This is a genomic window from Escherichia sp. E2661 (genome assembly GCF_004745185.1).
In the GTDB taxonomy this organism is placed as follows: domain Bacteria; phylum Pseudomonadota; class Gammaproteobacteria; order Enterobacterales; family Enterobacteriaceae; genus Escherichia.
Genome location: NZ_PDIG01000038.1, coordinates 57,672 through 115,342 on the forward strand (window position 1 = coordinate 57,672; position 57,671 = coordinate 115,342).

Genomic DNA, 57,671 nt, shown 5'->3' on the forward strand with positions numbered 1-57,671 from the left:
CCGGCAGCAGAAAAATACACCGTCAAAATGAGTGGCTGCCACTCATGCCCAATTCGTTGTATGACCCAGATGAACATTCCTCGGGTTAAAGAGTTTGGTGTACCCAGTACAGGTGGTAACACCTGTGTCGCTAACTTTGTCCATACCACCATCTTCCCGAACGGGCCGAAAGATTTTGAAGATAAAGATGATGGCCGGGTAATTGGTAATCTGGTCGGTCTGAATCTGTTCGATGACTACGGGCTGTGGTGTAACTACGGGCAGTTGCATCGCGACTTTACCTATTGTTACAGCAAAGGTGTGTTTAAGCGCGTTCTGCCTGCTGAAGAGTATGCGGAAATTCGTTGGGATCAACTGGAAGCTGGCGACGTTAATTTCATTAAAGATTTTTACTACCGTCTGGCGCACCGCGTGGGTGAGTTGAGTCATCTGGCTGATGGCTCGTATGCCATTGCTGAACGCTGGAATTTGGGTGAAGAGTACTGGGGCTACGCAAAAAATAAACTCTGGTCGCCGTTTGGTTATCCGGTTCACCATGCCAATGAAGCGTCGGCGCAGGTCGGTTCTATTGTTAACTGCATGTTCAACCGTGACTGTATGACGCATACGCACATCAACTTTATCGGCTCCGGTTTGCCGTTGAAACTGCAGCGGGAAGTGGCAAAAGAGCTTTTTGGCTCTGAAGATGCTTACGATGAAACCAAAAACTACACGCCGATCAATGACGCAAAAATTAAATATGCCAAATGGTCGCTGTTGCGGGTTTGTTTGCATAACGCCGTCACCCTGTGCAACTGGGTCTGGCCAATGACCGTTTCGCCACTGAAAAGCCGCAATTATCGTGGCGACCTTGCGCTAGAAGCCAAATTCTTTAAAGCAATAACTGGCGAAGATATGACGCAGGAAAAATTAGATTTAGCTGCTGAGCGTATCTTTACGTTACATCGTGCCTACACGGTAAAACTGATGCAAACCAAAGATATGCGTAATGAGCATGACCTGATCTGCTCCTGGGTATTTGATAAAGATCCGCAGATTCCGGTCTTCAGTGAAGGTACTGACAAAATGGACCGCGATGATATGCACCAGTCACTCACGCTTTTCTACAAGGAAATGGGCTGGGACCCACAGCTTGGTTGTCCAACGCGAGAAACGCTTCATCGACTCGGGCTGGAAGATATTGCCGCCGATCTGGCGACACATAACCTGCTACCAGCATAAGGAACCGGCGTAATGAGCCAGCAGGAGGAAATGACACAACTGGAAGCGCCTGATATTGACGTGACTAAGCGTCACTGGTTGCACAGTATGCGTCAGCCCGATGACACTGCGAACGATGCGGTTACAGGGCCTGAACCGGCTGAAATTCTGGCGGAGTTTATCCGCCAGCATTCGACGGCGGGTCAACTGGTTGCACGCGCCGTGTTCCTGTCGCCGCCATATACGGTTGCTGAAGAGGATCTTTCTGCATTGCTGGAAAGCATACGGCAGAGTTCAGACTTCGCAGATATCGCCTGTATGACGGGCAGTAAAGATGATTATTACTACTCAACGCAAACCATGAGCGAAAACTATGCCGCTATGTCTTTGCAGGTTGTTGAGCAGGACATCTGTCGGGCCATTGCACACGCCGTTCGCTTCGAATGCCAGACGTATCCCCGGCCTTATAAGTTCGCCATGCTGACGCAAGCGCCATATTACTACCAGGAAGCGCAGATTGAAGCCGCGCTCGCCGCGATGGATATCGCTCCTGAGTATGCCGATATACGCCAGGTGACGTCATCGACGGCTGTGTTGTACCTGTTTAGCGAGCGTTTTATGAGCTATGGCAAAGCTTATGGCTTATGTGAATGGTTCGAAGTTGAGCAGTTTCAGAATCCCTGAAGTTTCAGGGAGATATCATGGATAGGGTGGACAGTCGCAGCCACAGCATTAGAGGATAATAAGATGTCCTTCACTCGACGCAAATTTGTTCTGGGGATGGGAACGGTAATCTTTTTGACCGGTTCAGCACCTTCTTTGTTAGCGAACACCAGACAAAGAAAGGAAGTTCGATATGCCATGATTCACGATGAATCACGGTGCAATGGCTGTAATATTTGCGCCAGAGCATGCCGTAAAACTAACCATGTACCGGCACAGGGAAGTCGTTTGTCTATCGCGCATATCCCGGTCACCGATAACAATAACGAAACGCTGTATCACTTTTTTCGCCAGTCATGCCAGCACTGTGAAGATGCTCCTTGCATCGACGTTTGCCCCACAGGGGCATCGTGGCGTGATGAACAGGGGATCGTGCGGGTAGAAAAATCACAATGCATTGGCTGTAGCTACTGCATCGGCGCATGCCCGTATCAGGTTCGTTACCTTAATCCACTGACCAAAGTGGCGGATAAATGTGATTTCTGTGCCGAGTCTCGGCTGGCAAAAGGTTTTCCGCCCATCTGCGTTAGCGCCTGTCCGGAACATGCGTTGATCTTTGGTCGCGAAGATAGCCCAGAAATTCAGGCGTGGTTACAGGAAAATAAATACTATCAATATCAGCTGCCTGGTGCCGGGAAACCGCATCTGTATCGCCGGTTCGGTCAACATTTGATTAAAAAGGAAAATGTATGAACCCGTCGCAAAATGCTGAACAATTTCATAACCAGTTGGCAAACTATGTACCGCAGTTTTCTCCCGAATTTTGGCCTGTGTGGTTGGTCATTGCCGGGCTGCTGCTGGTCGGGATGTGGTTAGTGTTGGGGCTTCACGCCTTACTTCGCGCTCGTGGTAAAAAGAAATCCTCCACTGGTCATGGCGAGAAGGTTTATCTCTACAGCAGGGCGGTGAGATTATGGCACTGGTCGAATGCGTTACTCTTTGTCTTGTTGCTGGCAAGTGGGCTAATCAATCACTTTGCGCTGGTGGGCGTTGCTGCAGTCAAAAGTCTGGTTGCCGTACATGAAGTTTGTGGATTCCTGCTACTGGCATGCTGGCTTGGCTTTATTCTCATTAATGCCGTTGGGGGTAATGGTCATCACTACATTATCCGTCGTCAGGGCTGGCTGGGGCGAGCGGCTAAACAAACGCGGTTTTATCTGCTTGGAATTATGCAAGGGGAAGATCATCCATTTTCTGCAACAACACAGTCTAAATTCAATCCATTGCAGCAGGCAGCTTATGTTGCTGTGATGTATGGATTGCTGCCGCTGTTATTGTTGACGGGGCTGCTATGCCTTTACCCGCAAACCGTGGGGGACGTGTTCCCTGGCGTAAGATACTGGTTATTGCAGGCGCATTTTGCTCTGGCAGCTATAAGCCTCTTTTTTATCTTCGGCCATCTCTATCTTTGCACCACGGGGCGTACTCCGCACGAAACCTTTAAATGTATGGTCGATGGCTATCACCGGCATTAACGAATGATCATTACACGAGCTGACCTGCGAGAGTGGCGTGTAGGAGCGGTTATGTACCGCTGGTTTCTGCGCCGTTTTCCGCAAGGTGGAATTTATGCCGATATTCATCACGCCCTGATGAGCGAGGGATTTACTGACTGGGCGGAAAGTCTGGTTGAGTACGCCTGGAAAAAATGGCTGGCAGACGAAAATTTCGCCCGTCAGGAAGTTTCCTCAATGCAAAAACTGGCCAGGGACCCCGTAGAGATACCCTTTTGCAGTCAGTTCGCCCGGGCCGACGATCACGCACGCGTCGCTGTTGTGAGGATAACGCCAGAATCGCTACTGTGGGGTATGCTGCGCAAATTGCCAGCATGGGTTATAGCGTGCGGATTGGCAGTGTCGGCTTTAACAGCCATATCGGTAGCTCAGGTGAACGTGCTCGTGTTGCTGTAACCGGTAATTCCTCGCGGATAAGCAGCGCCGGAGACAGCAGTCGTATTGCGAATACCGGAATGCGAGTACGCGTTTGTACATTGGGTGAACGGTGTCATGTCGCCAGTAATGGCGATCTGGTGCAAATCGCCAGCTTTGGCGCAAACGCCAGGATTGCCAACAGCGGCGATAACGTTCATATCATCGCCAGCGGTGAAAATTCAACGGTAGTGAGTGCGGGCGTGGTGGATTCAATTATTCTCGGGCCAGGAGGCAGCGCTGCGCTGGCGTATCATGACGGCGAAAGAGTGCGCTTTGCCGTAGCCGTTGAAGGTGAAAATAATATTCGCGCCGGAGTTCGCTATCGTTTGAATGAGCAGCATCAATTTGTGGAATGCTGACTCTTTTACCTTAATCAAACGACAAACGTCGGCGTGCGCGGGATGCTGGCTTCACGACGGCCTGCGCCATAGCCTCACCAATTTCAGCACAAGCCGTAAGCCCCTGAACGAAAGGCCGATCGTGCATTAGCCAGGGCAACGCGCCGAACGCCACGCGACCACGAACGTCTTCCGGTTGCTGTAGCGTATAATCTTCACCGACATCAGGGATTTCATCGCCTGTTTTCTGTAGTTGTGCACGTAGTCCAGGGAAAGGAATGTCTTTCACTTTGAGCGGGCGTTGCCCACGAGCATCAATAAAAAACGTCAAACGAGTAGCTGTTGTCCGCTGTTTTCAGCATTGTGTGCGTTTTGTCGATTTCCATATCGTATTCCTCACCGAGAGCGAGAATATGGATAATTCCCGCCTCGCGCAAAGCCAGTAATCGCTTTATAGATTCAGAAGGAATAGCTGCATAATTGTCGATAAATACTCTGGCAAGGCCTTTACTGAACCGTTTATGGTCGTGCTCATTCAGATGCGGAACAATCTCCTGTACGGCTTCATGCAGGCGAAGAATGACATAACGCCAGGGAACGGTATGTTTTTCACGTTTATTTCGCTCGACTTCTGCCAGGTTTTTTTCTGCCCAGGCAAATGGATCATGCTGTTTACGGTCGGCAAACCAGGCTTGCGCGAAGGTATCGACATTCAGGCTCTCTATCGCAATATGTCGGCTCCAGTCAGGATCAGCCGAAGTAATCTCTCGCACTATAAGTTTAAATACCCGTTCCAGAAGGCCCTGTGCACCTTTTTCAATTTCCGCGTTCAGGGCCTGTTCAGTGACAATGCATAGAGGTTCGTAGGGAATTGGGCAATAGAAATCGGCTTCTGGCACAATACCTGTGCGTGACATCAATGTAATACTGAGTTTTTCACTGTCGCTATCGCGCTGAAACAGAATGCGTTGATTATCTTTTTCAATAAAGGAACCATGCTGGATAGCAACCGCCATTGCGGCATCCAGTCCGCTCAAGGATGTTCCCATAATGCCCACGCGACAGGCTTCAATTTTCGCTTCCATTAACCCTGACCACGGGCTGGGGAAATATGTTCGGCTTGCCTGTTCTTCGTCAGGCCAGACGTGACCGGTGGCTATTACGGCTAAATCAAACGTCTCAACTGGCAAATCCCGATCTGTGAAGATAAGCACGCCAGAGCCTGTGACTTGCAGATCAGTCACCTGACAAGATTCATAAACGTTGATTTCAAATTGCTGCAGCCGTGCTTGCTCTACCAACCGTAAAAAGCGATCACGGAAATATTCTCCTAACAAAACCCTCGGCAAAAACTGGCGATCGTGCAAGCTTTCCTTTTTAACGCCATAACGTTGCAGATGGCTGGCCTCTTGCTCTTGCAACCATTCCAGATAAGTACAATAAATCGGCGGTATTTCAATGCTGGCAATATTTGCCAGCATCATTTTAGAGTTTTCTTCATCATTGTACGGCATACCGACACCCGCTTCGTCGGCTTGCTCGAAGAGATAAATGGAGAGTGGCGTTTGTTGCTGCAAAAGCGAGAGGAAAGTGTAGATCCCTGTTGGTCCGGCACCCACAATGGCAATTTTTTTTCATTGTTACTTACCTGTATGCATTTTTTTGAATTTGGTGTTATCAGATAAGTGTGGTGGAAATATTTAGAAAAGGAGAAATTTCAGACGGGGACGAAAAGGGCGCGTATCGCCCTTCATTAATCTCTGTCAGGCGAGTTTTGCCTGATTGATTTGACTCAGTGGCTCATTGACATCGAAAACTTTGGCAATAACTTCTGCGACACCAAGATTTTTCAGGCGGGCAGTATGTTTGTCCAGATAAGCCAGGGCGCTTTTTTCATCGGTAAAAAGGTAGATCCCACCGGCTTCATGGTTCTTTTCACTTTCTGTCCACACCTTCCACAGAAAACCGGGTTCCTGATTAATTGACTCGGCAAGCGGTTTAAGTTGCTCAGCCATTTCGTCGCCAAACGGGCCATTAAAAGCAAAATGAAGTTGTAATAAAGTTGCCATAGCTATTCTCCTTCTGATAACGCATAAGAGGATAGTGTAAATCTTTTAACGTATTGGATACAGAGAAGAAACAGGAGAAACAAAAGGGAAGAGAAGACCAGATTAAGAAAATCTGGTGCGTCCGAGTGGACTCGAACCACCGACCCCCACCATGTCAAGGTGGTGCTCTAACCAACTGAGCTACGGACGCAGGATGGTGCGTTCAATTGGACTCGAACCAACGACCCCCACCATGTCAAGGTGGTGCTCTAACCAACTGAGCTATGAACGCAACGTTGTAGGTGACAACGGGGACGAATATTAGCGGCAGAGCGTGCAGGTGGCAAGAGGCAAATCGTAATTTTCTGCGGTATTTCTATCGTTTGCAGAGCTTTTAAGCAAATTGGCGATATTTTGTTGATTTGCAAGGGCGATTTTTGGCCAGAGATCATATTTAGATCTAATACAGCCGATTATCCCTCGACTCACAATGTAAAACAGAGACTTTGCCACCATATCAATTCTATCGTGGATAAATCCTTCGTAGCCTTTACACTTAGGTAGCGATAAAGGCACACAGATGCAGCATAGGAATAAGTCATGGGATCTGATGCAAAAAACTTGATAAGCGACGGGAAAGTGCAAATTGTTCATGCTGGAGACGTTATCGGTGCGACTCAACTTACTGATGGCGAGTTGATTGTTGAGGCAGGCGGAAGAGCAGAAAATACCGTGGTCACAGATACTGGCTGGCTGAAAGTTGAAACTGGTGGAATCGCCAAATGTACACAGTACAGCAACAATGGCACGTTATCAGTCGGTGACGGCGCAATAGCCACTGACATTGTTCAGTCAGACGGTGGAGCGATTAGCCTCTCAACGCTCGCGACTGTTAATGGCCGCCATCCCGAAGGTGAATTTAGCGTTGATCAGGGCTATGCCTGCGGTTTATTGCTGGAGAATGGCGGTAATCTGCGGGTACTGGAGGGCCATCGCGCGGAAAAAATCATTCTGGATCAGGATGGTGGTTTGTTGGTCAACGGAACAGCATCAGCAGTTGTTGTAGATGAAGGTGGTGAACTGTTGGTTTACCCTGGTGGAGAAGCCATCAATGGTGAGATAAACCACGGCGGCGTTTTTATGCTGGCAGGTAAAGCCAGTGATACGCTGATTGCGGGTGGCACCATGAATAATCTCGGCGGTGAAGACATTCATACCATCGTTGAGAATGGCGCCGTTTATCGCCTGGGGACAGACGGTCTGCAACTCTACAGTTCTGGTAAGACTAAAAACCTGACAGTTAAAACCGGTGGGCGGGCTGAAGTGCATGCCGGTACGCTGGAAAACGCAGTGGTACAAAGTGGGACAGTGATTGTGATGTCTCCCACCAGTGCGGATGAAAAATTCGTCGTAGAAGAAGACTGTGCTCCGGTTGAACTTACGGGGAGCGTTGCCTTACAGGACGGCGCTTCTATGATTGTTGGCTATGGCGCTGATCTGAAACAATCAACGATTACAGTCCAGCAGGAAGGCGTGTTGATCCTCGATGGCAGCACGGTTAAAGGTGACAATGTCACTTTCTATGTTGGCAACCTGAATCTCGATGGCGGAAAAGTGTGGCTGATAACCTCAACAGCAACGTCTGTGCAGTTGAAGGTGAAACGTCTGCGAGGAGAAGGAACGATTTGCCTGCAAACCAGTGCGAAAGAAATTTCTCCAGAATTCATCAGTGTGAAAGGGGAAGTCAGCGGTGATATTCACGTTGAGATAACGGATGCCAGTCGGCAGCCTATTTGCAGCACACTTAAATTGCAGCCGGACGAAGATGGCATTGGCGCAACGCTCCAGTCAGCCTAAAATTAAGGCGCAATCTTTGCGGATTGCGCCTCATTTTTTATCGAGCTGCACGTTGCAAAATGATAGCCGATGGTAGACGTTGCAAGAAACGCATACGTAGCATCATCATAATGGCAGCAGAAGTCAGACCGATGATAAAGCCTATCCAGAAACCTGCCGGCCCCATCGGTTCAACTACCAGATTGGTCAATGCCAGGATATAACCACTTGGTAAACCCAACACCCAATACGCGATAAAGGTAATATAAAAAATAGATCGCGTATCTTTATAACCACGCAAAATCCCGCTACCGATTACCTGTATCGAGTCAGAAATCTGATACACCGCCGCCAGCAACATCAGGTGTGCAGCCAGTGTCACAACTTCTGGATTATCGTTATACAGAAGAGCGATCTGCTCCCGCAGTGAGATTGTAAAAAATTGCCGTCATCGTTGCCATACAGACGCCAACCATAAGCCCGGTTCGTGCGGCAGTTTGCGCATCCAGCGTGGAACCCTGACCCAGACGATAACCCACACGGATAGTCACAGCCGCTGCCAGTGACATCGGAAGAACGAACATTAGCGAACTAAAGTTCAGGGCAATCTGGTGGCCTGCCACATCGACAATACCGAGCGGAGATACCAACAGCGCAACCACCGCAAACAGTGTTACTTCAAAGAACAGTGCCAGCGCGATAGGTAACCCCAGTTGCACAAGTCTTTTCATTACTGCCGGGTCTGGTTTCGCGGTGCCTTTTTCGTTGCGGATATCGCGCATAGAACGGGCATGTTTAATATAAGAAACCATAGCAAAGAACATTACCCAGTACACCGCCGCAGTCGCCACACCACAGCCGACGCCACCGAGTTCAGGCATACCGAAGTGACCATAAATAAAGATATAGTTAACCGGAATGTTCACCAGCAGGCCAATAAAGCCCATTACCATGCCCGGCTTGGTTTTTGCCAAACCTTCACACTGGTTACGAGCGACCTGGAAGAACAGATAGCCAGGAGCCCCCCACAATAGTGCACGCAGATAACCCACTGCTTTATCGGCGAGGGCCGGATCGATATTTTGCATGGAGCGGATGATATAACCCGCATTCCACAGCACCAGCATAATAAGCACGGAGACGAAACCGGCCAGCCAGAAACCTTGTCGCACCTGATGCGCAATACGTTCACGGCGACCGGAACCATTCAATTGCGCGATGACTGGCGTCATTGCCAGCAGCAGTCCGTGACCGAAAAGAATCGCCGGGAGCCAGATAGAAGTACCAATGGCGACTGCCGCCATGTCGGTGGCGCTATAGCCGCCCGCCATGACGGTATCGACAAAACCCATCGCTGTTTGGGCGATTTGCGCGAGAATCACCGGGATTGCTAATGCTAATAACAGACGCGCTTCACTAATGTATTTCTGCACGTGAACACCTTTTATATTGTTGTTATATGAGAGACTAAAAAACCGCCTGAATGGGCAGCAAAAAGAAGAAGCAGGGGAAATTCAGTCTATTGTAGCGAGGATTTATTAATTCTCCAGTGAAAAAATAACCACTCAACCCCCTTTACTGGTAAGGACGTTTCCCACCTGCTATTGTGCTGAACAGAATGTCCTAACTGATTTCAGGAGTTGTAAGTATGTTTACGGGGATAGTGCAGGGCACCGCGAAGTTGGTGTCGATTGACGAGAAAGCAAATTTTCGAACCCATGTAGTGGAATTACCTGATTACATGTTGGATGGTCTGGAGACAGGCGCTTCTGTCGCGCATAACGGTTGCTGCCTGACTGTAACGGAAATTAACGGCAACCGTATCAGTTTTGACCTGATGAAAGAAACGTTACGAATAACAAACCTTGGCGATTTAAACGTTGGGGATTGGGTAAACGTAGAACGAGCTGCTAAATTCAGCGATGAAATCGGCGGACATTTAATGTCAGGTCATATTATGACCACCGCAGAAGTATCGAAAATAATAACATCAGAAAATAACCACCAGATCTGGTTCAAAGTACAGGATGAGCAGTTAATGAAATATATCCTGTATAAAGGGTTTATTGGTATTGATGGTATCAGCCTGACGGTTGGTGAAGTGACAGCGACCCGCTTTTGTGTGCATTTAATTCCGGAAACGCTGGAACGTACCACTCTCGGGAAGAAAAAACTCGGTGCACGCGTCAATGTCGAAATCGATCCGCAAACTCAGGCAGTGGTAGATACTGTTGAACGTGTGTTGGCTGCACGGGAAAAGAAATAAAGCTGCGTTTGAAATGACATCGCCCCCAAAATGGGGGCGATGAAATAACACTTAACGCGCCACGCGAAGGCCGCTTTCGACCCCACGTGAGAACACCACTTGCCAGAGCTGGATATCACGGGCGCGGAAGGCACCAGCGCAAGCATTCAGATAATACGTAAACATCCGTTTAAAGCGTTCACTGTAGTTATCGGCAATTTCCGGCCAGGCGGCGAGGAATCGCTCATACCAGGCCATCAACGTCGTGTCATAGTCAGCGCCAAAGTTATGCCAGTCTTCCATCACAAAGTGTGGTTCGCTGGATTGCGCAATCTGGCGTACAGAAGGCAGGCAACCATTCGGGAAAATATATTTGTTAATCCACGGGTCAACATTTAGATCGGTTTTTTTCGAGCCGATAGTATGTAGCAGGAAAATGCCTTCTGGCTTCAGATTACGATCCACCACCTCAAAATAGGTATCGTAATTTTTCGGTCCGACGTGCTCGAACATACCAACCGAAACAATACGGTCAAACTGGTCGTTCAGGTCACGGTAATCCTGTAGCAAAATGGTGACATCCAGACCTGCGCAGCGTTCCTGGGCCATTTTCTGTTGTTCGGCAGAAATCGTGACACCAACCACACTTACGTCATAATTAGACGCCATGTAATGCGCCAGTCCGCCCCAACCGCAGCCGATATCCAGAACCCGCATTCCCGGTTTTAACTGCAATTTTTCACAAATCATTTTGAGCTTCGCTTGTTGGGCAGATTCCAGATTATAGGCATCTTTCCAGTAAGCGCAGGAATACTGCATGAAGGGATCCAGCATACGGCTGAACAGGTCATTACCAAGGTCGTAATGCTCTTTACCTACTATCCAGGCACGCTTTTTACTTTGCAGATTGAAGAGCCGTGCTCCAGCAATGCGTAGTGTGTCTTTGAAATGATGGGGGAGTTGGTTTTCAAGCCCAGCGCGTAAGACTTTGCTAAAAAACATATCCAGTCGGTCACATTCCCACCAGCCATCCATATAACTTTCGCCTAACCCCAATGATCCTTCCTGTAGAACGCGTTTAAAAAAATCGGGGTTTTTAACTCGAATATCTGCCGGGGCAGAGCCATTAATGGCGATGCCTGCACGGCTAAGTAATTCATTGGCGATACGGTACCAGTTGTCATCCGGTACGCTGACTTCTTCTATACACGATGAACTCATAGTTTCTCCATCACTGGTCGGTGATCAGAACCTTAAAACAGCGTAGACGCTTTTTGGGCTTTGTGAGAAATCTCGCAGGAAAACCGCGAGTCTATAATCCGACGTAGAACAGAGGAAAGGAGGAACCCTTGCCGAAATGACCATCCATAGTGACCCGGGAACGCTCCTGTCCCCGTAAAAACATAATATTTATCGTAATATTAACAACTGGAACTCAGTATAGGCTGCTAATCTCAATCATACAACAAAATTTTGTTAGCAGCCTAAGTATAACGATATCGCTATAGATCAATGTGATTCACTATGTGCGACTTCCGTCTCGCCATGATTCTGGCAGTGAGATTCAGGTTGATGTTGCATCTTATAGCCGATGGCAACCAGCACCACGGTCGATAACATCACGCTGGTGGTGGTGAACAGCGGCGTACTGACGCTGATGAGCCAGGAAACCCCCAGACTTGCGAGGAAGCACAGACCCAATTGCAGGGTATTCTGCAATGCAGCAGCGCGGCCAGTCGCATGCGGGAAGGGGCGTAGCGCCTGGGCGACCACAATCGGGTAGATTGCCCCGTTGGCAATGGCCATCACACAGAATGGGATCAGAATTTCGGCCAGCGACACATGGCTAATGAAGCCCGCAGCCCAGGTTGCTACCACGCTGACGGCAAACAGCGCCAGCAGCCACGGTAACAACTGCTTACCCTGCCATTTCTGCAATGCAGCGCGACAGCCGTAACCACCAATAAGAAACGCGATGGTTTGCGGAACATAACTTAATCCAATTACTGCCGGACTGTAGCCCATTTCGCTGAGGATAAACGGTGAACCGGTTAGCCAGGCAAAGAAACTGGCTGAACAGGCCGCATAAATCAGCACATTCCCGCGATAGGTTTTTGAACGCAGCAGATCGGTAAAGGTCAGTCCATCCTGACTATTATTGCGTGCTTTCGTGGTGGGTTTAAGCCAGAAAATGGGCAGAATCAGCACTACGGCAATGGCAAACAGAGTGGCGAAAATCGCCTGCCAGGAAAAATGGACCAGCAGCCAGCTACCTAACAGCGGAGCAAGCGCCGGAGAAAGCCCCACTAAAGGCATAATGGTCGCGAAAATACGGTTAACTTTTTGTGAAGGATAGTAATCCGTCACCAATGCCTGCCAGATAACGGCTGCGGCACAGACACCAACAGCTTGCACAAAACGCAATACCAGCAGCGTGGCTGCGTTTTCCACCCATAACATCCCCAGACTACCCAGCGCAAAAATTGTCAGGCCGATCAATAACACAGGTTTACGACCATAACGATCGGAGAGCGGCCCCCACAGGAGCTGGGCAGCGGCAAAACCGGCAAGGAACAGACTAAGGCTGGCACTGACAGCAGACGCAGGCGTTTGCAGGTCGGCCTGAATGGCGGCGAAAGCGGGCAGATACATATCGGTTGCCAGAAAACCGAGTACGCTCAAACCCGCCAGCCAGACTAAAAATCTTTTCCCAGGTTGCATGTATATTCTCTAAATTCCTCAATTAAACACCGTCGCAAAGTGTAGGGAGTGAAATTCCTGTTGTGAAACGGTAATATTTGATGACTGGTTTCAAAAATTTTGCAGGCAAACTATGTGGTCTGAGTATTCTCTCGAAGTGGTTGATGCAGTGGCGCGAAATGGCAGCTTCAGCGCTGCAGCCCAGGAGTTGCATCGCGTTCCTTCTGCGGTCAGCTATACCGTGCGTCAGCTGGAAGAGTGGCTGGCGGTGCCGCTTTTTGAACGGCGTCATCGTGACGTGGAACTGACCGCTGCCGGGGCGTGGTTTCTCAAAGAAGGGCGATCTGTTGTCAAAAAAATGCAGATCACTCGCCAACAATGTCAGCAGATAGCGAACGGCTGGCGCGGTCAATTAGCTATCGCGGTAGATAATATTGTCAGGCCAGAACGCACGCGGCAGATGATCGTTGATTTCTATCGCCATTTTGATGACGTCGAACTTCTGGTTTTTCAGGAAGTGTTCAACGGCGTCTGGGATGCGCTTTCCGATGGGCGCGTGGAACTGGCGATTGGCGCGACACGAGCGATTCCGGGTGGGGGGCCGTTACGCCTTCCGTGATATGGGGATGTTGAGCTGGAGTTGTGTTGTTGCCCGCCACCATCCGCTTGCGTCGATGAATGGGCCGCTCAGCGATGACACGTTGCGCAACTGGCCGTCGCTGGTGCGCGAAGACACGTCGCGGACGTTACCCAAACGAATTACCTGGCTGCTGGATAACCAAAAAAGGCTTGTCGTACCTGACTGGGAATCATCGGCAACCTGTATCTCGGCCGGTTTATGTATTGGCATGGTGCCTACGCATTTCGCCAAACCGTGGCTTAATGAGGGAAAATGGGTGGCGTTAGAACTGGAAAATCCATTCCCTGATTCGGCATGTTGCCTGACATGGCAGCAGAATGATATGTCGCCAGCGTTAACCTGGTTGCTGGAGTATCTCGGCGATAGTGAGACGCTGAATAAGGAGTGGCTGCGGGAGCCGGAAGAGACTCCCGCAACGGATGATTAACGACGATAGTCGCGGAATGGACCGTCAGCCACGGAGCGGCGTTCAATAAGCCGCGGATGAACTTCGATAGACTGCGGTTCTTCGCGTTTGTTGACGATACGGTCCAACAGCATGTTGAACGCCGTTTCGCCCAGCGAATCTTTTGGCTGATGGATGGTAGTCAGCGCCGGGGTAAAGTAGCGGGCGTTGCGCACATTATCATAACCGATCAGCGAAACATCCTGCGGTACGCGCAGACCCATTTCATCGGCAGCGCAAAGTGCGCCCATTGCCATGATATCGCCACCACAGAAGACCGCAGTAGGGCGGTGTGGCTGCGACAGGATTTGTTGCATGGCGCGATAACCCGATTCAGGTTCAAAGTCACCCTGCACAATCCAGTTTTCCGGCACCTTGATCATCGCTTCTTCCATCGCCTTCATAAACCCTGCCAGACGACCCGCGCCGGTATTACGTTCCAGAGGGCCTGGGATGACACCAATTTCGCGATGACCGCGTTCGATCAGATAGCGTCCGGCCATGTAGCCGCCTTCAAACGCGTTATCGATGACTGCATCGGTAAAGTCGGCTTTTGCTTCGCCCCAGTCCATTACCACCATCGGGATATGGCGATACTCTTCCAGCATCGCCAGCAACGGTTCCGGATACTCAGAACACATGACCAGCAGGCCATCGACGCGTTTTTGCGCCATCATCGACAGATAGGCTCTCTGTTTCTCCAGATTGTTCCACGCGTTGCCGAGGATCAGCGTGTAACCTTTCTGGAAGCAATTTTTTTCAACCGCTTCGATGATCTCCGCGAAATAGGCTGCTTCGCTGCTGGTCGCCAGCAAGCCGATAGACTTGGTATGGTTAACCTTCAGGCTACGCGCTACCGCGCTAGGGGAGTAGTGTAATTCTTTAATCGCTGCCCACACGGCGTTGCGCGTTTCTTCAGCGACGAAACGAGTTTTGTTTATAACGTGTGACACAGTTGTAGTGGAAACGTTTGCTCGCTTCGCTACATCTTTTATTGTTGCCATTCCATTTCACTCCAGACCCTAACTTCAGCTCCTGCAAAATCGCAAGGTAAACGTTTGCCTTTACACACCTTACGCGCAACAAAAGTGTTGCGGTACGCCGGAAAAACGACACAGAGCGTCAGGAAGGGGTCAATGGCCAGTACGCAAATAGTGTAAGCGTGGAATTTTGGCCGATCTTGATGAAAAGGGGAAGTGGTAAAAACACTTATCATTATAAATGGCGGGAGATTTTTTCTTCACAGTGTGTAAAAATGCGTAATATCACTTTTTTGTAGGGTAATAAAAAAGGAGAAAACTTGATGAGTACCGACCTTAAATTTTCACTGGTAACAACCATTATTGTCCTCGGTTTGATCGTGGCCGTAGGTTTGACTGCCGCGCTGCACTGATTTCCCTTCGAGGGAGCGCATCCTCCCTCGCACTCTCTTCCCTTTTGTTAGCAAAATGGCAAAAGTGTTTTCTCTTTTTGTTATTATCAATTTTTTGTGATTGCTGTCATGCTTTCGCCACTTTGATGAATATCGTGTAATGACGCGAAGAAGTGGAGATTAGGCATGAAAATTAACTATCCGTTGTTGGCGCTGGCCGTTGGCGCGTTTGGTATCGGGACAACGGAGTTCTCGCCAATGGGCCTGTTACCCGTCATTGCGCGCGGTGTGGATGTCTCAATTCCTGCTGCGGGCATGTTAATCAGCGCCTATGCGGTTGGCGTGATGGTTGGCGCGCCGCTGATGACATTACTGCTGTCTCATCGCGCCAGGCGCAGTGCGCTTATTTTCCTGATGGCCATTTTCACTCTTGGCAACGTGCTTTCCGCCATCGCGCCGGATTATATGACGCTGATGCTTTCACGCATTCTGACCAGTCTGAATCACGGGGCATTCTTTGGTTTGGGTTCAGTCGTGGCCGCAAGCGTTGTGCCTAAACACAAACAGGCCAGCGCTGTCGCCACTATGTTTATGGGCTTAACTCTGGCAAATATTGGCGGTGTTCCTGCGGCGACCTGGCTTGGCGAAACTATTGGCTGGCGGATGTCGTTTCTGGCAACGGCGGGGCTGGGCGTGATTTCAATGGTTAGCCTGTTCTTCTCGTTACCGAAAGGCGGCGCAGGAGCGCGACCGGAAGTGAAAAAAGAGCTGGCGGTATTGATGCGTCCGCAGGTGTTATCAGCCTTGCTGACGACGGTACTGGGGGCTGGCGCAATGTTTACCCTCTACACCTATATTTCACCAGTACTGCAAAGTATCACCCATGCAACGCCGGTGTTCGTAACAGCCATGCTGGTGCTGATTGGCGTCGGGTTTTCTATCGGTAACTATTTAGGCGGTAAACTGGCAGATCGTTCGGTCAACGGCACGCTGAAAGGCTTTTTGTTGCTGCTGATGGTGATTATGCTGGCGATCCCGTTCCTGGCGCGTAATGAGTTTGGTGCGGCTATCAGCATGGTGGTGTGGGGTGCAGCAACCTTTGCAGTGGTACCACCATTACAGATGCGTGTGATGCGAGTTGCCAGCGAAGCGCCGGGGCTGTCTTCCTCAGTGAATATCGGTGCCTTTAACCTGGGCAATGCTCTGGGGGCCGCGGCAGGTGGCGCAGCGATTTCGGGGGGGGCTGGGGTACAGTTTTGTGCCGGTGATGGGGGCAATTGTCGCAGGCCTGGCATTGTTGCTGGTGTTTATGTCAGCCAGAAAACAACCTGAAGCAGTTTGCGTTGCCAACAGCTAATAAAACAAAACGCAGAAGGGGATACCTTCTGCGTTACAGTTTGCAGGCAAATTACGTTTTATCTTGCCGGATGCGGTGTTAACGCCTCATCCGCATAGACCCGATAAGCGTAGCGCATCAGGCAATGTTGCATTTGCCATCAGTTATTATGCAGCGAGATTTTTCGCTACGAATTCCCAGTTCACCAGCGCCCAGAAGTGCTCCAGATAGCCAGGACGCGCATTGCGATAGTCGATGTAATAAGCGTGTTCCCAGACATCAACGGTCAGCAGCGGGGTCGCATCGGTGGTCAGCGGAGTACCAGCATTAGAGGTAGAAACGATAGCCAGTTTGCCATCGCTGTTTTTCACCAGCCAGGTCCAGCCAGAACCAAAGTTTTTGATCGCAGCGTCAGTAAACTGTGCTTTGAAATCGGCAAAGCTACCGAAAGATGCGGCGATAGCTTCAGCGACTTTGCCAGTCGGTTCGCCACCAGCGTTCGGTGCCAGGCAGTTCCAGTAGAAAGTGTGGTTCCAGACCTGAGCTGCGTTGTTGAATACGCCACCTTCAGAGCTGCGAATAATCTCTTCCAGTGATTTACCTTCAAACTCGGTGCCTTTAATCAGGTTGTTCAGGTTAGTGACATAAGTCTGATGATGTTTGCCGTAGTGATACTCAATGGTTTCCACAGAAATGTGCGGGACCAGAGCGTCTTTAGCATATGGTAGTGCAGGTAATTCAAATGACATTGCTACTCTCCTTTATTATTCATTGGTATACGCACAATAGCCTTATTGTGAGTACGGATAGGGTAGCAAATTAAAAGGTGATACAAAAGATGAACTTACCCTGTTGCCGTAACAACAGGGTAAAGTTTTAGCGAAGTGTTTTTGGGGTCATTACCCGACGAGCGCCAACGTAGTGACGTTGCCAGTAATCTTCACTTAACGACGTGATTTGAATTTCCTGGCCACTGCGTGGTGACTGAATAAATTTACCATTGCCAACGTACACGCCTACGTGATCGGCAGTCCCACGCCCTTGCGTGCGGAAAAAGACCAGGTCGCCGTTTTTCAGTTCACTGCGATCGATAGGTGCCGCATCGCGCAGGTGATACATTTCGTTTGCCGTGCGCGGAATACGGATCTTAACCAGGTCTTTATAAGCGTAATAAACCAGTCCACTGCAATCAAAACCGGTACGCGGTGAACTCCCGCCCCAACGATATGGCTTGCCAATTTGCTGCATCAGTTTATTCATCGCCACTTTAGTGGCTTTCTGAACTTTGGCTTTGTGCGCGTCGGCAATAGTGCCAGGGGCGGCATTTTTGACTTTCACGCAATGTGACTTATTGCCCTTACGTTTGGTGCACTTTTCCGTAAAGCTGGCAGACGCCGTTTTAGTGACAACATTTTTGCTGCGAGTTTTCGCGTTTTTAGAAGCGGTAATGGAGGATTTTTTAACGGAAGAAGCGGTTTTGCTTTTGGTCGTACTTTTACTGGCGACTTTTTTTGGCGGTTTTCTGACTGGCTTTATTATTGGTCTTTTTGGTGGTTGCCGTGCTTTTCTTTTTATCTGCTTTTTTGGTGATATGAGTGGTAGCAGAACTCTCCCTGGCTTGCTTGGAAGCATAGGCCATAGGCATTAAAGGCAGGGTGGTAAAAAGTAAAGCACAGAGCGTGATCGAAATACGGTTTATCCGCGCCACTGAGCGTCCCTCTGTTAAGGCAGGTCTATCATGCCTGCGTCTGATTTACAAAACTTGATGATTCTAATGCATAGAAGAAGGGAAAGTTAATAGCTTTTATTGTTAAAAAATACGTTTCGTCGGCGAGCGCAAAAAAAAGCAGCAGTGAAAGCTAAAAATGGTCACAAATACGCCAGCTTGCAGCGTGGCAGAGAAGAAACGAATATTTGAAATGCAACAAATAGAGCAAAGGGATAAAATAGCAAAAGCGTGATGAAAATGTTATTTTCCGATGCCGCACTGACCCGCTACAATGTCAGATTACTGCCGTAAAGAAGTTTGAGGAAGCAAGACAATGAGCACCACTATCGAAAAAATCCAACGCCAGATTGCTGAAAACCCGATCCTGCTGTACATGAAAGGTTCACCGAAACTGCCGAGCTGCGGTTTCTCTGCCCAGGCAGTCCAGGCGCTTGCCGCTTGTGGCGAACGTTTTGCCTACGTTGATATCCTGCAGAACCCGGACATTCGTGCGGAACTGCCGAAATATGCGAACTGGCCGACTTTCCCACAACTGTGGGTTGACGGCGAGCTGGTAGGCGGTTGTGATATCGTGATTGAAATGTATCAGCGTGGCGAACTGCAGCAGCTGATCAAAGAAACTGCTGCTAAATACAAGTCTGAAGAGCCGGATGCTGAATAATCCGTTTCGCAATACTGACGGATGCTAACAGGCATCCGTCAGTGCTTTTTATCCCCAATCCAGCCCTTGTGGCGAACTTGAAAATCCCGCCTCACGCAGCAGCGTAAACATCGGCGTTTGCCGGACCGGTTGGTCATTCACTTCTGTCAACGTAAACCGTAGCCGTGGTTCTCGCCGTAACGCGGTGGTTAGCGCCAGTAAAACCTCCGGTGGTAATAATTCATCTTTTTCCTGCCAGACCAGCATTTTTTTGCCACCTTGCGCCAGATAAATCAATAATTTGCCGCCAGAAATGACCACCAGCGCGCCTGCCCGACGAGTCGGAACCAGCGTCGCCGGATGTGCAGGCCAGGGTAGCAGATTCCCCCACAAATTGGCCGGATCGTTGGCACTAAGGGCCACGGGCATATATTGTCGCGTCTGCGTGGCATGGGGCGTCAGGTCGCGCAGACGGTCAATGGTCTGGCGATCAGCAAATTGTGCACCACCCAAACCTTCAACAAATCGACCCCGCATAATTCGCCCGGAATCTTCCATACTGCGGCAAAGCGTTTGCATCGACGGAAACCCGCCAGGAATATTTTCAGCAATCACCGCCTGACGGCTGATGATTCCGTAGCGGTCGAGCATATTTTCCGCCAGCGCCAGCATCCTTTCGGTATCGTTTAGTGGCTCCACCTGCAATAACGACCAGCGTCCAGCCAGCTTTGGTGTGTTGTAAGATACCAACGGCATAGCTGACGGTGCATAAACCGGACGTCCACGACGTACCCGACTACTGCGGCGAGTGGTCGGACTACTGCGGGTAAGGGCGCGCAACGGTGCCCAAATATCACTGGTGATGACGCCTTGCCAGACCAGTTCCCAAAGCGCCTCTTGCAGGGCTGAAGGATCTACTGGCTCGCCGATTTTCTCGCCTGTTCGTTGGCTGATTTGTTGCGCAAACCAGGCGCCCCCGTCAGTCAGAACCGCGATAATTGCTTGCTGAAGCGCTGAACGTTTCGCGTGATCATTTTCTGCAGGAATATACGATTCGGCGGCATATTCCTGTAAATGCAGTGCCACCAGACCGTCATCCTCGCCGAGCTTTTTTTGCCCCGACCAGATAACCGTACCTGTTGCCAGCAGTTCATCGAGCATTTCTGGCGAGTAATCGCGTACGCGGGCGGGCAGGATCTGGCTTTCCCAGAGTGAGGCGGGTAAACCGACACCAGCAAGCTGTTCGATAACCCGCATGACGCCATCCACGCCTTCATAAACGCCTGGCGATGTTGAGGCAAAGAGTGCCGGGCTACCATCGGTGGCGGGGAGCACGCCCTGACGTTCCAGCAGCAATCGTGCATAGGCAATGGCAGGTACCGGACGCGTAGCTTCTCTGGCAGCCTGCAGGGAACGTAAACGCAAACGACGAAAAACTTCATCGCTCACCCAGATGTCTTGTTGCAAATTCATCACCAGCCCCTGTTCGCGCAAATGATGAAGTTGCTCTTCGACAATGGCAATACCGAGGCTAAACTCATGAGCCAGTTGTTCAGCCGTGACCAGAGCATGAGCCCGGAGATAGCGCAGAAAGAGATCGCGAAGCGGGTAATTGACTCTATGCAAATAAATCTCTGGCAGAGACTCTGGTAGTCGTACGCCGAGGGCATCGCGCAGCCTGGCGGCATCATCCATACAGGCAAAACGCTCCTGTCCGCTAATCATCGCCGGGAAGATTCGTTTTACTGCAAGAAGATTTTCCAGATACGACGCAACCTCTTCACTGCTGCCTGTATGCCGTTGCGCCAGGTCTTCAACGGTCATTGGCCCCAGTTCGCGCAGTAGGTCGAAAAGACCTTCTTCACCTTTCGCTCTTCTGCCGGGGGCCAGCCGCTGTAACTCTTCTTCCACCTGACGAATGATCTGCGGGTCGAGTAATTCCCCCGGATCAACCTGACCGAGTAGATTACGCAGTAACTCGCTGTCCAGCGACAGTACGGATGCCCGGCGTTCTGCCAGCGGGGCGTCGCTCTGATACATAAATTCCGCCACATAACCGAACAATAAACTGGCGGCAAAAGGTGAGGGCGTCGCGGTGGTGACATCGGAAATTTGAATTTCGCCACTGTTCAGGCGACGCATCAAACGTTCCAGAGCGGGAAGGTCATACACATCCTGCAGGCATTCACGCAGAGTTTCGAGAATGACAGGAAAATCCGGATAACCCTGGGCGATTTCCAGTAACTGGCTGGCACGCAGCCGTTGTTGCCAGAGCGGGGTGCGATGGCCCGGCGTGCGGCCCGGCATTAATAATGCCCGCGCGGCGCATTCGCGAAAACGGGCGGCGAAAAGTGCCGAGTTGCCCACCGCCTCGCGGACAATTTGCAGCAACTTTTCTGGTTCAAACAAAAAAACCGCGGCGTCAGGCAATTTACCATCGGTGTCAGGAATGCGGGCGACAATACCGTCATCGCTGGCGACTACCGAGGCATCAGCGCCCCATAGCGCATGCAGTCGCCCGGCAATCGCCAGCGCCCACGGTTCATGCACTCGTCTTCCATAGGAAGAGTGTAAAATAATGCGCCAGTCGCCAATCTCATCACGGCAGCGTTCGAGAACCAGGTGGCGGCTTCCAGGGACAACGCCCGTAGCGTTACGCTGTTCGTCAATCAGCCCCTGAATATTGGCGAGTGTATTTTCTTCTGCCAGCCACGGCGGGATATTTCCGGAAAAGAACGCGCCATCCGCCAGCAAATGGAGAAAATCGCCGATCATTTCCCCCAATTCAGCGGGGCGTCCATTACCTTCGCCACGCCAGAAGGGAAGTCGGGCAGAGCGACCTGGCGCAGGTGTCACAATGACCTGATCGCGGGTGATTTGTTGGATCCGCCATGAGGTAGCGCCGAGAGTGATGATGTCATTCACTCGCGATTCATACACCATCTCTTCATCCAGTTCGCCCACCCGCCGCGAGCCTGTCTGTTCTTCACCTTCGGGTAATAACACACTGTACATGCCACGATCCGGAATGGTGCCACCGCTGGTAACAGCCAACAGCTGAGCGCCAGGTCGGGCGGTCAATATCCCCGTCTCCCTGTTCCAGACCAGTTTTGGTCGAAAAGCAGAAAAATCGCCAGAGGGATAGCGCCCGGAAAGCATATCCAGCGTGGCGTCAAAAACGCGTCTTGGCAGATCTTTCCACGGTGCCGCGCGACGCACCAGAGCATACCATTCCTCCACCTGTAAGGCGTCCATCGCCGCGGCGGCAACGGTTTGCTGCGCAAGGACGTCGAGTGGATTATGCGGTGGCGTCAGGTTTTCCAGCCTGCCTGCAAACATACACTCGACAATGACGGCGGAATCGACTAAATCACGCCGGGTACGGGGGAAAAATAGCCCTTTAGATACACCGCCAACCTGATGTCCGGCGCGACCAATGCGCTGTAGCCCGCTGTCGACAGAAAGCGGCGTCGCCACCTGAATCACCAGATCCACCGCGCCCATATCAATCCCCAGTTCGAGACTGGAAGTCGCGACCACACAGCGCAATTCGCCTGATTTCAGGGCTTGTTCGGTTATCGCCCGTTGTTCTTTGGAGACGGAACCGTGGTGCGAGCGGGCAATGAAAACGTCGCTACTTTGTACGCGGTTAGTGGTTGCGCCGGAGGTCGACTCGAAATGAGTGGCGTCTATGGCGATGGCCGGGGAGCGCTGCAATCGTGCGGCGTAAAGCTCATTCAGCCGTGCCGTCAGTTTTTCTGCCAGCCCGCGTGAATTTGTAAAGACGATGGTCGAGCGATGGCGCAACACTTCATCAAGAATGCCGGTTTCAATATACGGCCAGATTGAGCCTTCTCTACCCGCATGGCTGTCTTCCCCGGTGCTGCTGGCTACCGACGAGATATCATCCATATTGGCGACCGGTACGACAATCCGTATCTGCGGATGGCGCATTGCGGGCGGGTTGACAACAGTAACCGGACGATCGCCACCAAGAAATGCTGCCACATCGCTGGCTGAGCGTACAGTCGCGGAAAGGCCAATTCGCTGTGCTGAGGTGTGTAGCAGCGCATCGAGCCGTTCCAGGCTTAACGCCAGATGCGCACCGCGTTTGCTTCCCGCGACCGCGTGGACTTCATCAATAATCACCGTTTCGACGCCGCGCAGCGTCTCGCGTGCGCGGGAGGTCAGCATCAGATAGAGTGATTCGGGCGTGGTTATCAGAATATCCGGCGGATTGCGGGTCAGTTTGCTGCGTTCCTGCGCGGGCGTATCGCCAGTCCGGATGCCCACGCGGAGGTTGACTTCCATTTCGCCGCGCCGCCGCCGTTCCACTGCAATGCCTTGTAACGGGATCTGCAAATTGCGCTGAACGTCGGTGCCTAAGGCTTTAATCGGTGAAATATAGAGGATGCGCGAGGTTTTACGCTTATGCGCCTCGCTGGCGTTGTCTCCGCCTTCGCGGAAGAGCTGATCGAGGGCATAGAGAAAAGCGGCCAGCGTTTTCCCTGAGCCAGTCGGTGCAATCACCAGCGCATGTTCACCTCGTGCCGCCACATGCCAGGTTTGCGACTGGACAGCGGTCGGCTGTTTAAAGGCGCGAAGAAACCAGTCGCGGGTCGCCGGTGAAAACACGTCCGGCAGGGGCGATGAAGAGTTTGGATTATCTGCCATTAACGCTATTCCCCGTGAATATCATGCATGATGCGTGGAATAGCCTCACTATAGATGCCTGAATCATTGCATGTCATCAGGCATCGACTCGATTACACCTCTTCGGCGGCAGGCAGCGGCCAGCCTCCCAGACGTTTCCAGCGATTGACGATTTCACAAAACAGCACAGCAGTGCGTTCGGTGTCGTACAACGCGGAGTGCGCCTGGGTGCTGTCGAAGTCCATACCCGCGGTCTGGCAGGCTTTTGATAATACGGTTTGTCCGAGTGCCAGCCCGGCCAGTGCCGCGGTGTCAAAAGTGGCGAAAGGGTGGAATGGGTTACGTTTCAGTGAGGCGCGTTCTGCGGCGGCCATCATAAAGCTGTGATCAAAATTGGCGTTGTGCGCCACCATAATGGCCCGGTTACAGCCGCTCGCTTTAATGCCTTTACGTACAACTTTAAAAATTTCGTGCAGCGCCTCGTATTCGCTGACCGCGCCGCGATCGGGATCGTTCGGGTCAATGCCGTTGAAGGCGAGGGCCTCTGGCTGCAAATTTGCGCCGACAAATGGTTCGACGTGGAAATGTAATGTGGTGTCCGGCATCAGCCAGCCTTGTTCATCCATTTTCAGGGTGATGGCGGCAATCTCAAGCAGCGCATCGGTTTTGGCGTTAAATCCGGCTGTTTCAACATCGATCACAACAGGATAAAAACCACGAAAACGGTCGCACAGACCGGTAAGTTGAGCGTTATCGGACATCTGATTCTCTTAATACGGATAAATTGCAGCGCGCATTATGACAAATATTACTTGTCGATGCAGTAAAGATGCGGGCGCGATGAGTTCGCGCCCGGCAGGAGATTAGTTGCCCAGACCGCGACCGGCGTCTTTCTCTTCGATTAATTCAATTTTGTAACCGTCCGGATCTTCCACAAACGCGATAACCGTAGTACCGCCTTTGACCGGACCCGCTTCACGGGTGACGTTACCCCCGTTCTGACGGATTTTTTCGCACGCTTCAGCGGCGTTATCTACGCTAAGCGCGATGTGACCATAAGCAGTGCCGAGTTCGTATTTATCCACGCCCCAGTTGTAGGTCAGTTCAATCACCGCTTCTTCGGTTTCCGGGCCGTAGCCAACAAACGCCAGTGAGTATTTGTATTCCGGGTTTTCGCTGGTTCGCAGCAGTTTCATGCCCAGTACTTTGGTATAAAAATCGATGGAGCGTTGCAGATCGCCAACGCGCAGCATGGTATGAAGAAGACGCATCTTTTTATCCTCAAAATGGCTAACAGATTCAAAATGTTGTTTTAGTATAGCGGCGGCTTTACGCCGCTCGCAATGTTGGATTATAGCGTCGGGTAATCGGTATAGCCTTCCGCGCCGCCACCGTAGAAACTTTCGGCACGTTGTGGGTTAAGCTCGGCTTTGCGCTGCAAGCGGGCGACCAGATCCGGGTTCGCAATCCAGTCACGACCAAATGCCACCGCATCAATTAACCCTTTGCCAATCAGCGTTTCGGCTTTTTCTACCGTGTATGCACCTGCGCCGATAATCGGACCGTGGAAACGGGCGCGTACTTTTTCGCGAAACGCCTCGGTATACGGTTTGCCGCCTGCCCAGTCTGGTTCTGACATATGCAGGTAAGCAATGCCGCGTTTGCCCAGTTGTTCAATCAGATACAGCGCATCGGCTTCTTCATTCGGGCCGTTATCCGTATTCTGGAACGTACCGATTGGCGAAACGCGAATGCCAATGCGATCGGCTCCCCATTCTTCAATCCCGGCATCAACGACTTCCAGCACCAGACGTGCGCGATTTTCCACGCTGCCGCCGTACTGATCGGTACGATGGTTTGAAGAAGGGGAAAGGAACTGATGCAGCAAATAACCGTGAGCAGAGTGGAGCTCCACCAGATCAAACCCGGCTTCACGCGCGTTAGCGATGGCCTGACGGAAATCATTGACGATACCCGGAATTTCTTCCAGTTCCAGTGCCCGCGGCATGGATGTTTCAACACGGATCGCCTGACCATTTTCATCGCGCAGGGAAGTACGTGTTCCCGCGCTAAGTGCTGAAGGTGCTACCGGTGCCTGGCCGCCAGGTTGCAGGCTGGCGTGAGAAATGCGTCCGGTGTGCCACAGCTGTACGGCCATATGACCATTTTCAGCATGAACGCCAGCGGTGATTTTTTTCCATGCGGCAATTTGCTCCGGGCTATGGATGCCTGGCGCGCCTGCATATCCTTTTGCCTGAGCGGAAATTTGCGTAGCTTCGCTAATAATTAAACCAGCACTGGCACGTTGGCGATAGTATTCCGCCATCAACGGGGTAGGGATGTCACCCGGTTCAATACTGCGCAGACGCGTTAGTGGTGCCATAAAAATACGGTTTGCCGCCGTGATCGCGCCCACTTTCAGTGGGGAATACAGTTTTTCAGATGACATAAAGGCTCCCGGTCGTCTGGTGATAAAAAATGCCTGCTAAACGGCAGGCGTCGCAATAATGTTTTTTACATGTGCCAGCGCGTTTTCCAGTGGTTCGGAATTGCGCGAAATTTTGGCCTGCAGATTCGCACCCAGCCATAGTGCGTAAAGCACTTGCGCCTGTTGCAGCGGTTCGCCACAAAAGGTTAAACAATGGTTCTCACGGCCATTTTCCAGCGCCTGCGAGAGCAGGTCGATCACGCTGCGAGCACCTTTATCCATCGCGCTGCGCATATCTTCTGACAGATCGCACACTTCGGCAGAGAGTTTTACTGTCAGGCAACCACTGATGGTTCCGTGTTGGCAAAACTGGTTCAGCGTCTGCTGGTAATAAGCCAGTATGCGGTCGCGGTAGTTACCTTCGCCGGATTGCAGTAACTCTGTTAGTCGCTGGTGGTATGCTGCGTAATGACGTTCAAGCATGGCAACGCCAAACGCTTCTTTAGAGCGAAAGTAGTGATAGAAGGATCCTTTCGGCACTTCAGCGGTCTTCAGTAATTCGCTTAATCCCATCCCGGTGAATCCACGTTGCAGGCAAAGTTGCTCACCCGTCGCCAGGAGGTGTTCGCGAGTATCATGTTCGGTGTGTTTGTTCATGCGTTGGAGTGTAGTAGACCAGTCGGTCTAGTGCAAGCAAAGTTGCTACTTTGGGCATTAAGAGCTTCAATAGTGGTAATAATCTCATTTCAGGAGGGCGAAGTGGCGGAGCAACTAGAGTTCTTTCCCGTCCAGAGCCCGTGCCGGGGAATTTGCCAGTCTGATGAGCGCGGATTTTGTCGCGGCTGTTTTCGTAGCCGGGATGAGCGTTTTAACTGGAATAAAATGAGCGATGGCGAAAAACAAGAGGTGCTGCGCCTTTGTCGCCAGCGGCTGATGCGTAAATTACGCGCAAATAAGCCAACGTCATCAGATGAACCGGAGCAACCATCACTCTTTTGAGCATAATCTTGCGTATACTCCTCTCATATCTGATAAGAGGAAGCGATTATGGTTCAGCGTATTACTATTGCGCCGCAAGGCCCGGAGTTTTCCCGTTTTGTGATGGGCTACTGGCGACTGATGGACTGGAATATGTCTGCCCGTCAGTTGGTTAGCTTTATTGAGGAGCATCTGGATCTCGGCATTACCACCGTGGACCATGCTGATATATATGGCGGCTATCAGTGTGAAGCGGCGTTTGGCGAGGCGCTGAAGCTGGCGCCTCATCTGCGTGAACGGATGGAAATCGTCAGCAAATGTGGCATCGCAACGACCGCGCGTGAAGAAAACGTCATTGGTCATTACATCACTGACCGCGACCATATTATTAAAAGCGCCGAACAGTCGCTGATTAATCTCGCGACCGATCATCTGGATCTGCTGTTAATCCACCGTCCCGACCCGTTAATGGATGCCGATGAAGTGGCGGATGCGTTTAAACATCTGCATCAGAGCGGCAAAGTGCGCCATTTTGGCGTCTCCAACTTCACGCCTGCGCAATTTGCCCTGTTGCAATCACGCCTGCCATTTACCCTTGCCACTAATCAGGTGGAAATATCCCCGGTGCATCAGCCGTTGCTGCTGGATGGCACGCTCGACCAACTGCAACAACTGCGTGTTCGTCCGATGGCGTGGTCGTGCCTTGGTGGTGGACGTCTGTTCAATGATGATTTTTTCCAGCCGCTGCGTGATGAACTCGCTGTGATAGCCCAGGAATTAAACGCGGCCACTATTGAGCAGGTTGTTTATGCCTGGATATTACGTCTGCCGTCGCAACCGTTGCCGATAATTGGTTCCGGTAAAATTGAGCGCGTACGGGCTGCTGTAGAGGCAGAAGCCCTGAAAATGACGCGTCAGCAGTGGTTCCGTATCCGTAAAGCTGCATTAGGTTACGACGTACCGTAAGCACTTTTAGGATTAGCCTCCGTTCAAATATGTGTCACTGGTTTACACTTAACGGGTATGCACAATGAACGGAGGTCCTATGAAGCGTTTTAGTCTGGCTATTCTGGCGCTGGTTGTTGCGACCGGCGCACAAGCGGCCAGTGAAAAAGTCGAGATGAACCTCGTTACGTCGCAAGGGGTTGGGCAGTCAATAGGTAGCGTAACTATTACTGAAACCGATAAAGGTCTGGAGTTTTCACCCGATCTGAAAGCATTACCCCCCGGTGAACATGGCTTCCATATTCATGCCAAAGGAAGCTGCCAGCCAGCCACCAAAGATGGCAAAGCCAGCGCCGCGGAATCCGCAGGCGGGCATCTTGATCCACAAAAAACCAACAAGCATGAAGGGCCGGAAGGTGCGGGACATTTAGGCGATCTGCCTGCGCTGGTGGTCAATAATGACGGCAAGGCGACCGATGCCGTTATTGCGCCTCGTCTGAAATCACTCGATGAAATCAAAGACAAGGCGCTGATGATCCACGTTGGCGGCGATAATATGTCCGATCAGCCTAAACCGCTGGGCGGTGGCGGTGAACGCTATGCCTGTGGTGTTATTAAGTAGTTAAGAGGCCAGCGTACCTTGCGGCGGTGCTTGCTCAAGTTGCGAAAGCGAGCAGTACAGCCGCCAGACTATCGCCGCCAGCTCACGGGCGGCAGGCTGATGATGCCGGGCAAGGCTGTCGCAAATCCGCTGTAATTCTTCAAGTGTGGCTGCCAGCGATTTTTGCTGAACGCCACGCTCACTCATCACTCCCCGCAACAGCGAAATACAGTTATCCCGCACTTGTGATAACGGATCAGAACGCGACTCCCACTCGCGTAATTGCCAGACAACATGCGAACAGTTCAGTAGCACCACTCCCCAACGTAATAACCAGCGGCGCGCCAGCGCATCCTGGCTGTTGCTCAACTGACTGACGTGATGATAAGTGAGCGATTCAAATTCGCTTTCACTCAGTGTTGGATGGCGGCTGAGTTGATCGACAAAATCCCGGCGCAGCGCGCGAATATGACGACGGCTTTTACGAGCATCTGATCCTGGACGCAGAATGGCAAACGCTAACCACGCCAACGCCACGCCAACGATTTTCGCCAGATTATCGTTAAGAAAATCAGCAAAATCATACACCGGGGGATTAGTGACAGCGATAAACGATCCCATAAAAACAATCAGTTGCCCCCATAATGCAGCTTGTTTTGGCAATTGTATTTTGAGTAGCTGCATCGTTGCCAGCAGGGGGAAAAGAAACAGCAAAAATTGCCACAGCTCACTAATTTGGACCATCAGGCCAAATTTAACTACAAAGCTAAAGAACGAAAGCAATACCAGCGTGCGCATCAGCAGTGACAACGACTTAAACGGTGCTGCGACGGCGGAGTAAAGGACGCAGCTAATTGCAGCCAGGGTTAATGCATTGGCTCCGGCATCCCATTGCGAGGCAATACTCCACGCACCAATCATCACCAACGTACAAAATGTCCGAAGCCCGCTCCACATGGCTTCTGCATTATCGGTATGACGTGCCAGCCCGGACGCGCGAGGGCGTCTGGTTTGATCATCTGCGCCGCTTTGCAGACGATGTAATTCCTGACTACTTTGCAGATAAAGGCGGCAAAAATAACGTAGTCGCTGCCAGAAAGCGACGTGCCGATAGTCAGCCGAGTTCGTCAGGCGTAGCGGGGCAATAATGCGTGCGACGGTGTAAAAATCCGTTTGCCCGCTGGCGAGGGCCGTTAGCAACTGTTCAAGAATTTCCCGTATAGCACCAGGGGGTGATGGCCAGTTGAGCAACATACGCCGCAAGCTCGAAATGACGCTGGTCATGCGTAATTGCTGGTGGAGTAACGCATTGAGGCGCGCGTTTTGCTGGCGGAAGCGATAGTGGCTCCAGAAAGCCTGGATACGCAGTAAATTCATGGTCAGTATTTGCCCAATCACCCCTTCATGTGCGGTACGAATGGCATCGGTTGTTTCAGGCTGCCAGAGTAAACTGGCATGTTCCAGTAAACGGGCGTGCATGTTTTTCAATGCGGTTAAAAGGGCAGTGGCATCGGAAGTGCTCGGCAGAATCATCATCATCATCCCACCGCAGAGAATACCGACGATCACTTCGCAAACGCGCGCCTGGGCGATGTCCCACAACTGGCTTGCTTCAGTGATATTGACCATCGGGAAGGCGATGATGGCAGCCGTGTAGCCCGCCAGTTGAAACGCATAGGCCACGTTATTCGTGAAATGCGCGCAGGCCCAGGTACAAAAACCAAGCCATGCCGACATGCTCAACAGGAAGAACCACGGTTCGTTGAGAGTATGCCCGGCAAGGATTAGCGCCGCGATAGCCCCCAGCAAACTGCCAGCGATGCGCCCCAGGCTTTTGCTGATGACACCGCCAACTGTCGGAAAGCTCACTACCGCGGCTGACGTCATCGCCCAATAGGGCTCGTCCAGATTTAAATAATAAGCAACAGTCAGCGCCAGACACATGGCTAGGGTATTGCGCAACGCGTAGCGCCATTGTGCCAGCGTGGCCTTAAACCAGGGCAGATTGCGCAGAGACCATGACCAGGCGTTCATTACTGACCTACTGCGATACTACAGGTTGTGCCGGATACCAGCGTGACATCGCCGGGAACATTATCAAGGGCAAAGCGAACCGGGACGCGCTGGGCGAGACGAACCCAGGGAACGTTAGGTTTAACGTCTGGAATCAGGCTGGAATCGTTTTCCACACTCTGATCATAAATTGCCCGACCGATACTGGAGACGTGACCCTGTAACGTTTTTGTTGTCGCTATAGAGCGTAATGTGTGCTGGTACACCGTCACGGATATGCCGCAATTTGGTTTCTTCAAAATAACCAATGACGTAAAACGAGTGGCTGTCCACCAGGGCAAACAGCGGTTTTCCTGTGTCGGCGTAGTCGCCGATGCGGGTAGTGAGGTTGGTGACCCATCCGCTGACCGGGGCGCGAATTTCCGTTTGTGCCAGTTGCCATTGTGCCTGTTTCAGCGTTGCTTGTGCGGCATCGACACTGGCCTGCATCGCTTTAACATTGAGGTTTGCCGTATCCAGTTCTTCGGCAGAGATAAAATTTTGCGAGAGATGACGGCGGCGATTGGCCTCATTATTGGCTCTGGCAAGATCAGATTGCGCTTTCGCCAGTTGGGCCTGGGCATTCAGTTCGGCAATCTGGAAGGGTGTTTTATCGATAGTGAACAGAATATCGCCAGCGTTAACCAACTGGTTGTCTTTTATATTCATCTCAACAATACGTCCGGACACTTGTGGGGTGATAGCGACCTGTTCCGCGCGTATTTTGCCATCCCGCGTCCACGGTGACTGCATGTAATAGTTCCAGAGCCACCACCCGGCGAGAACGGCAACTACTGCTACAATTATTGTTGAGAAATACTTAATGGTTTTAATTGACATAGTTACCACGCAATCAATATTGCCAGGGCGGAGCATACGCAGATCGCAAACAGCGACAAATCCATTAACAAGGGATGCCAGATGTCGCCTGCGTAGATCCAGTCGCGAAGCAGGCGGTGCAGGACAAGCCAGACGACGAATCCAAGCGCGAAGGCTTTGAAAAACGGAGGAAAGTAGACGGATGCACCGAACACCAGATCTTGTAGGGGCAATCCTGTTGCACTATGCATAAACTTCACAAAATAGATTCCTTTGAGGCTGAGTTTATTGCTTTAGATTAATAAATATTGTTTATGTGAGAGAAAATTACTCGCTATTTCTGAAAAGCATGTCTGACGGTAAGCAAATGCAGCAATCCATTTGTTTTAGCAATACAATTGCTGCACACTATTCTAAAAGCCGTATAATATCTTAGCAAGCTAATTATAAGGAGATGAAATTGGAATCGCCACTAGGTTCTGATCTGGCACGGTTGGTGCGCATATGGCGTGCTCTGATAGACCATCGCCTGAAACCCCTGGAGTTAACGCAAACCCATTGGGTGACGTTGCACAATATACATCAGTTACCTCCAGACCAGTCGCAAATTCAACTGGCAAAAGCGATCGGCATTGAGCAGCCATCACTGGTTCGTACGTTGGACCAACTGGAAGAAAAAGGGTTAATTTCGCGTCAAACTTGTCCAAGCGATCGGCGGGCCAAACGTATTAAACTGACGGAAAAGGCGGAGCCGCTGATTAGCGAAATGGAAGCTGTTATTAACAAGACCCGGGCGGAAATTTTGGATGGGATTTCAGCAGAGGAACTGGAACAACTGATTAGGCTCATTGCAAAACTTGAGCATAATATTACTGAGTTACAGGCCAAAGGGTGAAATAAAGGGGGCGTGTGGCCAGGTAGCTGACCACACGTCAACTTGTTTAGCGCGGGGAAACCGTCACCTGGCTGCCGTTGCTGGCCAGAACCACACGTTGTCCCGGAGAGAAATGGGTATTGCCCTGTTTCTGTACCACCATGATGGTGTTGCCATCATCTTTACGAATTTCCAGCTCCACACCCTGTGTTTTGTTCATTGCGCTCTGTACGCCCTGACCGGCTACGCCACCCGCGACGGCACCTGCTGCGGTAGCCAAAGAGCGTCCCGTACCACCACCAACGGTATTACCAAGAAAACCACCGAGAACTGCACCGCCAATTGCGCCGATGACGTTGGAATCATCACCGCCCTGAATTTGTACCTGCCGTACGTTAACGATTGTGCCGTAGCTGACATTCTGCACTTGCTTCGCTTCAGAGGCAGTATAAACATCACCAGATAGGGTATCGTTGTTAACACAACCAACAAGAGAAAGACCTACCATTGATACAACCAGTACGCGTTTAATCATTGAAAAATCTCCTGATTACCATGAAACGCCTCACAAGCATCCCTAATGGTCAAAGTTATTCGCATTAGTATAATCATGATTACATGTTCTACTAAAACATGATTAAATCATAATTAGAGTAGGGTTAACCAAGTATAAACAAAACATTCATATTAGTTATTGATGTGAATATAATCTTTTACTACCAACGATAAAAATCGGCTCTTATGCATGGAATTCGCGAAAGGTTTGTGTTTGAGTGGAACGCAAACATCAGGTTGAAAAAGGATGAACTATGAAATCAGGCCGCTTTATTGGTGTTATGTCAGGTACTAGCCTGGATGGTGTCGATGTTGTGTTGGCGACGATCGATGAACACCGGGTGGCGCAGCTGGCTAGTTTGAGCTGGCCGATTCCCCCATCACTCAAACAGGCGGTGCTGGATATTTGCCAGGGGCAACAGCTTACACTCTCCCAGTTTGGTCAACTGGATACCCGACTTGGCTGCTTGTTTGCGGATGCCGTTAATGCACTATTAAAAGCAGAAAATTTACAGCCGAAAGATATCGTAGCTATCGGTTGTCATGGCCAGACCGTCTGGCACGAACCCACGGGCGTCGCGCCACATACGCTACAGATTGGTGATAACAATCAAATTGTTGCGCGGACTGGAATTACCGTCGTCGGGGATTTTCGCCGTCGCGATATCGCCTTAGGTGGCCAGGGCGCACCGCTGGTACCTGCTTTTCATCACGCATTGCTGGCCCATCCAACTGAGCGGCGAATGGTGCTTAATATTGGTGGTATTGCCAATCTGTCACTACTCATTCCAGGAATGCCGGTAGGTGGCTACGATACCGGACCGGGCAACATGCTAATGGACGCATGGATCTGGCGTCAGGTCGGTAAACCTTACGATAAAGACGCTGAGTGGGCGCGGGCGGGCAAGGTTATTCTGCCGCTGCTGCAAAAAATGCTTAGCGATCCCTATTTTTCCCAGCCAGCACCCAAAAGCACCGGGCGCGAATACTTTAACTATGCCTGGCTGGAGCGCCATCTACGCGATTTCCCTGGCCTGGATGCGCGAGATGTCCAGGCAACACTGGCGGAACTCACCGCCGTGACCATTTCTGAACAAGTCTTGTTGAGCGGTGGCTGCGATCGATTGATGGTATGTGGTGGCGGAAGTCGCAATCCGCTGCTTATGGCGCGTCTGGCTGCATTACTGCCAGGTACTGAAGTGACCTCCACCGATGCCGTTGGCATTAGTGGCGACGATATGGAAGCGTTAGCCTTCGCATGGCTTGCCTGGCGAACGCTGGCTGGGCTGCCCGGCAATCTACCTTCCGTTACCGGCGCAAGCGAGGAGACGGTGCTGGGCGCTATTTTCCCTGCCAACCCGCGATATCAGAGTTAACTGAATTTTTCTTACTGCGTCTGCCGTTACACTTGGAAGTTGAGGAGGGCGTTTTTTGCCCTCCGGACCAGGAAAGTCTTCGGGATATGTTTATGAAAAAACTGTTACTACTTTGTCTGCCGCTATTTCTTACCGGCTGTGGCGCGTTTAATCAACTGGTTGAGCGCATGCAAACTGATACGCTGGAATACCAGTGTGATGAAAAACCGTTGACGGTCAAACTGAATAATCCGCGTCAGGAAGTTAGTTTTGTTTACGATAATCAACTGCTGCACCTTAAACAGGGTATTTCAGCTTCTGGCGCACGTTATACCGACGGTATCTACGTTTTCTGGTCAAAAGGTGATGAGGCGACGGTCTATAAACGTGACCGCATCGTCTTGAATAACTGTCAGTTACAAAATCCACAGCGTTGAGATTTTTCCAGGGGCGGCGCACAATAGCGTCACCCACTGACAATTTGTAAAGAAAACCATGGCTGATAACGACGAATTGCAGCAAATCGCGCATCTGCGCCGCGAATACACTAAAGGCGGTTTACGCCGCCGCGATCTTCCCGCCGATCCTTTAACCCTTTTTGAACGCTGGCTTTCTCAGGCCTGTGAAGCCAAACTGGCCGATCCTACTGCGATGGTCGTCGCCACCGTTGATGAACATGGCCAACCCTATCAGCGCATTGTTTTACTAAAACATTACGATGAAAAAGGGATGGTGTTTTACACCAACCTTGGCAGCCGTAAAGCACACCAAATCGAAAATAATCCGCGCGTTAGCCTGCTTTTTCCGTGGCATACCCTGGAACGCCAGGTGATGGTTACCGGTAAAGCGGAACGTCTTTCGACTCTCGAAGTGATGAAATATTTTCATAGCCGCCCGCGTGATAGCCAGATTGGCGCGTGGGTATCGAAGCAGTCCAGCCGTATTTCTGCGCGTGGGATCCTTGAAAGCAAATTCCTGGAATTGAAGCAGAAGTTTCAGCAGGGCGAAGTGCCGTTGCCGAGTTTTTGGGGCGGTTTTCGCGTCAGCCTTGAACAGATTGAGTTCTGGCAGGGCGGTGAGCATCGGCTGCATGACCGCTTTTTGTACCAGCGTGAAAACGAGGCGTGGAAAATCGATCGCCTCGCACCCTGAAAAGATGCAAAAATCTTGCTTTAATCGCTGGTACTCCTGATTCCGGCACTTTATTCTATGTCTCTTTCGCATCTGGCGAAAAGTCGTGTACCGGCAAAGGTGCAGTCGTTATATACATGGAGATTTTGATGGCAAGCAGTAACTTGATTAAACAATTGCAAGAGCGGGGGCTAGTGGCCCAGGTGACGGACGAAGAAGCGTTAGCAGAGCGACTGGCGCAAGGCCCGATCGCGCTCTATTGCGGCTTCGATCCTACCGCTGACAGCTTGCATTTGGGGCATCTTGTTCCATTGTTATGCCTGAAACGCTTCCAGCAGGCGGGCCACAAGCCGGTTGCGCTGGTAGGCGGCGCCACGGGTCTGATTGGCGACCCGAGCTTCAAAGCTGCCGAGCGTAAGCTGAACACTGAAGAAACTGTTCAGGAGTGGGTGGACAAAATCCGCAAGCAGGTTGCCCCGTTCCTCGATTTCGACTGCGGAGAAAACTCTGCTATCGCAGCGAACAACTATGACTGGTTCGGCAATATGAATGTGCTGACCTTCCTGCGCGATATCGGCAAGCACTTCTCCGTTAACCAGATGATCAACAAAGAAGCGGTTAAACAGCGTCTCAACCGTGAAGATCAGGGGATTTCGTTTACCGAGTTTTCCTACAACCTGTTGCAGGGCTATGACTTTGCCTGCCTGAACAAACAGTACGGTGTGGTGCTGCAAATCGGCGGTTCTGACCAGTGGGGTAACATCACCTCTGGTATCGATCTGACCCGTCGTCTGCATCAGAACCAGGTGTTTGGCCTGACCGTTCCGCTGATCACCAAAGCAGACGGCACTAAGTTCGGTAAAACTGAAGGTGGTGCAGTATGGCTGGATCCGAAGAAAACCAGTCCGTACAAGTTCTACCAGTTCTGGATCAATACTGCTGATGCTGACGTTTACCGCTTCCTGAAGTTCTTTACCTTTATGAGCATTGAAGAGATCAATGCCCTCGAAGAAGAAGACAAAAACAGCGGTAAAGCGCCGCGCGCTCAGTATGTGCTGGCGGAGCAGGTGACGCGTCTGGTTCACGGTGAAGAAGGTCTGCAAGCTGCGAAACGTATTACCGAGTGCCTGTTCAGCGGTTCTCTGAGTGCGCTAAGTGAAGCGGACTTCGAACAACTGGCGCAGGACGGCGTACCGATGGTAGAGATGGAAAAAGGCGCTGATCTGATGCAGGCGTTGGTTGATTCTGAACTGCAACCTTCTCGTGGTCAGGCGCGTAAAACTATCGCCTCTAATGCCATCACCATTAATGGTGAAAAACAGTCCGATCCAGAATACTTCTTTAAAGAAGAAGATCATCTGTTTGGTCGTTATACCTTACTTCGTCGCGGCAAAAAGAATTACTGTCTGATTTGCTGGAAATAATGCATTAAGTGGAAAGGGGGGGTGAGAAATCACTCCCCCTGATTTTTATACAGGGAGCACGATGAAAAATATTCTCGCTATCCAGTCTCACGTTGTCTATGGTCATGCGGGTAACAGCGCGGCAGAGTTTCCAATGCGCCGCCTGGGCGCGAATGTCTGGCCGCTCAACACCGTTCAATTTTCTAATCACACCCAATACGGCAAATGGACCGGCTGTGTTATGCCGCCCAGCCATTTAACCGAAATTGTGCAAGGCATTGCTGCCATCGATAAGTTGCACACTTGTGATGCTGTATTAAGCGGCTATCTGGGGTCGGCGGAGCAGGGCGAGCATATCCTCGGTATTGTCCGTCAGGTGAAAGCGGCGAACCCGCAGGCGAAATATTTTTGCGATCCGGTAATGGGACACCCCGAAAAAGGCTGTATCGTTGCGCCAGGTGTGGCGGAGTTCCACGTGCGTCACGGTCTTCCTGCCAGCGATATCATCGCGCCTAATCTGGTTGAGCTGGAAATCCTCTGCGAGCATCCGGTACATAACGTCGAAGATGCGGTTAAAGCTGCGCGCGAACTTATTGCTCAGGGGCCTGAAATCGTACTGGTGAAACATCTGGCGCGTGCCGGTTACAGCACAGAACGTTTTGAAATGCTGCTGGTCACTGCCGATGAAGCATGGCATATCGACCGTCCTCTGGTAGATTTTGGCACGCGTCAGCCAGTAGGTGTTGGTGATGTGACGAGCGGGTTACTGCTGGTGAAACTACTACAGGGCGCAACGTTGCAGCAGGCGCTGGAGCATGTGACCGCGGCGGTATACGAAATTATGGTAACCACCAAAGCAATGCAGGAATATGAGCTGCAAGTTGTAGCTGCCCAGGATCGTATTGCTAAACCAGAACACTACTTCAGTGCGACGAAGCTCTGAAAAGTGTCTTGTCGGCCCACAGTATCCTGCGGGCCGATAAACCATTACTGCAAGCCTTCTGCTGTTAGCGCGGCTTTTACCGTCGGACGTTCAGCCATACGCTGCATATAGGCGGCAATATGCTCTAAACCTTCCAGATTCAATTTCACCCCATATGCCCAGCGCAGTACAGTAAACAGATAGGCGTCAGCAATAGTAAAACGTTGCCCGCAAATCCAGTTATCCTCTTTCAGCGCATCGTTAACGTACTGCAGTTTTTTCTCCAGCTGTGCGCGTGCAGTCGGCTTGAACTCTTCCGGTGTAGCCGGGTGAAACAGCGGAGTAAAGCCTTTATGCAACTCAGTGGCGATATAGTTCAGCCATTCGATGGTTTTATAGCGAGAAATACTGTTTACCGGAGCCAGTAACTGGCGGTCGGGGACGCTGTCGGCAAGATACTGCATAATGGCCACGCCTTCCGTGAGCAGAGTGCCATCGTCCAGCAGCAGAGCAGGAACCTGCCCTTTAGGATTAATCGCAAAATAATCATCGCCGTTTTCCAGACGTTTTTTCATTAAATCCACACTGGTGAGCGTAAAGTCCTTTCCGCTCTCACGCAGGATGATATGGGAAGCAAGAGAGCAGGCGCCCGGTTTGTAGAACAGTTTCATCGGTAACTCCTTTTGGCTGTGGTTTAAAGTATGGTAGTGCGTTGCTGAACAAAAAAAAAGCCGCTAACGAAAAGTTAGCGGCTTGTAAAAGAGTTTCCCTGAAATTTACGCTACGGCAGCTTTCGCCGCTTTATCAGCAGCATCGTCCTGAGTCATACGATGCAGTTTCGGCGCGGTCAGCAGCATCAGCACTGCAATAACAGCAGTAGCAACACCAATCTGTAAGAATACGCGGCCATATACTTCCAGCGACATCAGCGGATCGGTTACGTTATCCGGTACAGCCATCATACCCGCAACATAACCACCAATCAGGTTTGCACCGGCAGTGGTCAGGAACCAGCTACCCATAATAAAGCCCATCAGACGCTGTGGAACGAGCTGAGCAACCATTGCCAGACCCAGACCGGAGATCATCAGTTCACCGATACTCTGCAGGCCATAGCTTGCGACCAGCCAGCTTACAGACACGATACCGGCGTCAGAGGCGAATTTCGCGCCCAGTGGCAGGATCAGGAACGCGCCAGAACACATCACCATACCGATAGCAAACTTAGTCGGCATCGGCAGGGTATCGCCCATCTTGTTATAGATAGCGGCGAGAATCGGGCTACCGATGATGATCCAGAACGGGTTCAGTGCCTGATACTGTTCAGGTTCTACTGCCAGGCCCAGAATGGTGTGCTCAACATTACGGATTGCAAAGAAGTTCAGAGACGTCGGCATCTGGCTGTACAGCACGAAGAAGATGATTGCTTCAAGCATCAGGATGAAGGCAACGATCATTTTACGACGCGCAGCACCTTTCATCGCGAAGGCTTCTTTACCGAAGATAACCACGATACCGAAGGCAACAACGCCCAGCGCCATACGCGCAACGTCCTGGTTGTGCAGCAGCCAGGTGGCAATAGCAATCAGCGCGACAACACCAATAATGGTTAACAGCAGATTGCGGTAGTTGATCGGCTCGAAGTCAGGTTTTGAACCGTACTGCTTAACCCAGCGTTGGCAAAAGGCGAAGTTAACGATGGTGATCAACAGACCAACTACGCTAAGGGCGAATGCGACGCTCCAGCCATACTTGGCTGCTAACCACGGCGTTGCAATCATAGAGAAGAACGAACCGATGTTGACGGACATGTAGTACATGGTAAATGCACCGTCCAGACGTGGATCGTTTTTCTCGTAGCAAGTTGACAGCAGTGAAGACGGGTTGGCTTTAAACAGGCCGTTACCGACCGCAATTGCCGCCATACCCATATAGACGATACCGGCATCGTGACCAGACCAGGCAACCAGCGCATAGCCAATAGCCAGCACAATAGCACCAAGCATAATGACGCGTTTTGTACCCAGTACTTTATCGCCTAACCAACCACCAATAGCGACAAGACCATAAACCAGGGCGCTAAAGGAAGAGAAAAGTGTGATTGAATCCGCTTCGGACATACCCAGTTGTTTAACCAGGTAAACAGCCATAATTCCTTGTAGGCCGTAATAACCAAAGCGTTCCCATAACTCGATCGAGAAGATGAGATAGAACGCCTTCGGTTGTTTGAAAGCGTTCAAACTAACGCTTTCTGTTGGTTTTTGGTTTGCAGTGGACACTTTTACCTCTTTTTTTACATCCCATATTAACGGGGGTGCTTTCTCGCGTGATGTCTAATAAACATACGCGCAATTGTTATAGTGGGAGGGGAAACGGCAGGTAATGTTCACTATCTTGCACTTTCAGACAAGTCCTTTGTAATAATCTGTTACATATAACTGGCATGGAGAAATCATCGGCCCATTGAAATGTTATCCAGCGTTAAATTTTTCAAAAAACGCAACGGCAGATTTTTTCACTACCAGAAGAGGGGAGATACTGATATTTGGCGATATGTTCTACTGTAAGGTGTTTTATGTAGTGAGATAGTCCATTATCTGAAAAATAGACAGTGTAATGTTTTGTAGGTTTATGCCCTGGTTGAATCAATACCTTGTCAAATTTAACTTAAACAGAGCAATATTTTTACATTGTGACATCAATGTGATCTTGATCACGAATAGATAGAAAATTTCGCTATTAAAAAAACAATTAACCTGCATTTTTGGTTATTCACAAACGGATTGCCTGACAATGATGCCGCGAGGCGGGCATCATTGTCGTTAACAAGATGTTTTATAAGAGGATGAGAAATAGTTATGAATGGGATAACGATGTTACCCCTTTTTCGTCAGATGTCAACTTTCTCTTTGTATTCACAAAGATCTTCAATAATGCAGGAGCCACAGCGAGGCTTGCGGGCAATACAGGTGTAACGCCCGTGGAGGATTAACCAGTGGTGGCAATCGACTTTGAATTCTGCCGGAACCACTTTGAGTAGTTTTTCTTCAACCTGTTCGACATTTTTCCCCGGTGCAAATTGGGTGCGATTACAGACGCGGAAAATGTGCGTATCTACAGCAATGGTCGGCCAACCGAAAGCAGTATTCAATACCACGTTTGCTGTTTTACGCCCTACACCGGGCAGGGCTTCCAGCGCAGCGCGATCTTCCGGAACTTCGCCATTATGCTGTTCGAGCAAAATACGGCAGGTTTTGATGATATTTTCTGCTTTGCTGTTATATAGCCCAATGGTTTTGATATACGTTTTAACCCCATCGACGCCCAGTTCGAGCATTGCGGCAGGTGTATTGGCCACCGGGTAAAGCTTTGCCGTCGCCTTATTGACGCTGACATCGGTCGCCTGGGCGGAAAGCAGTACAGCAATTAATAATTCAAAAGGCGAACTGAAATTAAGTTCGGTTGTAGGATGAGGGTTGTTCTCACGCAGGCGAGTGAGGATCTCCAGTCGTTTTGCTTTGTTCATCAGACATTCCCTGTTTCACCGTTTGGCAACTCGCGTGTAGCAGCTGCTTCAGCGCGGCGCTTTTTTCATTCTTTCATCAATCAGATATTTTCCCGCCAGCATCAGCCCCAGACCAATGAATGCGCCTGGCGGTAACATTGCTAACAGGAAGGGAGAATCGGTATGGAAGATCTCTACCCGAAGTACTTTGGCCCAGCTACCCAACAGCGCATCGGCACCGTCAAACAATGTTCCGTTGCCGATGATTTCGCGTAGTGAACCCAGTACGAACATGGCGCAGGTTGCGCCCATGCCTATCGAAAAACCATCAAGTGCGGAGAGCGCCGGACCTTTTTTTGCAGCGAAGGCTTCCGCACGGCCAACAACGATACAGTTAGTGACAATCAGAGGAATAAAAATCCCTAACGATTGATACAGGCCAAAGGCGTATGCGTTAATCAGCATTTGTACGGCGCTGACCACCGAGGCGATGATCATCACGTAAATCGGGATTCGGATTTCGGCTGGCGTCCAGTGACGCAGCGTCGAGATGGTCAGGTTGGTGAGAGTCAACACCAGCGTTGTCGCAAGCCCTAAACCCAGTGCGTTGGTGGCAGTGGAAGTGACCGCCAGCAGCGGACAGAGGCCAAGTAACTGGACCAGCGCGGAGTTGTTCTTCCATAACCCCTGAACAATAACGTCTTTAATTTCGCTCACGGTTTATTCTCCACAGGCAGGAAGTTGAGAAAGTTGTGCTGGCAACGTTTGGGCATACAATCCGGCGCGTTTTACCGCATTCACCACCGCGCGAGGCGTAATGGTCGCCCCGGTGAACTGGTCGAAATCACCACCATCTTTCTTCACCGCCCAGTGAGCGTCATCCGCACTGCTGATTTGTTTACCCGCAAAATGGGTGATCCAGTCAGAAAGGCGCAGTTCGATTTTGTCGCCAAGTCCCGGCGTTTCGTGATGTTCTGTCACGCGGGTGCCAAGTACCGTGCCGTTAAAATCGGCCCCAACCAACAACTGAATCGCACCGGAATAACCATCCGGCGCGGTGGCCTCCAGAACGGCAGCTACCGGTTTATCATCCTGTTTCGCGATGTAAATCCGATGTTCACCTTTTCCTAACTCTGGCGCAGTCACTATATAGCAACTTTGGGCCAGCTCGTTGTTATAGCGATCGGCTGGTAACACCTGATCAAATAACGCTTTTTGTTGCAGGCTAGCCTGTTCAGCAATCGTGGCTTTGGTCATCTGGTTGATGGCAGCCGTTAAACCTGTTGAACCAGCGGCGAACAGCGCCAGCGTAATACCGTGTTTTCGGATAGTCTTCAGCATGGTTTATCCTTTGCGATGGCCGTATACGCGTGGACGCGTGTAGTAATCGATCAGAGGAACCGTGATGTTCGCCAGCAGGACAGCAAAGGCAACGCCGTCAGGATAGCCACCAAAACTGCGGATCAGCCAGACTAATAATCCCGCCAGCGCACCGAAAATCAGACGACCACGATTGGTGGTAGACGCGGTTACTGGATCGGTCAGAATAAAGAATGCACCGAGCATGGTTGCGCCAGACAGCAAATGAATCTGCGGCGAAGCTAGTGTTTCGGGGGCGAACAACCAACCCAGCGTTGCGCACAGGGCCAATGTCACTAAGAAACTGACGGGAATATGCCAACGAATCGCTTTCTGCCATAGCAGCCACACGCCACCAACCAGCCAGGCGAGGTTTACCCATTGCCAGCCAGCGCCCGCGAGAACACCGCTGTAGATTGGATACTGCATAATCTGCTCAACCGAATGACCGGCGCGTACAGATGTTTTGAACGTATCCAGCGGTGTCGCCTGGCTAATGCCATCGATACCTAAGCGAAGTGTGTTCATATCACCACCACTGGCGGTATGACCGCTGAAGATAATCTGTACAGCGTCAATGAATCCAGGGATGTTGACCGCAATCTCATGCGGCGGCAACCAGCTGGTCATCTGCACCGGGAAGGAGATCAGTAATACCACATAACCAATCATTGCCGGGTTAAACGGATTTTGCCCCAGACCGCCATACAGCTGTTTAGCGATGATTACGGCAAACACCGTGCCGAGTACCACCATCCACCACGGCGCAAGAGGCGGAATACTTACCGCCAGTAATAAGCCCGTTAGCAATGCTGAGTTATCTTTTAAGGTTGCAGCTACAGATTGCTTGCGCAGTTTGAGTACGAGGGCTTCGGCTAAGAGTGCACTGACCGAGGCCAACAGGAGTTGAACGAGAGTACCCCAGCCAAAAAACCACAGTTGCGCAGCGATACCTGGAACGGTTGCGACCAGCACCAGCAGCATGATGCGCGATGTCTGGCGCTGGTTATGGGTATAAGGGGAGCTAGCTATTCTGAATACCATTTAGTCCTCGTTTACAACCTTTTGCTGAGCGGCTTTTTTTGCCTGAACCCGGGCGATAGCCGCGGCAACTGCAGCTTTGCGGGGATCAACCTGTTCTTCCTGCTCTACGTTGGCCTGCTGCTGTTCCAGCTTGCGCGCTTTAGCACGGGCGATAGCGGCTTCGACGGCAGCTTTACGCGGATCAACCTGTTCCTGCGGCTCTTCGTTAGCAGGCTGTTGCTCCTGCTTGCGTGCTTTGGCACGGGCAATAGCCGCTTCAACGGCAGTTTTACGTGGATCGGCAACGGTTGAGGCTTCGTTAGTCTGTTGCAATTCAGCCTGTTTCGCTCTGGCTTGCGCTTTACGCGCTTCCCGTGCCGCAATAATCGCGCTGTTATCCGGGCGTTCGCCCGCTTTAATCACAATAGGCTGTGTGGCCTGGGCCTGTTTTTCTTTTACGCGTGCCAGTGCGGCAGCAATCGCATCTTTGTCTTTGGCCGCAGGTTGAACCGCCGCGTTCTTGTGTCGTTCAAGACGTGCGGCTTTTTCACGTTCCAGACGTGCCTGACGAGCTTCAAAGCGCGCTTTTGCTTCGGCTGCGCGTTTTTCTTCCTGACGAATGGCGGCAATCTCGGCTTTTTCCTGACGGAAATATTGCACAAGAGGGATATTGCTTGGGCAAACCCACGCACAGGCCCCGCATTCAATACAATCGGCAATGTTATGTGTGGTGGCTTTATCGTGCTGCTGACCTTTGCTGAACCAGTACAACTGTTGCGGCAGGAGATCTGCAGGGCAGGCATCAGCACAGGCGCTACAACGGATGCAGCTTTGTTCTTCCTGTGGTTCGCCAAGTTCATTGGCAGACGGTGCCAGTAAACAGTTGGTTATTTTTACGACCGGGACATCCAGCCACGGCAAGGTAAAGCCCATTAGCGGGCCGCCCATAATCACCATTTGATCGGCAGAAGGGCAGAATCCTGCATCGTTCAATAAATGACGGACCGGCGTACCCAGTCGTGCCCAGACGTTGCCGGGGCGTGCAATTGCTTCGCCAGTTAGCGTTACGACACGCTCGGTAATCGGCTCGCCATCAATAACGGCTCGTTTCACTGCGTAAGCCGTGCCGACGTTTTGCATTAACACGCCGATATCTGATGAACGACCGCCGTGTGGAACCTGCTTTCCGGTCAGGATGTAGGTTAACTGTTTGGCGCCGCCAGAGGGATATTTGGTCGGAATAACTCGCAGAGAAATATCGTGAGAATCCGCCAACACCGCACGCAGCATGGAAATTGCCTGCGGTTTGTTATCTTCAATGCCGATCAGAATTTCGCGTGGCTGTAGAATATGCGCAAGAATGCGAATACCTTCCACGACCTGGGCGGCGCAATCCTGCATCAAGCGGTCATCGGCGGTAATATACGGCTCGCATTCTGCGGCATTAATGATCAACGTTTCGATTTTATCGCCGCCGCCCTGCAATTTAACGCCAGTAGGGAAGCCAGCACCACCCAGTCCGGCGACGCCAAATTGATGAATGCGTTCGATTAATTCTTCCCGAGTGCGTGAGCGGTAATCGGTCCAACCGTCACGTGGGATCCAGCAATCTTCCCCATCGGCGTCAATAATCACGCTTAATTCAGCCAATGCCGATGGATGGGCAGTAGAGTGGCGCGCAATAGCAGTAACGGTACCCGAAGTGGGCGCGTGAACCGGTAGCATTTTGCCGCGTCCACGGGTGAGTGGCTGTCCGCGCAGTACCTTATCACCAACGTTAACGCACAGCTCGCCTTCAGCACCAATATGCTGTTTCAGTGGAATAACAAATCGCTGCGCCAGCGGAACCTGGCGCAGGGGAGTACCGTTGGACTGAGTTTTCATCTCCGGTGGATGAATGCCGCCATCGAAGTCCCAGATTTTATTTTTTTTGAAAGCAGAGAATAACTTAAGCATGGTGTTCCACGGGAATGATGCGCACGGGAATGGTGTTCAGATCCCATTTCCAGCTGTCTGGCGTTTCTGCAACCGGTTGTAAGGAGATGCAATGCGTTGGGCATGGGTCTACACACAGATTACAACCTGTGCACAGATCGCTCATGACGGTATGCATTGCTCGGGTAGCACCGACAATGGCGTCCACCGGACACGCCTGAATACACTTAGTGCAGCCAATACAGTTATTTTCATCGATAACCGCTACCATACGCGCAGGCGTCAACTCTTGCGCTTCGCCATCCAGCGGCTGTGGTTCGACGTTGAGCAACTCGGCAATTTTCAGCATTACTGCTTCGCCACCAGGGGCGCAGCGATTGATTTTTTCACCGTTGCAACTGATAGCCTCCGCATACGGGCGACAGCCAGGATAACCGCATTGACCACACTGGCTCTGCGGTAAAATTTCGTCAATTTTCTCAACGACCGGATCGTCTTCCACCGCAAAACGGCGGGAGGCATAACCCAGAATGGCGCCAAACGCCAGGCCCAGCAGGCTTATGGCGGCAACGGCAATCCAGATAGCATTCATTACAACTTCACCAAACCACTAAAGCCCATAAAGGCCAGAGACATAAGACCTGCGGTAATCAGCGCAATGGCATTACCACGAAAAGGTGCCGGGACATCAGCCACAGCCAGGCGCTCGCGGATGGCTGCGAAAAGCACCATCACCAACGAGAAGCCGACAGCTGCTGAAAAACCGTACAGCGCCGACTGCAAGAAATTATGCCCGAGATTAATATTCAGCAACGCGACACCAAGCACTGCACAGTTGGTGGTAATAAGCGGCAGAAAAATCCCCAGCAGACGATAAAGCACCGGGCTGGTTTTACGCACTACCATCTCGGTGAACTGCACGACAACAGCGATCACTAAAATAAACGCTAGCGTGCGCAGGTAAATCAGATTGAGTGGAATCAAGATCCACGTATCGATAAGCCAGGCGCAAATTGACGCCAGCGTCATCACAAATGTTGTTGCCAGCCCCATCCCCATTGCAGTTTCCAGTTTTTTGGAAACGCCCATAAACGGACAGAGGCCCAGAAACTTAACCAGTACAAAGTTATTGACCAGTACAGTTCCGACAAACAGTAACAGGTAGTCAGTCATTTTTCGGCCTGAAATAAAAAAGCCGCCTATTATCCGTTAATCCAGAGCAGGCGACAACAGGTTAACTGTAAGGTTATTACGGATTCACAAACGTCGCTTTGACCCGCAACGAGCGTTTGAAATAGGGGACTATCAATGCGGTTGCCAGCAAAGTAAACAACAACTGGCGCACGGCTACGCCATCTGCAACTGGCGAAAAAGCGAAGGTTTTAACAGCCAGTAATACGGAGATCAGTAGCCAGATAATATAGTGTTTAGGAACACAACGCCGACGTTTAAAGAAAGCGATGGTCAACCACAAAGTGTAATACCACATGGCGATGGCGGTAATAAAAGAAACGCCCCATAAGATTTGCGTTGTCAGTGCTTGTTCGCCGATCGTTTTATATGTTTGAGGAGAAGATAACGCTGCGGTATACAGTAACAGCGTCAGCGTCGTACTCAATAGAGCGACTAACAGCCAGGCCAAAGGGCCAAGCAACCAGCCTCCAATACGTTGTGGCGTTGTGGTGGTCATAGGTTCTCCAGAATAGCGACAGCAAACAGGCAAATCTAATTTTAGGGGCGTTATTATAAGGTTTTTATTATCAATCGCTACTTTCTTTATTGGACATAATGCCAGACGGACTTCGGCACCTGGCCCAGGTCAAACAAACGCCCGCCAGACACCAGCTCTGCGCGGCGGTGATCGGCGGCGCGATACATGTTGATAAGGTCCTGATCGTCGGTCAGTGTGTAATTAAGATGATCGTAGAGTTTTTCCAGGCTTTCGAGTGAACTGATTTTGCGAAATTTTAATAAGTAGTCCTGAACAGTCATAAAAGGCCCATAAAATAATTAATACCAAAGTGGTAGGTATTATATGTAATGATAAAACTTCACCAAAAGTGAACGCTTATGTAATAACAATAATAAGAATGTGCTGATGGTAAATATTCAGGGATAAAATACTGTCATGAAAAGAGTAACGCGCTTTACTATCCCTGCCAATCGCCGACAACACACCACAAGATAATAAATTCCTGGTTTAATACCCGACAAGTTAAAACATGCATCCGGACGGGCTGCATGCTGGTCTGCAAGTGCAGGTATTACTTATGTTGTACTGTTGTACTCTGTTCTGGCGGCTGGTAGTTGTCAATGTGACTCGCCACGCCAAGGAGAATGACAGAAACGACAAGAACGATCCAACCTGTTAATTCAATAAGACGATTCATTACTGCCCACATCTATGTTGAGTGATCCATTAACTTCAGGGGGTAAATGTTACTTAGCAATAATTGCCCCAGCAAGATTTTTGCTGAGGTTTTTGCGATATTTAGCTTTTATCATTAGAAAATTCGCCATTTCTTTGACTTAAGTTAAATAACATCCCTTATTGCGGGCAGGTTATTAAACTGTTGAGAGAGGGTAAAGGATAGTGTCAAATAGCGATCGTACTTCTCTGAGAGGCAATGACATGAGCGACAACATCCGTGTTGGGTTGATTGGGTATGGTTATGCGAGCAAAACCTTCCATGCGCCCCTGATTGCGGGCACGCCCGGACTAGAACTGGCAGTAATTTCCAGCAGTGACGAAACAAAAGTAAAAGCCGACTGGCCAACAGTGACGGTTGTCTCTGAACCAAAGCATCTTTTTAATGATCCCAACATAGACTTGATTGTCATTCCCACACCAAATGATACCCATTTCCCGTTAGCCAAAGCGGCGCTTGAAGCGGGTAAACATGTGGTCGTCGACAAGCCTTTTACCGTGACACTGTCACAAGCTCGAGAACTGGATGCGTTAGCAAAAAGTCTGGGTCGCGTATTGTCGGTGTTTCATAATCGTCGCTGGGATAGCGATTTTTTGACACTAAAAGGTTTGCTCGCAGAAGGCTCGCTGGGTGAAGTTGCGTACTTTGAGTCTCATTTTGACCGCTTCCGGCCGCAGGTGCGCGATCGCTGGCGTGAACAGGGCGGCCCTGGCAGCGGTATCTGGTATGATTTGGCACCGCATTTGCTCGATCAAGCTATTACGCTTTTTGGCTTACCCGTCAGTATGACGGTGGATTTAGCACAGTTGCGCCCGGGGGCGCAGTCGACTGATTATTTCCACGCCATTTTGTCCTACCCACAGCGGCGGGTCATTTTACACGGCACCATGTTGGCGGCAGCTGAGTCAGCACGTTATATCGTGCATGGCTCCCGTGGCAGCTATGTTAAATACGGCCTCGATCCGCAGGAAGAGCGGTTGAAAAATGGTGAGCGTCTGCCGCAGGAAGACTGGGGCTACGATATGCGTGACGGTGTACTAACCCGCGTTGAAGGCGAGGAACGTGTTGAAGAAACGCTGTTGACCGTGCCGGGGAATTATCCGGCTTACTATGCTGCCATTCGTGATGCGTTGAATGGCGACGGTGAAAACCCGGTGCCAGCAAGTCAGGCCATTCAGGTAATGGAGTTGATTGAGCTGGGCATCGAATCCGCCAAACATCGCTCGACTTTGTGCCTTGCTTGAAAAGGGGATGGTGCAATTAGCACCATCCATTTTTGTTACTTCGCTGCGACTTTTTCTCGCAGTGCGCGTTTTTCCTCTGCGCTGAGGAAAGCCATTTCCAGACCATTAATCTGCGCCTGGCGGATTTGCTCGCGAGATAAACCTGCAGCGGGCGCGGCAACGGTATATTCGTGAATGATATCGACGCCCTGAACACCCGGGTCGTCGGTGTTAATACTGGCGCAGATACCATGCTCAAGGAACGTTTTCAGCGGATGTGTCGCCAGAGATGCCACGGTACTGGTCTGAATATTGGAGGTCAGGCAGGATTCTATGCCAATTTGTTGCTCGGCGAGGAAATCCATCAGCGCCCGGTCTTCAATGGCTTTTACGCCATGCCCAATGCGTTCAGCTCCCAGTTCACGAATGGCTTGCCAGATACTTTCTGCCCCGGCAGCTTCGCCTGCGTGGACGGTAATATGCCAGCCTGCATCACGCGCGTGGTTGAAGTGAGAGAGGAACAAACTCCCCGGAAAACCAAGTTCATCACCGGCTAAATCCAGTGCGGTAATCTGATCACGGTGGGCTAAAAATGCCTCCAGCTCTTGCTGGCAGGCAGCTTCGCCAAAGGTCCGGCTCATAATGCCGATAAGTTTCGCCTGCACACCAAAGGTGCGGCAACCTTCACGTACGCCGTCAATAACGGCTTCGACAACACCCGCAACAGGCAACTGATGCGTCATTGCCATATAACCTGGCGAAAAACGCAGTTCGACATAGTGCAGACCGTTTCGGGCAGCATCTTCAATATTTTCAAACGCCACGCGACGGCATGCGTCGAGCGAGGCGAGAACTTTAACGCCCCAGTCAAGCTTAGTCAGAAAACTCACCAGATCGGGTTCGTTGGCAATGACCTGAACGTGTGGAATTATCGTTTCCAGGGATTGTGCAGGTAGCGAGATATTATACTGGCGGCCAAGTTCAAGGATGGTCTGGGGACGAATGTTGCCATCAAGGTGGCGATGGATATCAGTTAATGGCAGGGTGGTATCAATCATGGTCGCACTCTTTTTCTGGATATAAAAGTGCGCACCATTATAAAAACAAAGCAGGGTAAAAATCTACGATTGCGCAACGATTATTTGCGTTGCGCAATCGCAATTAGCGTACAGCTCGGATGGCGTTAATTAATCCAGCGACACCTTTTTCCAGTTTAGAACGTGGGCATCCGGCATTGAGCCGAACAAAGCCACGGCCTTCTTCACCGTAGGTATATCCCGGCATGATTGCGACTTTTTCTTGTTCAATCAGGGCTTTTTGCAACGCGTTGTCATCAATGTTCAACGGACGTAAATCAAGCCATGCGAGATAAGTGGATTGGGGAATCTGCCAGTTGAGTTCAGGGAACGCGGCGTTCATCGTCTCTGCGATATACGTCAGGTTATCTTTCAGATAGACGCGTAAGGCATCAAGCCACGGTGCGCCTTGCTGATAGGCAGCGATATGAGCGGTTAACGCCAGTACCGCAGGGGAGGAAAGCCCATCACGGCTTTTCAGGGCCGATAAATACGCTTCACGGCTGTCGTTATTTTCAATAATCCCGTAAGCCCCGGTCAGAGCCGGAATATTGAAACTTTTCGAACCAGAAGTTAGTAGCGCCCAGTCGCCGCGAGCTACATTGCTCCAGGGAATATGCGGTTGCTCACCCCATACCATATCCATATGGATTTCATCGGAGATAACGCGCACACCATAGCGTTCGCACAGGTCAGCCATTGTTTCCAGTTCATCGCAAGTCCAGACTTTACCGGTAGGATTCTGAGGGCTACACAGGAGCATAATTTTACATTCCGGTTTCGCCAACACGGCTTCCAGTTTGCCCATATCGCAAAACCAGCCATCAACCCGCTTCTCTAAAGCAACGGGCATCACAGTGCGCTGATTACCTTCAATGGCTTTGTAAAATGCGTCGTAGGCCGGGGTATGGATCACCACACCTTCACCGACAGCGGACCACTGACGAATCAGTTCCGACACCATATAGATAACGGAAGGGCCATATACCACCGACTGCGTATCAATGGCGGTGTAATGCTGTGTGGAAAACCAGTGGGCGATAGCCGCGAGAAATTCATCGTTTTTCCAGCGACTGTATCCAAACACGCCGTGCATCAGGCGCTGATTCAGCGCCTCGATAATGCAGGGAGCCGTGGCAAAATCCATGTCTGAAATCGTGAACGGTAACAGGTCAGCAGTGCCGAAACGGTCAGCGACATAATCCCACTGTGTGCACCATGTGCCATGACGATCCACGACCTTCGAAAAATCGAACATATCTTATCCTTATGCCTGAACAGTGCGCATCAGACCGGCCATTTCATCTTTGACTGACTGAACTTGCGGCCCGATCACAACCTGCAGGTTATGTTGATTAAGTTGTACTACGCCAATTGCCCGATTGTCCTTCAGTGCCTGCACATTAACAAGGGACATATCTTTCACTGACAAACGCAGACGAGTAATGCAGTTATCGAGGCTGACAATATTGTCGGCACCGCCTAAGGCTTCGAGGATTGCCGGAACGTTGTAACCTGATTTACCCGGCGTACCGGCAACGGCTTTTTCGATTGAGCTGGCAATTTCGCTATCGCGGCCAGGGGTTTTCAAATTGAAGCGGGTAATAGCGAAACGGAAGATGACGTAGTAAACAACAAACCAGATTGCCGCCACCACTGGCACCATGTACCACTTGGTTGACAGGCCATGCAGAATACCGAACACCACAAAGTCGATGATATTGCCGTCGGTATTACCGATGGTGACACCGAGCACAGACATGACGGTGAAGCCGAGGCCGGTTAACAGCGCGTGGATGACGTACAGAACTGGCGCTACGAACAGGAACAGGAATTCCAGCGGTTCGGTAGTGCCGCCAACGACACAGGCGATCAGGCCAGAAATCAGCAGGCCTTTAATTTTATGGCGATTTTCCGGGCGCGCACAGTGATACATCGCTAACGCTGCACCTGGCAGACCACCGAGGAATGCAGGCATTTTGCCCTGCGAGAGGAAGCGCGTGGCGCTTTCAGAGAAACCGTGAGTGGTCGGGCAACTCAATTGCGCCTGGAATATGGTTAGTGCGCCGCTGACGGTTTGACCGCAGACTTCCTGCGTGCCGCCTGCGTCAGTAAAGCGAATTAATGCCACCAGAATGTGATGCAGACCAAACGGCAGCAGCAGACGTTCACCGGTACCAAACAGCATAGGTCCGAAATCACCCGCGCTGTTAATCATATGGCCTAAGCCGCTAATGCCCAGGGCGAAGATCGGCCAGACCAATGGAATCACCAGACCGACAAGGCCCATCACCAGCGAGGAGATGATTGGTACGAAGCGCGTACCGCCGAAGAATGCCAGCGCATCTGGCAGGCGGATATTATGGAAACGTTCATGTAACATCCAGACGATAATACCGGCGATCACTGCACCGAGGATCCCGGTGTCGATCGACTGGATCCCAAGAATGCTCTGGATATTATTGGCTTTCAGCACGGCAGCATCGGTGGTCGGCAGAATGCCTTTATTGGTCAACCAGAAGTTCACCGCCAGGTTCATCACTGCGTAACCAACAAAACCAGCGAACGCCGCGACGCCTTTGTTTTCGCGCGCCAGACCCAGCGGGATGGCGATACAGAACATCACTGGCAGGAAACTAAACGCGAACGAACCAACCTTGCTCATCCAGGTAAAGATGGCCTGCAACACAGGGTTACCCAATGCCGGGATCAGTGTGATGACATCGTGGCTACTAAGGGAACTGCCAATCCCCAACATAATGCCGCAGAACGACAGTAATGCGACAGGTAACATAAAGGTTTTGCCTAACTGCTGGAAGAATTCCCACAGCGTGACTTTCGGTGCTGCTTTCGCCGTCATAAAACGACTCCTCGTAGAGAACAATCTGGATTCAATAAATTGCGCGAGAAGATAAAAACGTTTTTATCAAATTTTAGTGAGGCATAAATCACATTACGCAACGATAATAGCGGGTATAAGATAAATAAAAGGTAAAACGTTTTTATCTGTCACATAATCAGGGAGTAGGTCATCTGCATGGCTACCGCCAAAAAATCACCATTCATGATGTTGCGCTCGCTGCGGGCGTGTCGGTCAGTACCGTTTCGCTGGTGCTTAGTGGCAAAGGGCGAATCTCTACCGCCACAGGAGAACGTGTTAACGCCGCCATTGAAGAACTGGGGTTTGTGCGCAATCGCCAGGCGTCGGCACTACGCGGCGGGCAGAGTGGTGTGGTTGGCTTAATTGTGCGTGACTTGTCGGCGCCGTTTTACGCTGAATTAACAGCCGGGCTGACGGAGGCACTGGAAGCGCAGGGGCGAATGGTTTTTTTGCTCCACGGCGGTAAAGACGGCGAGCAACTGACTCAGCGCTTTTCACTGCTACTGAACCAGGGCGTCGATGGTGTCGTCATTGCCGGTGCGGCAGGGAGCAGTGATGACCTGCGGCGCATGGCAGAAGAAAAAGGTATCCCGGTGATTTTCGCTTCCCGCGCCAGCTATCTTGATGATGTTGATACTGTTCGCCCGGATAACATGCAGGCAGCGCAGTTATTGACAGAGCATCTCATTCGCAATGGACACCAGCGTATTGCCTGGCTGGGAGGGCAAAGCTCCTCTTTAACCCGTGCGGAACGAGTGGGTGGCTATTGCGCGACACTATTAAAATTCAGCCTGCCATTTCACAGTGATTGGGTACTGGAGTGTGCCTCGAGTCAGAAGCAAGCTGCGGAAGCCATTACGGCGCTTTTGCGCCATAACCCGACCATCAGCGCCGTGGTTTGTTACAACGAAACTATTGCGATGGGGGCATGGTTTGGTTTGCTGAAAGCAGGGCGGCAAAGTGGCGAAAGTGGCGTCGATCGTTACTTTGAACAACAGGTTTCACTGGCGGCATTTACCGATGCGACGCCAACTGCACTTGATGATATACCCGTTACCTGGGCCAGCACGCCTGCGCGGGAACTTGGTACGACACTTGCGGATCGCATGATGCAAAAAATTACTCATGAAGAGACGCATTCACGTAATCTTATTATTCCTGCCCGGCTCATTGCGGCGAAATAATCCTCTCTTTATCTGCTATACCTGGTAGTGTCCTTTCCTCAAAGTTAATGATAAAAAATGTGGCACACAGGCGGTGCCTTTTATTTTTACTGAAGTTCACAGGAGGTTTATGTGTTTAATTCTGACAACCTGAGACTCGACGGAAAATGCGCCATCATCACAGGTGCGGGTGCAGGTATTGGTAAAGAAATCGCCATTACATTCGCGACAGCTGGCGCATCTGTGGTGGTCAGTGATATTAACGCCGATGCAGCTAATCATGTTGTAGATGAAATTCAACAACTGGGTGGGCAGGCATTTGCCTGGCGCTGTGATATTACTTCCGAACAGGAGTTATCTGCTCTGGCAGGCTTTGCCATCAGTAAGCTGGGCAAAGTTGATATTCTGGCTAACAATGCTGGTGGTGGTGGTCCTAAACCGTTTGATATGCCAATGGCGGATTTCCGCCGCGCTTATGAACTGAATGTGTTTTCTTTTTTCCGTCTGTCACAACTCATTGCGCCTGAAATGGAAAAAAATGGCGGAGGCGTTATTTTGACCATCACATCTATGGCGGCAGAAAATAAAAATAAAAACATGACCTCCTATGCGTCATCTAAAGCGGCGGCCAGCCATCTGGTCAGGAATATGGCGTTTGACCTGGGTGAAAAAAATATTCGGGTGAATGGCATAGCGCCTGGGGCAATATTAACTGATGCCCTGAAATCCGTTATTACACCAGAAATTGAACAGAAAATGTTGCAGCACACGCCAATCAGGCGTCTGGGCCAACCGCAAGATATTGCCAACGCGGCGCTATTCCTCTGTTCACCAGCTGCCAGCTGGATAAGCGGGCAAATACTCACCGTCTCCGGCGGTGGTGTACAGGAACTGAATTAATACGCTAACAGGTCGGTAAACAACCGAGTGAGTGTTGTTTACCGACACCGCGTGTAGAGTAGGGAAAACCTCCGCCAGATAACTGGTAGCCAAATTCCGCCTGCTGGTTGACCAATTGTCGTGCAAATAGTAAACGAAACGGGTGTACCTTCGCACAATTCAACTGCAATGATAGGCGCTCACCGGACAACGCGGTAAACTAGTTATTCATGCTAACTATATTGGTTTAACGATGGATAACATGCAAACTGAAGCACAACCGACACGGACCCGGATCCTCAATGCTGCCAGAGAGATTTTTTCAGAAAATGGATTTCACAGTGCCTCAATGAAAGCCATCTGTAAATCCTGCGCTATCAGTCCCGGGACGCTTTATCACCACTTTATTTCGAAAGAAGCCTTGATTCAGGCGATTATTCTCCAGGACCAGGAGAGGGCGTTGGCCCGCTTCCGGGAACCGATTGAAGGGATCCATTTCGTTGACTATATGGTCGAGTCGATAGTCTCTCTCACCCATGAAGCCTTTGGACAACGAGCGCTGGTGGTCGAAATTATGGCAGAAGGGATGCGCAATCCACAGGTTGCCACCATGCTTAAGAATAAACATCTGACCATCACGGAATGTATTGCCCAGCGCATGAGGGATGCCCAGCAAAAAGGCGAGATAAGCCCTGACATTAACACGGCAATGACCTCTCGTTTACTGCTGGATCTGACCTATGGCGTGCTGGCCGATATCGAAGCGGAAGACCTGGCGCGAGAAGCGTTATTTGCCCAGGGGCTGCGCGCGATGATTGGCGGTATCTTGACCGCATCCTGATCCTCACTTTCCGCGGGCCGGTGAAGAGAGTGCCCGCGTTCAATGTCTCAACACGGCTGAACAAAAAACGTTCTCCCCTGGTCGAAAAATCCCACTAAAACATTCGCCGAAACCATATGTCATGGGAATTTATCGCTTTATAAGTAGTCGAACGAGCGTTCGGTTGCTTATTTTGTGTCTTCTGTCAACGCTGTTTTAAAGATTAATGCGATCCATATCACGCTGTGGGTATTGCAGTTTTTGGTTTTTTGATCGCGGTGTCAGTTCTTTTTTATTTCCATTTCTCTTCCATGGGTTTCTCACAGATAACTGTGTGCAACACAGAATTGGTTAACTAATCAGATTAAAGGTTGACCAGTATTTTTATCTTAATGAGGAGTCCCTTATGTTACGTCCTGTAGAAACCCCAACTCGTGAAATCAAAAAACTCGACGGCCTGTGGGCATTCAGCCTGGATCGGGAAAACTGTGGAATCTCTCAGCGTTGGTGGGAAAGCGCATTACAAGAAAGCCGGGCAATTGCTGTGCCTGGCAGTTTTAACGATCAGTTCGCCGATGCAGATATTCGTAATTATGTGGGCAACGTCTGGTATCAGCGCGAAGTCTTTATACCGAAAGGTTGGACGGGGCAGCGTATCGTCCTGCGTTTCGATGCGGTCACTCATTACGGCAAAGTGTGGGTAAATAATCAGGAAGTGATGGAGCATCAGGGCGGCTATACGCCGTTTGAAGCCGATGTCACGCCATATGTTATTGCCGGGAAAAGTGTACGTATTACCGTTTGTGTGAACAACGAACTGAACTGGCAGACTATCCCGCCGGGAATGGTGATTACCGACGAAAACGGCAAGAAAAAGCAGTCTTACTTCCATGATTTCTTTAACTACGCCGGGATCCATCGCAGCGTAATGCTCTACACCACACCGAACACCTGGGTGGGCGATATCACCGTGGTGACGCATGTCGCGCAAGACTGTAACCACGCGTCTATTGACTGGCAGGTGGTGGCAAATGGTGATGTCAGCGTTGAACTGCGTGATGCGGATCAACAGGTTGTTGCGACTGGACAAGGCAACAGCGGGACTTTGCAAGTGGTGAATCCGCACCTCTGGCAACCGGGTGAAGGTTATCTCTATGAACTGTGCGTCACAGCCAAAAGCCAGACAGAGTGTGATATCTACCCGCTGCGCGTCGGTATCCGGTCAGTGGCAGTGAAGGGCGAACAGTTCCTGATCAACCACAAACCGTTCTACTTCACTGGTTTTGGTCGTCATGAAGATGCGGATTTACGCGGTAAAGGGTTCGATAACGTGCTGATGGTGCACGATCACGCATTGATGGACTGGATTGGTGCCAACTCTTACCGTACCTCGCATTACCCTTACGCTGAAGAGATGCTCGACTGGGCTGATGAAAATGGCATTGTGGTGATTGATGAAACTGCTGCCGTCGGCTTTAA

49 protein-coding genes, 2 tRNA genes and 8 pseudogenes (2 of these 59 cut by a window edge) are annotated in these 57,671 nt (G+C 50.8%); 25 read left to right on the forward strand and 34 right to left on the reverse strand.

What is annotated here, in order from left to right:
* The 5 genes and pseudogenes from CRI63_RS21050 to ydhT form a co-directional block, all read left to right on the forward strand.
* Positions 1-1,221, forward strand: the 3' portion of a protein-coding gene (locus CRI63_RS21050; RefSeq protein WP_130224705.1) for an aldehyde ferredoxin oxidoreductase. Its footprint begins 882 nt before the window's first position; only the last 1,221 of its 2,103 coding nucleotides appear in the window; its start codon lies beyond the left edge, outside the window; its stop codon occupies positions 1,219-1,221.
* 12 nt (positions 1,222-1,233) lie between these two features.
* Complete coding sequence (locus CRI63_RS21055) at positions 1,234-1,884, forward strand: YdhW family putative oxidoreductase system protein (protein ID WP_135520679.1); 651 nt, start codon at positions 1,234-1,236, stop codon at positions 1,882-1,884.
* Between the two features lie 63 nt (positions 1,885-1,947).
* On the forward strand, positions 1,948-2,616 hold the full coding sequence (locus tag CRI63_RS21060; protein ID WP_135520681.1) for a 4Fe-4S dicluster domain-containing protein: 669 nt from the start codon (positions 1,948-1,950) through the stop codon (positions 2,614-2,616).
* Positions 2,613-3,398 carry a thiosulfate reductase cytochrome B subunit gene (gene phsC / locus CRI63_RS21065; protein WP_135489234.1) on the forward strand — a complete coding sequence of 262 codons (786 nt, stop codon included), beginning with the start codon at positions 2,613-2,615 and terminating at the stop codon, positions 3,396-3,398. Before CRI63_RS21060 ends, phsC begins: the two co-directional genes overlap by 4 nt.
* A 3-nt stretch (positions 3,399-3,401) precedes the next feature.
* A pseudogene (gene ydhT, locus CRI63_RS21070) lies at positions 3,402-4,213 on the forward strand (protein YdhT).
* Between the two features lie 10 nt (positions 4,214-4,223).
* On the opposite strand, the pseudogene CRI63_RS21075 reads toward ydhT, so the two are convergent.
* From CRI63_RS21075 to CRI63_RS21090, 4 genes and pseudogenes are all read right to left on the reverse strand, one after another.
* Positions 4,224-5,820, reverse strand: a pseudogene (locus tag CRI63_RS21075) (FAD-NAD(P)-binding protein).
* A 135-nt stretch (positions 5,821-5,955) separates the two neighbouring features.
* A complete protein-coding gene (locus CRI63_RS21080; RefSeq protein WP_130218959.1) occupies positions 5,956-6,261 on the reverse strand; it encodes a monooxygenase in 306 nt (101 codons plus the stop codon).
* A 113-nt stretch (positions 6,262-6,374) separates the two neighbouring features.
* Positions 6,375-6,451: transfer RNA gene (locus tag CRI63_RS21085), tRNA-Val, on the reverse strand.
* A gap of 4 nt (positions 6,452-6,455) precedes the next feature.
* Positions 6,456-6,532: transfer RNA gene (locus CRI63_RS21090), tRNA-Val, on the reverse strand.
* A gap of 308 nt (positions 6,533-6,840) precedes the next feature.
* Between CRI63_RS21090 and CRI63_RS21095 the strand changes: the two genes are divergently transcribed.
* Positions 6,841-8,097: an AIDA repeat-containing protein gene (locus tag CRI63_RS21095; RefSeq protein ID WP_135520683.1), complete on the forward strand. Its 1,257-nt coding sequence runs from the start codon at positions 6,841-6,843 to the stop codon at positions 8,095-8,097.
* 37 nt (positions 8,098-8,134) lie between these two features.
* Here the strand turns inward: CRI63_RS21095 and mdtK are convergent.
* Positions 8,135-9,509: pseudogene (gene mdtK, locus CRI63_RS21100) on the reverse strand (multidrug efflux MATE transporter MdtK).
* Between the two features lie 215 nt (positions 9,510-9,724).
* Between mdtK and CRI63_RS21105 the strand changes: the two are divergent.
* The gene (locus CRI63_RS21105; RefSeq protein ID WP_135520684.1) at positions 9,725-10,342 is read left to right on the forward strand and encodes a riboflavin synthase subunit alpha; all 618 of its coding nucleotides are present in this window, start codon (positions 9,725-9,727) and stop codon (positions 10,340-10,342) included.
* Between the two features lie 51 nt (positions 10,343-10,393).
* Here CRI63_RS21105 and cfa read toward each other — a convergent pair whose 3' ends face one another.
* Positions 10,394-11,542, reverse strand: coding sequence for a cyclopropane fatty acyl phospholipid synthase (gene cfa / locus CRI63_RS21110; protein WP_130208204.1), 1,149 nt, complete (start codon positions 11,540-11,542; stop codon positions 10,394-10,396).
* A gap of 288 nt (positions 11,543-11,830) precedes the next feature.
* The gene (gene punC, locus CRI63_RS21115) at positions 11,831-13,042 is read right to left on the reverse strand and encodes a purine nucleoside transporter PunC (protein WP_130224719.1); all 1,212 of its coding nucleotides are present in this window, start codon (positions 13,040-13,042) and stop codon (positions 11,831-11,833) included.
* Between the two features lie 112 nt (positions 13,043-13,154).
* Here punC and punR point away from each other — a divergent pair.
* Positions 13,155-14,088 (forward strand): annotated as a pseudogene (punR, locus tag CRI63_RS21120) (DNA-binding transcriptional activator PunR).
* On the opposite strand, the gene purR reads toward punR, so the two are convergent.
* Positions 14,085-15,110 (reverse strand): HTH-type transcriptional repressor PurR, encoded by a 1,026-nt coding sequence (purR, locus tag CRI63_RS21125; protein ID WP_000190978.1) that lies wholly within the window; start codon positions 15,108-15,110, stop codon positions 14,085-14,087. The pseudogene punR and the gene purR overlap by 4 nt on opposite strands.
* 299 nt (positions 15,111-15,409) lie before the next feature.
* On the opposite strand from purR, the gene cydH reads away from it, so the two are divergent.
* Together cydH and CRI63_RS21135 are read left to right on the forward strand one after the other, a co-directional pair.
* Positions 15,410-15,499, forward strand: coding sequence for a cytochrome bd-I accessory subunit CydH (gene cydH / locus CRI63_RS21130; RefSeq protein ID WP_000102278.1), 90 nt, complete (start codon positions 15,410-15,412; stop codon positions 15,497-15,499).
* Positions 15,500-15,664: 165 nt separating this feature from the next.
* A pseudogene (locus CRI63_RS21135) lies at positions 15,665-16,835 on the forward strand (MFS transporter).
* Between the two features lie 146 nt (positions 16,836-16,981).
* Here the strand turns inward: CRI63_RS21135 and sodB are convergent.
* Positions 16,982-17,563, reverse strand: a complete 582-nt coding sequence (sodB, locus tag CRI63_RS21140) for a superoxide dismutase [Fe] (protein ID WP_135487735.1) — start codon at positions 17,561-17,563, stop codon at positions 16,982-16,984.
* Between the two features lie 127 nt (positions 17,564-17,690).
* Positions 17,691-18,522, reverse strand: a pseudogene (gene mepH / locus CRI63_RS21145) (peptidoglycan DD-endopeptidase MepH).
* A gap of 334 nt (positions 18,523-18,856) precedes the next feature.
* Between mepH and grxD the strand changes: the two are divergent.
* Positions 18,857-19,204: a monothiol glutaredoxin 4 gene (grxD, locus tag CRI63_RS21150; protein ID WP_000108172.1), complete on the forward strand. Its 348-nt coding sequence runs from the start codon at positions 18,857-18,859 to the stop codon at positions 19,202-19,204.
* 48 nt (positions 19,205-19,252) lie between these two features.
* Here grxD and CRI63_RS21155 read toward each other — a convergent pair whose 3' ends face one another.
* The 5 genes from CRI63_RS21155 to nemR all read right to left on the reverse strand — a co-directional run bounded on the left by CRI63_RS21155 (position 19,253) and on the right by nemR (position 26,921).
* Positions 19,253-23,857, reverse strand: coding sequence for an ATP-dependent helicase (locus CRI63_RS21155; RefSeq protein WP_135520686.1), 4,605 nt, complete (start codon positions 23,855-23,857; stop codon positions 19,253-19,255).
* A 92-nt stretch (positions 23,858-23,949) separates the two neighbouring features.
* Positions 23,950-24,597 (reverse strand): ribonuclease T, encoded by a 648-nt coding sequence (rnt, locus tag CRI63_RS21160; protein WP_001282281.1) that lies wholly within the window; start codon positions 24,595-24,597, stop codon positions 23,950-23,952.
* Positions 24,598-24,699: 102 nt separating this feature from the next.
* Positions 24,700-25,107, reverse strand: coding sequence for a lactoylglutathione lyase (gene gloA / locus CRI63_RS21165; protein WP_001237796.1), 408 nt, complete (start codon positions 25,105-25,107; stop codon positions 24,700-24,702).
* Positions 25,108-25,187: 80 nt separating this feature from the next.
* Complete coding sequence (gene nemA / locus CRI63_RS21170) at positions 25,188-26,285, reverse strand: N-ethylmaleimide reductase (protein WP_135520688.1); 1,098 nt, start codon at positions 26,283-26,285, stop codon at positions 25,188-25,190.
* A gap of 36 nt (positions 26,286-26,321) precedes the next feature.
* A complete protein-coding gene (gene nemR, locus CRI63_RS21175; protein ID WP_135520690.1) occupies positions 26,322-26,921 on the reverse strand; it encodes a DNA-binding transcriptional regulator NemR in 600 nt (199 codons plus the stop codon).
* A gap of 102 nt (positions 26,922-27,023) precedes the next feature.
* Between nemR and CRI63_RS21180 the strand changes: the two genes are divergently transcribed.
* From CRI63_RS21180 to sodC, 3 genes are all read left to right on the forward strand, one after another.
* Positions 27,024-27,263, forward strand: coding sequence for a DUF1289 domain-containing protein (locus CRI63_RS21180; protein WP_000840482.1), 240 nt, complete (start codon positions 27,024-27,026; stop codon positions 27,261-27,263).
* A gap of 48 nt (positions 27,264-27,311) precedes the next feature.
* Complete coding sequence (locus tag CRI63_RS21185; protein ID WP_130218984.1) at positions 27,312-28,208, forward strand: aldo/keto reductase family oxidoreductase; 897 nt, start codon at positions 27,312-27,314, stop codon at positions 28,206-28,208.
* A 79-nt stretch (positions 28,209-28,287) separates the two neighbouring features.
* Positions 28,288-28,809 (forward strand): superoxide dismutase [Cu-Zn] SodC, encoded by a 522-nt coding sequence (gene sodC, locus CRI63_RS21190; protein WP_135405856.1) that lies wholly within the window; start codon positions 28,288-28,290, stop codon positions 28,807-28,809.
* Here sodC and CRI63_RS21195 read toward each other — a convergent pair whose 3' ends face one another.
* From CRI63_RS21195 to CRI63_RS21205, 3 genes and pseudogenes are all read right to left on the reverse strand, one after another.
* Entirely contained in the window at positions 28,810-30,822 is a 2,013-nt protein-coding gene (locus CRI63_RS21195; protein WP_135520692.1) for an FUSC family protein, read from the reverse strand.
* A pseudogene (locus CRI63_RS21200) lies at positions 30,822-31,680 on the reverse strand (HlyD family secretion protein). The gene CRI63_RS21195 and the pseudogene CRI63_RS21200 overlap by 1 nt, the downstream one beginning before the upstream one ends.
* 2 nt (positions 31,681-31,682) lie before the next feature.
* Positions 31,683-31,919 (reverse strand): DUF1656 domain-containing protein, encoded by a 237-nt coding sequence (locus CRI63_RS21205; protein ID WP_130208178.1) that lies wholly within the window; start codon positions 31,917-31,919, stop codon positions 31,683-31,685.
* A gap of 200 nt (positions 31,920-32,119) precedes the next feature.
* On the opposite strand from CRI63_RS21205, the gene slyA reads away from it, so the two are divergent.
* Entirely contained in the window at positions 32,120-32,554 is a 435-nt protein-coding gene (gene slyA, locus CRI63_RS21210) for a transcriptional regulator SlyA (protein WP_064530079.1), read from the forward strand.
* Between the two features lie 46 nt (positions 32,555-32,600).
* Here slyA and slyB read toward each other — a convergent pair whose 3' ends face one another.
* Positions 32,601-33,068: an outer membrane lipoprotein SlyB gene (gene slyB / locus CRI63_RS21215; protein WP_064530029.1), complete on the reverse strand. Its 468-nt coding sequence runs from the start codon at positions 33,066-33,068 to the stop codon at positions 32,601-32,603.
* A 274-nt stretch (positions 33,069-33,342) separates the two neighbouring features.
* On the opposite strand from slyB, the gene anmK reads away from it, so the two are divergent.
* The 5 genes from anmK to pdxY all read left to right on the forward strand — a co-directional run bounded on the left by anmK (position 33,343) and on the right by pdxY (position 37,920).
* Positions 33,343-34,464 carry an anhydro-N-acetylmuramic acid kinase gene (gene anmK / locus CRI63_RS21220; protein WP_130208176.1) on the forward strand — a complete coding sequence of 374 codons (1,122 nt, stop codon included), beginning with the start codon at positions 33,343-33,345 and terminating at the stop codon, positions 34,462-34,464.
* Between the two features lie 86 nt (positions 34,465-34,550).
* Positions 34,551-34,880 (forward strand): C-type lysozyme inhibitor, encoded by a 330-nt coding sequence (mliC, locus tag CRI63_RS21225; RefSeq protein ID WP_130208174.1) that lies wholly within the window; start codon positions 34,551-34,553, stop codon positions 34,878-34,880.
* A 58-nt stretch (positions 34,881-34,938) separates the two neighbouring features.
* Positions 34,939-35,595 (forward strand): pyridoxamine 5'-phosphate oxidase, encoded by a 657-nt coding sequence (pdxH, locus tag CRI63_RS21230; RefSeq protein ID WP_130224736.1) that lies wholly within the window; start codon positions 34,939-34,941, stop codon positions 35,593-35,595.
* Positions 35,596-35,723: 128 nt separating this feature from the next.
* Complete coding sequence (gene tyrS / locus CRI63_RS21235; protein ID WP_135385930.1) at positions 35,724-36,998, forward strand: tyrosine--tRNA ligase; 1,275 nt, start codon at positions 35,724-35,726, stop codon at positions 36,996-36,998.
* Positions 36,999-37,059: 61 nt separating this feature from the next.
* Entirely contained in the window at positions 37,060-37,920 is an 861-nt protein-coding gene (gene pdxY / locus CRI63_RS21240; RefSeq protein WP_130219000.1) for a pyridoxal kinase PdxY, read from the forward strand.
* 44 nt (positions 37,921-37,964) lie between these two features.
* Here the strand turns inward: pdxY and gstA are convergent, their stop codons facing one another.
* The 12 genes and pseudogenes from gstA to blr form a co-directional block, all read right to left on the reverse strand.
* Positions 37,965-38,570, reverse strand: a complete 606-nt coding sequence (gstA, locus tag CRI63_RS21245; RefSeq protein WP_135520694.1) for a glutathione transferase GstA — start codon at positions 38,568-38,570, stop codon at positions 37,965-37,967.
* A 105-nt stretch (positions 38,571-38,675) separates the two neighbouring features.
* Complete coding sequence (gene dtpA, locus CRI63_RS21250; RefSeq protein WP_064530078.1) at positions 38,676-40,178, reverse strand: dipeptide/tripeptide permease DtpA; 1,503 nt, start codon at positions 40,176-40,178, stop codon at positions 38,676-38,678.
* 611 nt (positions 40,179-40,789) lie between these two features.
* A complete protein-coding gene (nth, locus tag CRI63_RS21255; RefSeq protein ID WP_001030332.1) occupies positions 40,790-41,425 on the reverse strand; it encodes an endonuclease III in 636 nt (211 codons plus the stop codon).
* A pseudogene (gene rsxE / locus CRI63_RS21260) lies at positions 41,425-42,121 on the reverse strand (electron transport complex subunit RsxE). The gene nth and the pseudogene rsxE overlap by 1 nt, the downstream one beginning before the upstream one ends.
* Before the next feature lie 3 nt (positions 42,122-42,124).
* The gene (gene rsxG / locus CRI63_RS21265) at positions 42,125-42,745 is read right to left on the reverse strand and encodes an electron transport complex subunit RsxG (RefSeq protein ID WP_135520696.1); all 621 of its coding nucleotides are present in this window, start codon (positions 42,743-42,745) and stop codon (positions 42,125-42,127) included.
* Positions 42,746-42,748: 3 nt separating this feature from the next.
* Complete coding sequence (rsxD, locus tag CRI63_RS21270; protein ID WP_135520698.1) at positions 42,749-43,807, reverse strand: electron transport complex subunit RsxD; 1,059 nt, start codon at positions 43,805-43,807, stop codon at positions 42,749-42,751.
* The gene (gene rsxC / locus CRI63_RS21275) at positions 43,808-45,742 is read right to left on the reverse strand and encodes an electron transport complex subunit RsxC (RefSeq protein ID WP_135520700.1); all 1,935 of its coding nucleotides are present in this window, start codon (positions 45,740-45,742) and stop codon (positions 43,808-43,810) included. It lies immediately after the preceding gene.
* Positions 45,735-46,313 (reverse strand): electron transport complex subunit RsxB, encoded by a 579-nt coding sequence (rsxB, locus tag CRI63_RS21280; protein WP_130209361.1) that lies wholly within the window; start codon positions 46,311-46,313, stop codon positions 45,735-45,737. The genes rsxC and rsxB overlap by 8 nt, the downstream gene beginning before the upstream one ends.
* Positions 46,313-46,894 (reverse strand): electron transport complex subunit RsxA, encoded by a 582-nt coding sequence (rsxA, locus tag CRI63_RS21285; RefSeq protein WP_000133193.1) that lies wholly within the window; start codon positions 46,892-46,894, stop codon positions 46,313-46,315. Before rsxA ends, rsxB begins: the two co-directional genes overlap by 1 nt.
* Before the next feature lie 76 nt (positions 46,895-46,970).
* Positions 46,971-47,411, reverse strand: a complete 441-nt coding sequence (locus tag CRI63_RS21290) for a DUF2569 domain-containing protein (RefSeq protein WP_130209359.1) — start codon at positions 47,409-47,411, stop codon at positions 46,971-46,973.
* 86 nt (positions 47,412-47,497) lie between these two features.
* Entirely contained in the window at positions 47,498-47,713 is a 216-nt protein-coding gene (gene ydgT / locus CRI63_RS21295; protein WP_064530017.1) for a transcription modulator YdgT, read from the reverse strand.
* A 272-nt stretch (positions 47,714-47,985) separates the two neighbouring features.
* The gene (gene blr, locus CRI63_RS21300; RefSeq protein WP_001296096.1) at positions 47,986-48,111 is read right to left on the reverse strand and encodes a division septum protein Blr; all 126 of its coding nucleotides are present in this window, start codon (positions 48,109-48,111) and stop codon (positions 47,986-47,988) included.
* 242 nt (positions 48,112-48,353) lie between these two features.
* On the opposite strand from blr, the gene CRI63_RS21305 reads away from it, so the two are divergent.
* On the forward strand, positions 48,354-49,394 hold the full coding sequence (locus CRI63_RS21305; RefSeq protein WP_064530016.1) for an oxidoreductase: 1,041 nt from the start codon (positions 48,354-48,356) through the stop codon (positions 49,392-49,394).
* A 35-nt stretch (positions 49,395-49,429) separates the two neighbouring features.
* Here the strand turns inward: CRI63_RS21305 and add are convergent, their stop codons facing one another.
* The 3 genes from add to malX all read right to left on the reverse strand — a co-directional run bounded on the left by add (position 49,430) and on the right by malX (position 53,309).
* Complete coding sequence (gene add / locus CRI63_RS21310; RefSeq protein ID WP_135520702.1) at positions 49,430-50,431, reverse strand: adenosine deaminase; 1,002 nt, start codon at positions 50,429-50,431, stop codon at positions 49,430-49,432.
* A 103-nt stretch (positions 50,432-50,534) separates the two neighbouring features.
* On the reverse strand, positions 50,535-51,707 hold the full coding sequence (malY, locus tag CRI63_RS21315; protein ID WP_135492669.1) for a bifunctional maltose regulon transcriptional repressor/cystathionine beta-lyase MalY: 1,173 nt from the start codon (positions 51,705-51,707) through the stop codon (positions 50,535-50,537).
* A 9-nt stretch (positions 51,708-51,716) separates the two neighbouring features.
* Positions 51,717-53,309: a PTS maltose transporter subunit IICB gene (gene malX, locus CRI63_RS21320; protein WP_130219031.1), complete on the reverse strand. Its 1,593-nt coding sequence runs from the start codon at positions 53,307-53,309 to the stop codon at positions 51,717-51,719.
* A 173-nt stretch (positions 53,310-53,482) separates the two neighbouring features.
* Between malX and malI the strand changes: the two genes are divergently transcribed.
* The 4 genes from malI to uidA form a co-directional block, all read left to right on the forward strand.
* Complete coding sequence (gene malI, locus CRI63_RS21325) at positions 53,483-54,514, forward strand: mal regulon transcriptional regulator MalI (protein WP_135520704.1); 1,032 nt, start codon at positions 53,483-53,485, stop codon at positions 54,512-54,514.
* Between the two features lie 111 nt (positions 54,515-54,625).
* A complete protein-coding gene (hdhA, locus tag CRI63_RS21330; RefSeq protein WP_135520706.1) occupies positions 54,626-55,393 on the forward strand; it encodes a 7-alpha-hydroxysteroid dehydrogenase in 768 nt (255 codons plus the stop codon).
* 232 nt (positions 55,394-55,625) lie between these two features.
* A complete protein-coding gene (uidR, locus tag CRI63_RS21335; protein ID WP_130209345.1) occupies positions 55,626-56,213 on the forward strand; it encodes a DNA-binding transcriptional regulator UidR in 588 nt (195 codons plus the stop codon).
* Positions 56,214-56,598: 385 nt separating this feature from the next.
* Positions 56,599-57,671, forward strand: the 5' portion of a protein-coding gene (gene uidA / locus CRI63_RS21340; protein ID WP_135520708.1) for a beta-glucuronidase. Its footprint extends 739 nt past the window's final position; 1,073 of the gene's 1,812 nt are visible here — the first part of the coding sequence; it begins with the start codon at positions 56,599-56,601; the stop codon falls past the right edge of the window.

Coding starts and splice junctions, on each gene's coding strand:
- CRI63_RS21055 (WP_135520679.1), top strand. CDS start 1,234: ATGAGCCAGCAGGAGGAAATGACACAACTGGAAGCGCCTGATATTGAC.
- CRI63_RS21060 (WP_135520681.1), top strand. CDS start 1,948: ATGTCCTTCACTCGACGCAAATTTGTTCTGGGGATGGGAACGGTAATC.
- phsC (WP_135489234.1), top strand. CDS start 2,613: ATGAACCCGTCGCAAAATGCTGAACAATTTCATAACCAGTTGGCAAAC.
- CRI63_RS21080 (WP_130218959.1), bottom strand. CDS start 6,261: ATGGCAACTTTATTACAACTTCATTTTGCTTTTAATGGCCCGTTTGGC.
- CRI63_RS21095 (WP_135520683.1), top strand. CDS start 6,841: ATGGGATCTGATGCAAAAAACTTGATAAGCGACGGGAAAGTGCAAATT.
- CRI63_RS21105 (WP_135520684.1), top strand. CDS start 9,725: ATGTTTACGGGGATAGTGCAGGGCACCGCGAAGTTGGTGTCGATTGAC.
- cfa (WP_130208204.1), bottom strand. CDS start 11,542: ATGAGTTCATCGTGTATAGAAGAAGTCAGCGTACCGGATGACAACTGG.
- punC (WP_130224719.1), bottom strand. CDS start 13,042: ATGCAACCTGGGAAAAGATTTTTAGTCTGGCTGGCGGGTTTGAGCGTA.
- purR (WP_000190978.1), bottom strand. CDS start 15,110: ATGGCAACAATAAAAGATGTAGCGAAGCGAGCAAACGTTTCCACTACA.
- cydH (WP_000102278.1), top strand. CDS start 15,410: ATGAGTACCGACCTTAAATTTTCACTGGTAACAACCATTATTGTCCTC.
- sodB (WP_135487735.1), bottom strand. CDS start 17,563: ATGTCATTTGAATTACCTGCACTACCATATGCTAAAGACGCTCTGGTC.
- grxD (WP_000108172.1), top strand. CDS start 18,857: ATGAGCACCACTATCGAAAAAATCCAACGCCAGATTGCTGAAAACCCG.
- CRI63_RS21155 (WP_135520686.1), bottom strand. CDS start 23,857: ATGGCAGATAATCCAAACTCTTCATCGCCCCTGCCGGACGTGTTTTCA.
- rnt (WP_001282281.1), bottom strand. CDS start 24,597: ATGTCCGATAACGCTCAACTTACCGGTCTGTGCGACCGTTTTCGTGGT.
- gloA (WP_001237796.1), bottom strand. CDS start 25,107: ATGCGTCTTCTTCATACCATGCTGCGCGTTGGCGATCTGCAACGCTCC.
- nemA (WP_135520688.1), bottom strand. CDS start 26,285: ATGTCATCTGAAAAACTGTATTCCCCACTGAAAGTGGGCGCGATCACG.
- nemR (WP_135520690.1), bottom strand. CDS start 26,921: ATGAACAAACACACCGAACATGATACTCGCGAACACCTCCTGGCGACG.
- CRI63_RS21185 (WP_130218984.1), top strand. CDS start 27,312: ATGGTTCAGCGTATTACTATTGCGCCGCAAGGCCCGGAGTTTTCCCGT.
- sodC (WP_135405856.1), top strand. CDS start 28,288: ATGAAGCGTTTTAGTCTGGCTATTCTGGCGCTGGTTGTTGCGACCGGC.
- CRI63_RS21195 (WP_135520692.1), bottom strand. CDS start 30,822: ATGAACGCCTGGTCATGGTCTCTGCGCAATCTGCCCTGGTTTAAGGCC.
- slyB (WP_064530029.1), bottom strand. CDS start 33,068: ATGATTAAACGCGTACTGGTTGTATCAATGGTAGGTCTTTCTCTTGTT.
- anmK (WP_130208176.1), top strand. CDS start 33,343: ATGAAATCAGGCCGCTTTATTGGTGTTATGTCAGGTACTAGCCTGGAT.
- mliC (WP_130208174.1), top strand. CDS start 34,551: ATGTTTATGAAAAAACTGTTACTACTTTGTCTGCCGCTATTTCTTACC.
- pdxH (WP_130224736.1), top strand. CDS start 34,939: ATGGCTGATAACGACGAATTGCAGCAAATCGCGCATCTGCGCCGCGAA.
- tyrS (WP_135385930.1), top strand. CDS start 35,724: ATGGCAAGCAGTAACTTGATTAAACAATTGCAAGAGCGGGGGCTAGTG.
- pdxY (WP_130219000.1), top strand. CDS start 37,060: ATGAAAAATATTCTCGCTATCCAGTCTCACGTTGTCTATGGTCATGCG.
- gstA (WP_135520694.1), bottom strand. CDS start 38,570: ATGAAACTGTTCTACAAACCGGGCGCCTGCTCTCTTGCTTCCCATATC.
- nth (WP_001030332.1), bottom strand. CDS start 41,425: ATGAACAAAGCAAAACGACTGGAGATCCTCACTCGCCTGCGTGAGAAC.
- rsxG (WP_135520696.1), bottom strand. CDS start 42,745: ATGCTGAAGACTATCCGAAAACACGGTATTACGCTGGCGCTGTTCGCC.
- rsxD (WP_135520698.1), bottom strand. CDS start 43,807: ATGGTATTCAGAATAGCTAGCTCCCCTTATACCCATAACCAGCGCCAG.
- rsxC (WP_135520700.1), bottom strand. CDS start 45,742: ATGCTTAAGTTATTCTCTGCTTTCAAAAAAAATAAAATCTGGGACTTC.
- rsxB (WP_130209361.1), bottom strand. CDS start 46,313: ATGAATGCTATCTGGATTGCCGTTGCCGCCATAAGCCTGCTGGGCCTG.
- rsxA (WP_000133193.1), bottom strand. CDS start 46,894: ATGACTGACTACCTGTTACTGTTTGTCGGAACTGTACTGGTCAATAAC.
- CRI63_RS21290 (WP_130209359.1), bottom strand. CDS start 47,411: ATGACCACCACAACGCCACAACGTATTGGAGGCTGGTTGCTTGGCCCT.
- ydgT (WP_064530017.1), bottom strand. CDS start 47,713: ATGACTGTTCAGGACTACTTATTAAAATTTCGCAAAATCAGTTCACTC.
- blr (WP_001296096.1), bottom strand. CDS start 48,111: ATGAATCGTCTTATTGAATTAACAGGTTGGATCGTTCTTGTCGTTTCT.
- CRI63_RS21305 (WP_064530016.1), top strand. CDS start 48,354: ATGAGCGACAACATCCGTGTTGGGTTGATTGGGTATGGTTATGCGAGC.
- add (WP_135520702.1), bottom strand. CDS start 50,431: ATGATTGATACCACCCTGCCATTAACTGATATCCATCGCCACCTTGAT.
- malY (WP_135492669.1), bottom strand. CDS start 51,707: ATGTTCGATTTTTCGAAGGTCGTGGATCGTCATGGCACATGGTGCACA.
- malX (WP_130219031.1), bottom strand. CDS start 53,309: ATGACGGCGAAAGCAGCACCGAAAGTCACGCTGTGGGAATTCTTCCAG.
- uidR (WP_130209345.1), top strand. CDS start 55,626: ATGGATAACATGCAAACTGAAGCACAACCGACACGGACCCGGATCCTC.